This is a genomic window from Caldibacillus thermoamylovorans (assembly GCF_000751775.1).
Classification (GTDB): domain Bacteria; phylum Bacillota; class Bacilli; order Bacillales; family Caldibacillaceae; genus Caldifermentibacillus; species Caldifermentibacillus hisashii.
The window spans coordinates 1-50,940 of the sequence record NZ_CCRF01000096.1; the positions used below are offsets into that span (position 1 = coordinate 1).

A 50,940-nucleotide genomic window follows, 5' to 3' on the forward strand; every position below is an offset into this window, starting at 1 on the left:
ACTCAAAGAGTAATAGTCAAATGTAAAGTATTGAAAATATGGTACATAAAAAGAGATTCTTTCAATTATTAAAGGTAATATGACTGCAAAGATGATGCCACCATATATCTTTTTAGTAAGTACTGTACATAAAAATCCAAGAAATGCAGATCCCAGTAAATCTAGAAAGGTGGTTAATAACTGTGGAATTAAGATAGACCATTCTATATAAATATTTTTTTTTGGGATGATTAGTAGACTTTCAATTATTCCAAGCAGAACCATTGATAAAACTAATAAAAGAATAGTAAAAATTAATGTTATAATTTTTACTAATACAGAATAAATTCTTCCAGTTGAGGTAATAGTAAATACATTAGTATTATTTTTATATTCAATTCCCGAAATAAAAGAGCCTATAACGACAACCGGTATAAAACCCACTAAACAAATTAGTAATAAATTAAACGAACTTAAATATTGTGCGTTAAGTAGTTCAGGTGAATAGAACCCGGATTGTCTATTCATACCTTTTTGAAAAAAAATAAACAAAATAAATAACAAAAATACAGATAATACAATTCTTAATTCTGGTTGCCGCTTAATTTTCAGAAACTCAGCTAATATTCTATTTATCATCATTATTATCACCTGCAAATTGATGAAATTTGTCAACAAGTGATTTCTTATTAATATAATAAGAAATTGGAAAAATCCCCTCCTCATATAAAACTTTTAAAAGTGATTTATAATTATCTTGTATTGTTATTGACATTGTACTGCCATCCACCCTAAATAAAAATCCATTTTTTTCAAGAAAGGCTCTTGCCCTATCTATATCATTTGCCAATATTTCTATATGAAGTACTTTACCGTTTATTTTATCTAATCTCCCCTTGTCACTTATTCTCCCTTTGTTAAAAATCAAATAATCCGTTAATATATCTTCTAATTCAAGTATCGAATGACTAGAGAGCAAAATAGTCTTCCCTTGATATTTCAAGTTATTGATTAATTCTTTTAACCAAAATACACCATCGACATCTAATCCATTTGTCGGCTCATCAAATATAAAAAGTTCACGTTCATTTGCTAACACCGTCATTGCTATTTGGAGTCTTCTTTTCATACCTAAAGAAAAATCTCTAACTTTTTTTTTCGTATCTTTAATGGATACCGTCTTTAAAATTTGTGAAATTTGCTCTCGTTTCGGTAAGACCCCTTCTTGTAAGAAAACGATTTCTAAATTTTCCCTTGCAGTTAAATTTGGATACAAAGCAATATTTTCTGATAAAAACCCTAATCTTTTTTCCCCACCTTTTGGAATTGTATCAAATACTTTAATAGAACCATGTGTGGGGAAAATTAGTCCGGTTATTAACTTATTTAGTGTTGTTTTTCCTGCTCCGTTTTTTCCCAATAGACCGACCACTGTACCCCTTGTTACCGACAAAGAAATGTTATTTATTGCAATCGTATTCTTATATGCTTTGGTTAAAGCATTCGTTTCTATTACTACATTATCCATTAAATCACACCCCAATATATTTAAATTAATAGAACAATCTATGACTATATATTGCTAGTAAAACTAGAAATAGACATAGAGTTGTTCTATTATATAATAATGGCTCTTCGCTAATTAAAGTGATTATATAGAAATTTGGTTCTCGTAATCTTATATACTGGAAACCCTGTTAAAGGCGGACAAGGGAATGAGGTCAGTTTGCTCGCTCAGACATTCTCCTCCTGATAATCAGGTTGGGAGAGGTTTAAACCCGTAAATTTCTGTCCATAATGTTTACTGGACAAGGGAATGAGGTCAGTTGCGAGCGATGCATGGCTCCATACTGATACTCATTTTTTTATTGGTTTAGGGCAAAATCTAATTTACCCTGTAGTAAATAGACCATGGCAATAATATTCTTGTCCGAGCGATATCCTCTTGCTTTCCGTTTAGCGGCTTGAAAGACACTATTAATTCCTTCTAATAAGCCATTATTAAGTTTTGACGAGAACCATTGAATAATCCCGTTATAGTGAGCTTTTATCATTTTTGCAACATCTACCATTGGTTCCAGTCGACAACGAAGACCCCATTGGATCCAATCCTGTAATACCATTGGTGCGATTTCACAAGGATATTGATAAATTTCTTGCATGGTTAGACGCATACGGTAAGCCTTAGCTGTGTCAAGGTTGCAATCTTTTAACCGAACCAGCATTTCCTTTTGATTTTTTTGTTAAGTTGTTTTCATTTTTAAGCCACAACTTTTTTGTTCATCTCTGCGGACTTTATCGACAGCTTCATTTACAGCTTTAATGACATGGAATTTATCAAAGGTAATGGCCGCATTTGGAAATTGTTCCTGTGCTCCTTTCATGAATGCCGGGGACATATCCATGCATAATTCAGTAATTTTACTGGCATCTCCGCCTTTGGATTCTAAACGTTCTTTACATTCTTTCCATGTGGTGGAATCCTTTCCTTTAGCCACATGGATCACATTCTTTTTTTCTGGATCCATGAAAATGGAGATGTAATTGTGTCCCTTTTTGGATGAGGTTTCATCCACACTAATCATGGTTACATTTGATAAATCTTGAGCTTCAATAGCATGGTCAACATAATAGTGCAAAATACGCCATAACCTTGTATCATGTTCACCAGTAAGCCGACTGATTGCATTCATGGGCATGTCTTTCGCTAATGTAATAATCCATGCATCAAAAAGAGTTGTAAAGTTAGCACGATCTTTAATGGCCCATGACACCCTAACTCGGTGGATCTTTCCACATTGGTCACAATGGGTACGAGGCAATTCAGCATGAATATAACAAGGATATTCCATAAAGTTTAGATGACGCCATGTTCGGTTATAATCAGCAATATCATATACAGGTTGAGATTTCGCACCACAGTTTGAGCAAGTAAACGTAGAACCTTCATGGAATGTTACGTAAACATCCAATTGTTCTCTTATCTCATCAAATATACAGCTTTCAATAAACCAAGGTTCTTGAATGTGAAACACTTTATTGATATCTTTAATTTCAATGCCCATAATAGATCACCTGAATTCTATTAGTTTAGAATTCAGTATTAACACTAATTTCTCATTTTAAACAGCGAAGAAGCATAATAATTTAAAATAATTATGGTTTACCAGTAGCTGTTATTCCTTTAGTCACACTTTGTAATCCAATTGAAAATTGACTTGTCGCAATACCTAACACAAACTTTGCTTGAGAATATGCTTTTGCTTGACTTGTATTCTTTTTAGATGTCCATGCAGCTGTTTCATTAGTAGATGACCAAGCTAAACCAGTACTGTGTTTAGGGTAAACCTTTCCAAAACTAGTTACCTTTTTCCCATTTGTATCGTACCAACCTAATACACCCGTTTTAAAGATTTTCAAACCAGCCCAAGAATAATATTGCTTATAATTACTAGTAGACTTTGTTGCGGCCGATACTTGATTGTATGCAGTTGGTATTACTGCAGTTGAAAGAAGAAATCCAATAACGAGAATACTTACACTAATTTGTTTTGATACAATTCTAATCATATTTCTCACCTCCTTTTTTGTATTTTACAATAAAACGTGAATAATCGCAATACTATATATTTTCCCGTTATTAGTAGTAATTTATAATTTTCAATTTTATTTAAAGGACAACTTATATAAAATAAAGATAATCCAGATATTTTTGCCATTCTAAAATTAGTACAGTCTAAATTGATTGGTTATTAACTTTTACTTTCAGATCTCGGATAACTTTGGAGAAGTCCATTTTACATGTTGATGAGACTGATGGACAAATTATCAATCGGTCAGGTGGAAAGCCTGGCCAATCTAATGCTTATAACTGGGTTTATCGAAGTGTACCCAGTCAGGGGCCTACTATCGTTCTGTGCCTAAGTATCGCAGAAACAGCTAAAGCGAATTGTAGATTTCTATCGATATCTAGTGAAGGTATTGAGAGACTTACCAAATTTAGATATTCATAGAGATCCAGATATTATAAACAACTATTTGTGGTCAAAAACGATCCAGGCGGAATGTAGCAAATAAGGTGAAATAACCGTAAATCCGATTAAACAATCATGGTTTTACGGTTATTTGTCGCGCGTACCGTGAAGGTATGTTTTTTTTTATTTCAGGCTTACATTATTCTTAATCCCATTTCATCTCAAGTAATTGTTGTATTTTTGTAACTTCAGTTTTTCCCGTTTCTTTGTTTATTAAAGAAGTATACAGATGGGGAATAACCAGTTCTGCCCCATTATCTAAACATATTTTTACAATGTTATATACATTGTCTACCGTAATACCACCAGTTGGTTCAAAAATTTTTATTCCCGCCCTAACAGCTGCTTTGACCATAGCCGCAACTTCATCAAGATGTTTCTCACCTTGGATTGGATAAAATTTTATTGATTGTATGCCAACTTCAGCTAACATTTTTGCAGCCAAATCACATGAAACCTTTTCTTTATTTGCTGAACTTGCAGGACCAGTCGAAATATATACTTCACCCGGAGTTCCGGAAGGCTCAATAACCCCATTAATAATTGGAGTTTCTCCCAATTCTTCCATTCTTCCAAGGGTATAACCTGCTGCGCTAAACACTTGGTTGATGTGAACTGGTCTTGTCTTTGCAGAAACATTTGCAACCCTTTGCCACATATTTGGATCAGCTGCACCTAGTCCAACTGACACTGGTACGCCAATATTTTTCAAATATTGTACATGTTGAATTGCATCTTCTTCAGTAGCAAAATTTTTCACCATAACACCTACGAATATACGATCTCCTGCAACTTCAATAAGTTCTTTTGCATTTTCTGCATCTTTAGCTAATACATTAAATATCACTTTTTGTTTTCCATCCATTATTTATTTCCTCCCTGTAAAATGTCAATAATCTTATCAGCAATAATATCTTCTTGTCCTTCTAACAGCGGCCGTGGATCAACAGATAAGATACCAACATTTACATAGTGATGCCTTAAATAAATTGCTGGATTGCCAGCTTCAAGTTTGTGTAAAAGTTCTTCTGCTGAAATTCCTGTTATATCTTCGTTAATATGAATTTGTGCTCGATAAATTTCCCTTCCAGCTTCGTCCTGTTTAATGGAACAAGTGAGACCCTGTAGTTTTCCAAGTTTATTGCATAAGTTAGTCATTCTCTCAATTTGCTTTTCTGGTTTACTTGATTTATTTTCAATTAATTTGAGAGCAGTTATAAGACCAGCCATTCCTTCCTTGCCTATTTTCATTGGGCGACCAACACCTTTATACTGCTTACGACAAGCCTCCATTAACTCTTTTTTACCACAAATAAATCCAGAAGTTGGACCTTCAAGTGCTTTTCCTCCACTGTATATAACAATATCCGCACCCATTTTTATATATTTTTGGAAATCTTCTTCAGCTGCAGCATCAATAATAAATGGCAAACCATGCTTATGTGCAACTTCCATCATAGCAGTAATCGACTGCATTCCCTTTTGAACTGTGTGATGTGACTTAACATATAATAATGCAGCAGTGTGATCGTTAATTGCTTGCTCTATATGATCTTTTTCAACTTTATTGGCTTGGCCAACCTCAACCACTTTTCCTCCACCAATACGAATCATTTGACCGATACTAGCTCCAAAATTAACTAAATGCCCTTTTTGTACTATAACCTCATTTTTTAAACCTTCTGTATCAGGGATTCTTTCAATTAATGATAATTTTGTTCCGGCAATAACAGCTGCTGTAGAAATTGCTATTCCTGCAGAAGCACCACAAGTAGGACAACCATCTTCTGCTCCTGTTACTTTTGCGATGACTTTTCCTGTGTATTCCATCAATTCATCTATATCAACATAGTCTTGTGATGCCTCTTTTAATGCAAGTCCGACTTGCTCTTCAACAGCTGATGCACCTAAAGCAGTCATTTTTCCACTTGCATTTATTATTTCTCGTAAACCCAGTTCTTTAAATATTCCCACTTCAAAACACCTCTTTTATAATTCAATCGGAAAGAAAGCACCTAATATCATTGCACCTAAGATAGCACCACCAGCTATTGGTTTTTTCCATGCATAGAATAATGCAGCTCCTATAATAGAACCAATACCAACCGGAATCGAAGCACTAGCTGCAGAAATAATGATTAATGGTCCAAGAAAACGGCCGGATGAATTCCCTGCACCCATCATAATATCTGCACCGAATGTGGAATTTGACCTTCCAACCGTAAATTTACGAAGACCAATTATGACATAACCTATTATTATACCTAATAGTGCTCCAGTCAGTAATGAAAGTACAAATGATTCTATTGGAGCTGTAATACCTGCACCTAGTAGCAATGCAGGAACGCCAATACCTAATCCTGTCTGAATTGAACCACCAATATCAAGAATCCCTATGAGCGATCCTTCTAATATTCGGGCGAATAGAAAACTTGCACCAAATGCAGCAGCTGCCCCATATCCGGCACCTTCCATCCCTGCCTGTAGCATCGCGACAATTGCTACATCATTAAATGCACCAATATGATATACATAATACATATGAGTCCCAGCAAAGACACCTGCTGACAATAGCGATACAAAGATAGGAAATGACCAATCAGCATACCAAAAGTTTTTCATGTTTATTTCACTATTCGTTATATTAATATTTTCACTCATCTTTATTTCACCTCTTGTCCAAGCATTTCATGAATATTTATCAACCAAGTTGGAACATCTAAATGAAAACTCTTAATTAAATTAATATCAAAGCCACGGAAAAATGCACTCAATGCAAATAATAAAATTACAGCTGTTAATAGGTTTTTGGTAATTTTTGTCCACCCGCCATCATCTACCCCTTTACCAATTAATATACCTAGGACAACGCCGGGGACCGCATTTCCCATAATTATATGAGCTAAACCACCAAAAATTGTTCCCCATATTCCTGAACGTTTACCAGCATCTAATGCGGCAAGCCAGAATATGACAGGCATAACAGGATTAATTAATAGATTTGCTGCAGGTACTAACACTTTAACTGCAATGGCTTGTAATGATTCTGGAATAGCTGAAGCAGTAGAGTTTAGAAAAACTACAATAATTACACCAATGATTCCACCGGCTATTCCCATTTTCTTTGGATCGTGAAGGGTTTCCTCCGGTTTCTTCCCCTTTCTTAGTAGTACTGCCGCAGCCCAGTTCGGTATAATCCGATGATCGACATCTTGTGTAAATGCACCCGCTCCGACAGATGATGCCCATGCATTAAAGAAGAAACCTAAGCCGAATGAAAAGTGCGATGCAGCATCTCCAGCACATGCGTTTAATTCACCAAGCGTACGGAATGCACCCATACCTTGAACGGTTGGAGCATGAAACATTCTAGCTGCACCCGCTCCTGCTCCAACCCCCACTAGCGCCCCAATAATAGCTGACTTTATAAGAATTATCATAAATTCCATATACACACCACCTATTTAATTTCATTTCCTAGAACTGCATTTCGAATATTATCTGGTAATTCTGCTGACTCAAAAGGTATTTCATCAACATTCAACATAAAAATATTTACATCAATATCTAGTACAACTTTGTACTTTTTTCTTTTTCTAGGGAATAAGAAGAATAGAAATCTCTCAGTATAAATTGTTTCATTTGCACTTATTATTCTAATATCTATAGGCTCTATCCTTAGAATTATACCTTTATACTGTTCCATTACCTTTTTTTGAATTGTCCCTAAAGCAGAATTTATTGCCAGTTCCTTTGAAATTCCAAAACCTTCAATCCTTAAAGTGGATTGGAATGTTTTTTTCATAATTTTATCATCCTTTTATTTTTATATACTCTTCTGTAATTTTTCTCCCTAAATCTTCAATATCCATAAACCCAAAACCCAGTACTCGTTTTCCTTGACGAATTGCGGTAATACCTTCGTCAATAGAACGCATACCGTATTGACATGGATATCCATATTTAGTTTGTGCCATAATTGCCCCGGCACCACCACTTCCACAGAAGGAAATACCAATATCTGCATTTTCTTGTTTCATTACATCTCCTAGTTTCATATCAGCCCCAATACCTGGTATAACAATCGCTTTACCACCAGCCGCTTCTACACCTTTTGCTACATTCTGTCCTTTTCCTAAACGATCTCCAATTACAACAACAATTTTACTCATGATATTGCCTCCTTCTTTTAATTTTTTAATCTTGCTGATTCAAAATGTATCGACAAAAGATATTTTTCATCCTCATGTAGATCATTAAATAAGTTGCAAACCTTTTCTGCTAATTTTATGGAATCAGAAGAAACTTCATTAAATAATTCCTTATCAATTGGATCAATTAATTTTTTATGGGTAGATCGATAAACCATTCCTGATAAATGAGAAACTAAAGATAACCATTGGGCATCTGTCATCTGAATGTTGGCTTGTTTTAATAATTCTTTTACTTCTAAAATTATCTTTTCGCATGTACTGGAATCACTGCTATTCTCTATTACTTTCCTAATTTCTTCCGCAATCATTCTGAATAAACAACCTCTCCATCTTTTACTGTCATTCTAGGTTGAAGAACTCTTCTAACTTTCATTATTTCTCCTTCAGAATCAACTAAATCCTCTTCTCTTTCAGCAATGGTAAAAATAGTTAAATCAGCTCGAGTACCCAGCTTTAATGTACCTTGTTCAGCCAAGCCAATCGCTTTTGCCGCTCTACTTGTTACTGATTTCACAACATCATTTAATGAATAACCGATAGAAAGGAGTTTAGACATAGTTTTCATTAAACTGCCTACGGGTTTAACATAATTATCAATATATATATCGGTACTAATTGTAAAAGGGCACGAATACCTTTCTTTAAACCTTGTAATCGTCCGATAACTGAAACTGGCCGTACCATGACCTACATCAAAAAGTACTCCACGTTCAAGCGCTTCTAAGGCTTCTGGTATCATCGTATTGTCTTCTTTTAAAATCCCATGTTTTTTCCCATGAAATGCATGTGTAACGATGTCACCTTTTTGCAATAAAGGGAATACTTCATTTAAATATGGAGGAGGGTTCCCAATATGTACCATAATCGGTACCTCAAGTTGGTCAGCTAATTTTCGAGCATATTGAAGAGGAGCAATACCTTGTTCCTTAACAACTGAGCTACTCATTCTTGCTTTTAGTCCGACAATATTTTTTTCACTTGTAAATATTTTTTCTGCTTCTTCAAAAGTCATTAAGTTATTTGGATTTTCAAGTTCGGATATGCCCTCACATAATCCTTTCCGAGATATATTTAAAAATGATAAAATTTCCGTTTTACTATTTTTAACAATCAACTCTTTAAACTGCTTATAGTTCTCATAGCCAGAACTACCTGCATCAACAATTGTCGTCACACCTTGTTCAACGCCCACTAAATCAGCCTCTATTCCTAAGCTTGTCCTATCTTTAAAAACGTGAACATGTAAATCGATAAAACCTGGTGCTACATAACAACCTTCTGCATTGATACGTTCATAGTTATCTGCACTTTCTTGAATGATAGTTTGAGGATCAACAAGTTTTCCGTTGATGATCCCTATATTTTTTTTCTCAATCACCTCTCTTTCAGGATCTATAACATAGCCATTTTCAATAATCTTATAATTGTTCATTCCATGCACCTTCCACTAATTTAAGTATTGTAATAAGGCAATTAACTCAGAATCGTTTACATGTAAATCTTTACTTTCTAGGATATTCTTAAATAACTGTAAATCCTGTTTATTCTTCTCAGTCACCTGATGTGACGTATATAAGAAATCATCATATTGCTTTTCAAAAAAATAACGATGAACCATTAAAAAAATGTGAAGGTGAAGTGCTTGTAATCTATCATCTTTAATTCGATGTGCAAAATTTGATTGAACTTCTTGTATCACTTCAAAACCTTTGAGAATGATTTCAAGACTTATACTTTCACTATCTTCATCATTTTTTTCTTCTTCTTTCCAGGCTATTCTTTGTATACTTTTTGGTCTGTTTTCCAATATTTCATAAACTTTTTCTTTAATTGTATCTATATCCTTTTTTGTGGGAATGGCCTCCATTACAATAACAGGTATTCTTGACTTAATTGGAAATACACTAATAATCAGATCTACTTCTCTCTTTTTACATATTTCTTCAACTTCCATGATGGAACAATATGCGACAATATCGATATCATGTATTTCCTTTTCAACTCGACTTTTTATAAGTCTCGCAACTCCTTTACCTGTTGCACAAACATAAACAGCTCTTACCCTTTCTTTCTTATTAAAGGTGTTCTCTAAAGAAGTTAGAAAATGTAAAGTAATAAAGGATATAAACTCATTTTTGTTTACAATTTTGTCCATACCAAGATACTTCTCACATGCTAAGGATACACTTTCAAACAAATCCGCGTAATTTTGTTTTATTTCTTCAGCAAATGGATTCGACTCTGTCATGTTAAATAATCCTCTTTGAAACCGTAAAGATAAATGGGCGTATAAATTACTAAAAAGCTTTGTATCCCGTTTAAAGTCAATCCCTGCTTTATGACTTACTTCTTCAATAATTTTTTGCGTAGCATTCAAAAGATCAATTCTTCTTCCATTGGCAAATTCGCCTGAAAGATATAAGAACTCATCCTCCAATATTGGAAGGTCAACAGTTTTAAAAACACTTTTCATAAAATTTAAAATAAATCTAGATACATCATCTGTATATTGATTATCTTTTAAAACACGGTAACTTTTAATCGTTTTTCCTTGGTTTAAACGAGTAACAGAAATAGTGATTCTAATTAATAGAGTTAATATGTCTGACTGATGGAGAATTTTTATTACACTAGGATGGTATAATTCACTAAGTTTCTCCTCGGCTATTCGGAATACTGAAAGCAAAGTCCCATCTATAGAATAAATCGTGTAATTCCTTTCCTCCTTATTGGAAATACTGCTCATGATCTGATATATTTCGTAGTTTGACATATTTGACAAAATTAGATTTTCTATCAATAAACGTAAATGAAGCTCTTCTCCAAATAGTCTATATCCAATCCGTTTCTTTCTCTCTAACCGAATTTCCCAGGGAGAAACGAACTCTTCTACCAAATTCATATCACTTAAAATAGTATTCCTGCTAACTTCAAGGATTTCAGATAAACTTGCAGCTGTAGTATAATCATCCTTTTGGAGCATCGTCATTACAATTTTCTTTATTCGGAAATTTTGATCTGGAATGCGATTCCAAGATTCATTTCCGATTAATTCTTTAATAACGATCTTTTTCTTGTCCTCATCCGGTTCTATCCATAATCCCTTATTTGTTTGTGATAATATTTGTAGTTCATACTTTGCAAGCCAATCTTTAATATGGTCAAGATCATATTTGATCATTCTAGGACTAACATTAAATTCCTTAGATAAATCTTTTATTCTTATAGGTTGATTAAATTTAAGAAGCTTCATTAAAATTTTATACTCTCTTTCAGTTAACATAAAACTTTCTCCACTCTACATGTAGTTTCCGAAGAAATCGTTTACAACTATATTATAGAATCCTCATATTCCTTCTTAAAGACCAAAAAATTTCACCAAAATTGGTGAAGTTATTTATTTTAGTTTTTTAGAGTAACCAGTCTTTATCAAACAATGTTAGTATAATTATAAATAAATGACTGAAAATATAAAAAAGTTTTGTGAAAAAATCATTTCTAATTAGTTAAAAATAGGTATTTTGATTCACCACCACTTTTAGTGAATAATGCATAAGTAAGAAAAGCACTCGAGAAATCCTAGCAATAATGTTAGCAACGAAACAAGCATTAAATAGGATTCCCAAGTGCTTTCTATCAGATTTAATAAAATTCAAGGCAATTATTCGAGAAAATTACAAAAATTATTATATTATGATGTCATCCTAATGTTCAAAGTACAATGTAAACTATCACCTACCCGCTAAAATTTTATAAGGGACTGATCTCAACAATTTAAAAGTTCTTCATTGCAAGGTCAGTCCCATTTTTTACTTCGGTATACTTACATTTTATTATAATATAGAAAATCCGAGATCTTTACTATCTTTACTGAACATCTGGACAGTTTCTAATGAAAGTTGTGTTAAATCTTTTCCAACATTAGATAGTTTCCTTAGTATATCGGGTGTACATGTAATAATATCACAATTACATTCTTCTGCTTGAAAGATGTTCAGTAATTCTCTAGAACTTGCCCAAAGTAATTCTGTGTTTGGTTTTTGATGACAGATTTCTGCTGCCTTTTTCATTGTAGGAATTGGATCTATTCCAGTGTCGGCAATCCTTCCAGCGAAAACTGAGACTATATTATGAGTTCCTGGCGCAAAGGCATCGACTACTTGTTGTACTTGTTCTAACGTTAGTATTGCAGTTACGTTTAATTTTACTGCTTTTTTCGATAGGTCTTTTATTAATGGTATCGACAATTCCCCATATGAGTTCGTAATGGGAATCTTAACATAGACGTTATCTCCCCAGCTGGCTATTTCTTCTGCTTCCCTTATCATTTGGTCAAAATTATCTGTGAACACCTCAAAAGATATCGGTAAATCAGGAATATGAGTAATTACCTCTTTTGCAAAACTAACATAATCGGTTATACCGGCTTTTTTCATCAAACTAGGATTTGTTGTAAATCCCTTAACAACCCCCTCTTTATAAGCAGAAATCATTTCCTCAAGTACTGCGCCGTCTGCAAAAAGTTTTATTTTTAAATCTTTCAACCTTCACACCTCTTTAACTTGAATGATTTTGAGAATCATAATTATTCAATGCAGCAGATTTGGTTTTAAAGAAACTAGGAACAATCAATGCTATTAAAACTGCAATTACAATAGCGATAATACCAGTCATATTCAAAACATTTCCTGTTTGCCCTAAGATAATACCAAGTAAGGCAAAGTCAAAATCTCCAAATGTCGTATTTGCAAAACCTAGCTCTCCTAATACTGGTAGAAGTAATGCAGGTAAGAAGGTAATTGCTAAACCGTTTACAAATGATCCAAATATAGCCCCACGTCTTCCACCAGTTGCATTTCCATAAATTCCAGCTGTTGCCCCACAGAAAAAATGAGGTACCAATCCTGGGATAATAAGTACGCCACCAACTAATCCTAAAATAACCATTCCTATTACTCCACCAATGAAACTAAAGACGAAACCAATAATTACAGCTGTTTGAGCATAAGGAAAAAATACAGCACAATCGACTGCAGGTACAGCATTTGGAATTATTTTTGTTGCGATACCTTGGAAAGCTGGAATAAGATCTGCTAAAATCATACGAACCCCAGCATAAACGACTGCAACACCAACCGCGAACTGTAAACCTGCTAGAATAGCAAACACCCATGGGGACTTTCCACCAGATAGTGTTGATACAAAATCAGGCCCTGCGACGATTGCTGATAATAGATAGAAGAAAATCATAGTAATTGCTGTTGCTATCGTTGTATTTCTTAGAAAACCCCATTTTTCAGCTATTTTGATATTTTCAGTTGAGTCTTTTGGATTGCCAACTTTTGAGCCTACCCAAGCAGACAAGTAATATCCTAAACTACCAAAATGACCCATTGCTATTTCATCGCCATCAGTAACTTTTAGTGTATATTTTTGCCCAATTGCTGGGGAAATTGCACTCCAGGCACCTAACAGAAAGCCACCAATAATAACAAGTAATGTCCCTTTTAAACCGGATGCGCCTAAAACTGCTGATAATAAACATGCCATAAAGAAACTATGATGCCCTGTTAAAAATACATATTTATATTTTGTAAAGCGAGCAATAATAATATTTATTACCAGTCCCAGAACTAAAATAGACATCGTTTCTACACCTAAAATATCCTGAGCAACTGCAACAACCGCTTCGTTATTTGGAATAACACCTTTAATATTGAAGCCATGTTCAATCATTTTCCCTAATGGATCTAGGTTTGTAGTGATAACGTTAGCCCCGGCACTAAGCATTAAATAACCGAGTATTGGGCCAAGAGTTCCAGTTAAAATTTTATGACCGGGACTTTTAAGAGCAATTAAGCCAACGAATGCAACTAAACCCATCAGCAAAGCAGGTTCGGAAAATACATCACGTAAAAATCCCAAAATTGATGTTAAAATTTCCATATCATATGACCTCCTTTATTTTTCTTGATTATTCAATTCTTTTAGTATCTCTAGAATGTCTTCTTGAATTTTTTTCTTATTAATATAGCTACGGATAACTGCAACTTTTCGATCTGCCGGGAATTGATCTGCAAGTTCTTTAACAGTTACAAATAAATCACATTTTTGACTTAATGCTGCATTAAAATCACAGGATTGGACTGTAGCTGGGATTCCATTTTCTTTACAAATTTCTTCAATTTTCATTTTTAGCATAAGGCTGCTTCCAATCCCGTTTCCACAAACAGTAATAATGTCTAACATGCGTTATTCACCTCCTTTTTCATTACTATACTTGTAAATGTATTGAAGGATGCCATCCACTGTACTCTCTTGTATTAATTGTTCAACTGTGGATTCATCTTCTAACATTGCAGATAACTGACTAAGTGCTTTCAAATGAAGGTCATTATCGATAGCAGCAATAATAACAATAAGACTGACATCTTTTGTAGGATCTCCATTGGAAAAAGAAACCGGTTTATTTAGTTTAAGTAAGCTCATCCCAATGTCAATAACACCCTCTTCAGGCCTTGCATGAGGAATGGCAACCTTTGGAGTCAAAACAATATAAGGACCGATTTTTTTAATATTATTAATCATGGCATCGATATATCTTTTTTCAATCTTTTTCTGCTTTAGTAATGGAACAGAAGCTATTCGAATTGCTTCTTCCCATGTATCTACATAATTCCGAATCTGTATTGTTTCTTTTGTGATTAGTTGGCTTAACACAGGTTTTACCCTCCCTAATTCTTTAACTGTGCTTACTGTAAGTAAATTGGTTAGTTCAACGAGTAGCTGCTGCTCGTCATTAACAGTTGAATATTTTTTTATTACTTTCAATAAATCCGTTGCTTTCGGTAGGATTGTGCCTTTGTTATAAAGTAGATAATTAACTTCTTTAATGATCCTTGCTTTATCAATAGATGTGAGGATAGGCGATACAATAATATTTGGCTTTCTTGTTTTGATAGGTTTTGTAGTAATTACAAGGTCAACATCCATTTCTTCTTTAAATTGTCTTGGCGAAAGTACTTTGACTACCTCAATTTCCGGTATAATTTGGTCAATTTGTTTTTTTAGCATATTTGATGTAGCAACCCCATTCGGGCAAATGATAACGCATCGTTTTCTTCTAAATGTTAGATTTTCTTTTTTTAAATAACCTCCAAAATGTAATGTAATATAACCAATCTCATCTTCAGGCAGTGAGGTTCCTAGATATTTTTCAAGGGGAGATATTGCTTTTTTCACTAGAATATATAATTCATGATATTCCTGCTTAATTTTGTCCAAAAACGGATTTGTGAGATTAATATTAAAAAGGTTTCTATAATAAACCGGTCTGATATGCATGTATAAGGAGTTTACTAAATTATCTCTATCATTAAATGTAATACATGCATATTTTTCAAACTTATCTAAAATCATGTGAATGACAGTTAATAACTCTTTATTTTCCAATGAATTAAATTGATTTGGGTCATAGTAAGTATTAAGACCAAGAAAATGCATTGATATATATACGGATTCATCTTCATAAGCAGGAATTCTCAGTGTATTAATGATTTCCTTAGAATAATCGAAAATATTGCTATCTTTAATAATTGACTTAATTTCATCATCAATACTGCATGTAAATCCTGATTTTACTCGTAATTTTAGGAATAAGAAAAATAAAGCTAACTCCTTTATTTGATCTTCAACAAAAGAAATTTCTAGTTGTTTTTCAATTATATGGATTTTCTTAAAAATAACTTGATAAGAAACTTGAAAGTCATTTTTCTGTCGTTGAACTTTATAAATTTCCTCTAACAATTTCAGACCATTTGGTAGTTTCAACAGATTTGATATATATTTATAAGCCAATGATCTAATTGTTAATTCTTTACCAATTAAGTTATATCCTTGACTTCTGTTATAAGTAAGTTTTACCTGATTGCTTGCCAATACTTCCTTCAACGATTGAATATCAGTTATAACAGTATTTCTACTCACTTTTATTTGGCTTGTTATATGATTTACTGATATAAATTCTTGTTTTATAAATAATTGCAAATATATTAACTTTAGTCTGTCTTCTTGAGATGGAATGAAAGTATTCATATTAATTTCGGGTAATGATTCCAAAATTTGGTTCCGGTAGGTGTCAACCACCTCAAGTCCTAAATTTGTTGATTTTTGTATTGGCGGTAATTGTTGCTCCTTAAGCCATTCATTAATTTTTTGAAGATCGTAGCTTATTTGTCTATTGGTATAACCCAATTTCGCCACTAATTGTTCCAATGTAATTAACCGATTCGACATAATGGTTTGCAAAACAACAGCAGCCCTGTCAGTTAACACCAAATTTCTCAGCCTCCTTATTTGTAGTTTATTATATTTTTACGTAGAAAACGTTTTCATTTAAACCAAAATTTGTTTAGTTATAAAACAAAATTGGGTTGAAAGCAATAATTCATTTGAATTTTAAGTAAGGAATAGACTATCGTCCTCTGCCATCACTTATAGAAAGGGAGGAATAAATTAGTAAAAACATTATGCCAATAGTTGTTTCGTGTCTTAGTTAGGCAATTTGCAACTGAGGTTTCATGTTGTAGCCACTTTTGTTTTCCTTACAATCTAGCTTATGAAAATAATGGCTTATTTTAAACTTATCTGATCTTGACAAACTAAAATTGTAAGAACAATTCAATAGTCAGTTGTTTTTATCAGTAGCAATGGACAAATCAATCGATACTAAAGGAATCATTATATGGCAGATCCATAATAGAACACTCAAATTGATTAGGATAGTAACTTAGAAAAAACGACAGAGACCTACTCGAGTTAACTCGAGTAGGTCAAGTTTCTTATCTTTCACTTAATAAGAAAAGTCTTAACTTGATTACGTTTTAGGTTAATTTGGAAATTTTGGATAAGCGTACAATCGTATTTGGAACCGTATACAACCTGCTTGCCAATGTTTGAATCGAAATATTTGTAATTTCTTGTTTGTGATTTATTATATATTCAATAATTTGGTCATCTGTATCATTTAACTTATATTCGTATTTCTGGATCCGTTCCTGAAACTGCATATTTTCCACCTCAAATTAATTATAGCAAAATCGGATAAATTCCATACTATTTTTCTGGGGAAGTATGGACTAGGTTCATCGTCCGTTTATTTAATAATTAATCGGAAGTCCTAGGTTGTACCTCTTAAGATTATAATTAGTTTTGACTACCACAGGTGCTAACCCTCCGATAAATGCTATGGCGAATAATTTTAGCCAATATTCTTAAAGTGTATATACAAATCTCTTTAAAAGTTGTTCATAATGGCTTATAATGAATTAAAGGTTTTGATGTTCAAATTTAATTAAGAAACTAGATGTCTTTTTAATTAGGTTATACTGACTTCTATTATAATATGAATAAGGATGTATAAAATGGTTGTAAAGCTAGATGGATATCATGGGACCTTTGCAAATTTAGTTAATGACATTCTTAGAAACGGATTTAATCCACAAAAGCGAGATAATCACTGGTTAGGACAGGGGAGTTATTTTTATACTAATAAAAAACTTGCATTCTGGTTCATAAGTAAAAATGCTGCTACCGACTACCTAAAAAAGGAAATAGGGAATAAACTTGCAATAATCCATGTAAATATTGGAGAAAACAGGGAAAATATTCTTGACTTAGATGATCCTGAAGATATTAATGATTTTTATAAATGTATTAATGAAATGTACGATTATTTTAAACCATTAACCTTTACTGATGACAAACATAAAAACTTATGTTTAATCATAGATGTATTAGCTGAAATTTATAATTGGAATATTATAATAAAGACCTTTGAGCATGCACACAAGCCAAGTTATGGTGCTGTAAACCCTGTTCAATTTGATAAAAAAATATTCCCTATTGATGTTAAATATAAAGAAAAACAAATATGTGTACGAAACAATAAATGTATTAAAATTATGGAAGTTGAATATCCTGATAATGAATATATATATCCTAGTACAATTTATTTTTAAGGTTAAATAATCCAAAAGGAGTAATAAAAATGGAAAAAGATATAAAGGAAATTGTTAAAGCTGCTGCTGAAAGATATGGTATAGAGTATAATGAGAATCAACTTTATCCCCGTATCCGTCATTCAAATGGAGAAATAATTGAACTTTCAAAAGAAAAATTTATTGAAACAATTGGTATTTCCTTTATAAATAATCAAAATTGGTCTAAAAACCCTGAAATTGAAAAAATGGTTTGGGAAAATACGGAAATTGGTTTTTACTTAACCGATAATATTGAAAGCGATTATGTTATTGACAAAAATATAGGTACGAATACAGCTGCTTAACTAGAGGTGTTCAAAATGGAAATTGTCCAAGGTATTATATCTTTTAACGGTTTTCAAGTAGATCGAATGCAGTATGAGAGGAATATTAATAATGAGCATTCAAACAACTACTCAGAAATTACTCCAAAATTTTTCATTAAATTAGTTGAAAAAAAGGAGGACAATTCTTTCTTTAATATTATTTTTGGCGTTAGAATTGATGGTGACAAGGAAAATCCCTTACCTTTTAAAGCAGAGGTAATTATAAGAGGTTTTTATGCATTTAAAGAAGATGAAGCTGGAAAATACGGTATAGAGGACTTACAAAAATTTAAGCTAATTAATGGAAGTGCTATTTTATTCCCTTACTTAAGGTCTGTATTAACTGACTTGACCAGTAAAAGCAAACACCAACCAGTTATACTTCCTACTGTTAATTTTTCAAAATATATTACTAGTAAAAAATTAGCTGATCTTTTATTAGATAGTGATTTTTATGAAGAAAGTTAAAAGTTACATATCAAAAATTTCTCAAGTTCAAGAAACAATCAGTCATATGGAATAATTTGCAAACAAACATAACAGCTGACTTGCCTTGTTGAAGATTTAAGTAACCCCTGATTATTTTCAAATTGTAAACGTCCACCAATAACAGGGGCTTTCATAGCAAAGTCCCTGTTTTATTGTGCTTGAATTATTAAATCAGCTTACACTTTAACAAAAATTTTTCAGCAACCAGCATACAATGCTGAAATTTCTTCCATTTTTTATTTAATGATTAGCACCCAAAAAGGTTTTATAGAAATATTTCCACCAAATATAGTGTTATTGTTCTTTATTAAGACACAATATATTGTTATTTGAGCGTGTGTTCTTGAAAAATGGGCTTTTTGGGTGGTAACCATTTAATAACCTCTGCTTTATTTTTTCATAACAACAGCAATAATCGGTGGACCAAAATCTCTGATAAAAACATTTTTTATAGAAAAGCAATTTCCTTAGTGAAAAATTTCCTTCCATTCTTATAAAATCGCAAACTGTTCATTTTTCAAGTCTGTGATAAACATATGCCCGGGTGCATGTGTAATCATGATTTCCGGCTTTACATGCATAGCAACTGCTTGAGGGGTAACTCCGCATGCCCAAAACACCGGAACTTCTCTCTCTTTAATTGTGACTGAATCACCGAAATCCGGGTTGTGAATATCTTTAATACCGATTACTTCCGGATTACCAATATGTACAGGTGCACCATGTACAGACGGGAAGCGGCTTGTCAGTTGCACTGCACGAATTGCTTGTTTTTCTGTCATCGGCCGCATACTGACAACCATTGGTCCTTCGAAAATTCCTGCCTTAACGCATGGAATATTGGTAATATACATAGGAACATTACAATTTTCCTCAATATGACGAATGGGCACTTCATTTTTCAAAAGCGCTTCTTCAAAAGTGAAACTACAACCAATTAAAAACCCAACCATGTTCTCATCCCAAATTTCTGTTACATCCGTCGTTTCTTCAACAAATTCCCCTTTTTTATAGACTCGATATTTAGGTATATCTGTTTTAACATTGGCCGATGGAGCTGCAACCTGTGGAGCAACATCTCCTGGCTCAATCACATCAATGATAGGACAAGGCTTCGGATTTCTTTGACAAAACAATAAAAAGTCAAATGCTAATTCTTTCGGCAATACGGCCAGATTTGCCTGAATATAGCCATTTGCGACACCTGAAGTCGGTTTTACCCAATTTTTTTCACGTATTAATTTACGAGCCTCAGCCGGACTGAAGTGTGCTGGATTTGACACATTCATCTCTCCTTTATTTAAATAATTGCGGAATTCCATTTAATAATGAATAAATACCCATAGCAGCCATGGTGATAACGATGATAATGCCAAAAATTGTCATCCATAACGGATGTTTATAATCACCAACAATTTTCTTTCTATATGCCGCAATAAGCATAACACCCAATGCGATTGGTAAGATTAATCCATTTAACGAACCAACAAGAACTAAAATTTTGGCCGGTTGACCTATGGAAACAAATACGATTGTGGATATTGCAATAAAACCAACAATAAACCATTGGTAATTTTTATCAATAAAAGGATTAAAAGTTCGAATAAATGAAACAGATGTATAAGCAGCACCGACAACAGATGTAACAGCAGCTGCCCACATAATGATTCCAAATATTTTATATCCAACCGTACCTGCAGCAATTTGGAATACCGAAGCAGCGGGATTACTAGGATCAAGGGCAAAACCTTGTGCAACAACACCAAAGGCAGCCAAGAATAAGAAAATTCTCATAATAGATGCGATTCCAATGGCACTTACTGCACTTTTCGTCACTTGTGGAATCGCCTCTTTCCCTTTAATCCCTGCATCAATTAATCGATGTCCCCCGGCAAAAGTAATATAACCGCCAACAGTACCACCTACTAAAGTAACAATAGCAAGATAACTTATGTCATCCGGAATAAAGGTTTTCATTACCGCTTCACCATATGGCGGCTTAGCTGTAAACATGACATAAATCGTGAGTCCAATCATAACGAAACCGGCAATTTGTGCGAAACGATCCATCGCTTTTCCTGCTTCTTTAATTAGAAAAATTCCTATCGCAAAAATTCCGCTTAAAAGTGCACCTAATTCCGGTGAAATGCCAAATAGAACATTTAACCCTAAGCCTGCACCACCAACGTTCCCAATATTAAAGGCTAGACCGCCCATTACAATTAACAGCGCCAGAAAATAACCCACCCCCGGCAAGACATCGTTCGCAATATCTTGTGCGCGTTTTTCGGATACTGCAATAATCCGCCAAATATTCATTTGCGCACCAATATCAATGATAATGGAAACTAAAATAACAAAACCGAAACTTGCTGCGAGTTGTTCTGTAAATGTAGTTGTTTGTGTTAAAAATCCCGGCCCGATTGCAGAAGTAGCCATTAAAAAGGCTGCACCTAAAAGTATTGACCTATTAGACTCTTGTTTTCCCATCTTTATTCCCGCCTTCATCTTTTATCCCACATCGAACAGTAAGACCCCACCTCAGGTTTCTGAGTTTACATAGAAGGTAGGTGGGGATCGGGCTGCCCGCTGCGTCCGTTTTGTTCAACTAATCATCAGTGGGAGAATAATCCCCCCACTGATGGAAGTTTCATTTTATCCCGCACAAACGGTCACTAAATCCTCCGTCTGAGGCTTAAGAAAAATCAAAGATGTAAAAAAGGAAGAAAAGTGCCCGATTGGTTCAACTAATCATCAGCGGGGGACAATTCCCCCACTAATGGAAGTTTCACTTTATCTTAAAAAGTCACCAATTTTGGCAATTGTAATTCCAGCTTCACGTAAAGCATTTGAGATATATTGGGCAAATTCAAGGGCATGTAAACCATCACCGTGAATACAGATGGTATCTGCCTGAATGACAACATCTTCGCCTTGCACCGACTTGACTTTTCCCTCTTTTACCATGCGAATTACTTGATTTACGGCAATCTTATGATCCTTGATAAGTGCATTTTCTTCTCGTCTTGATGTTAACGAACCATCTTTTTGATACGTACGATCGGAAAATACTTCACTTGCTGTCCGAAGCCCAATTTTTTTACCGGCTTTTACCAACTCGCTTCCTGCCAACCCGAACAAAATGCATTCAGGATCCACTTTATAAACAGCTTCAGCAATTGCTTCTGATAATGGTGCACTTTTCGCTGCCATATTAAAAAGTGCTCCATGTGGTTTCACATGCTGAATTTTTCCCCCTTCCGATCTCACAAACCCATATAAAGCACCCATTTGATAGATAACCAAATCATAAGCTTCTTGGGGAGATATATTTATTTCTCTTCGCCCGAAACCAACTAAATCCGGCATACCGGGATGGGCCCCAATGCCGACATTTTTTTCAAGTGCCATTTGAACAGTTTTTCTCATCGTCGCCGGATCGCCTGCATGGTAACCACAAGCAATATTTGCGCTTGTCACATAATCAAGAATTTCTTCATCTTTTCCCATTCGATATGCACCGAAACTTTCTCCCATATCGCAATTTAAATCAACCAAATGCATAACGCATCCTCCTAACTGTATTTCAAATAGATTCCTAGTTTTAATTCATGAATTTTCCTTTCCCTTTTTAAGTAAAGAAATTGGGCCTTTTCAAAAGAAATTTCAGTGAATCGAATTCGATCGCCCGGTTTTGCTTGTGCTAAAATACTTAAATCCACACTTGCTACTTGCCCGATTTTTGGATAGCCGCCGGTTGTTTGTCGGTCTGCCAAAAGAATAATTGGGTTCCCATCTGCCGGTACTTGAATCGTTCCAAAATTAACCGCTTCTGAAATCATTTCTTCTTTTTCGGATAATATTAATTCTTTACCTTTTAACCGGTATCCCATCCGGTCTGATTGATTGGAAATGGTATAATCATTTTGAAAAAAAGTATCTTGACTTTCTTTTGAAAATAGATGGAAATGACGACCTTTGATGACTCGTACGGCTTGCCCCCTTTTCATTTCAAAGAATCGCATAGGGTTAACCTGCCATTTTTCCTCAACAATATCTTCTGTAAAAAATCGACTTAATTGATTCATTATCCGATTTGATAACTCTCCTGTTTTTCCAACAGACAATTGATCACCCGTTCGTAAAGGCCGACCCTCATAGCCGCCAATTCCCGCACGTAAATAAGTCGATTTACTATTCATAACAGTCGGCACAGTAAAACCACCTGCCACTGCAAGATAGACCCTGCATCCTGTTTTACATGCCCCAAATTTCAATTCACTATTTGCTTTGACTAAAATCGGTCTCCATAACCCGATTGGTTTCCCATTTATTGTTGCGGAAAGATCCCCACCACAAATTGCAATTAGGGAATCTTGTTGAAATTCGATGGTCGGACCAAGTAAGGTGATTTCAATCGTTGGAAGGTCTTCCTCATTACCGACCAGCAAATTTGCTACCCGATGTGCTAATCTGTCCATTGCCCCACTAACGATGACACCGTATTTCTGAAACCCTCGCCTTCCTAAATCTTGAATACTAGTAAGAAGTCCGGCTTTTTTTACAATAATCATCCGATTCTTTTCTCCAATGCTTGATATTCTTCAAAACTAATTGCTGTAAACTTAATTTTGTCACCGGCCCTGAGTAAACTGGGCGGGTTGGCTTCAGGCGTAAATAACCGTATTGGTGTCCGACCAATCAATTGCCATCCGCCAGGGGTTTCAATCGGATAAATACCCGTTTGCATGCCGGCAATTCCAACTGACCGTTCAGGAATCTTTAATCGGGGCGATTCTTTCCTTGGTGCTGCAATTTTCTCAGACATCCCTCCGATATATGGAAAACCCGGTGCAAAGCCGATCATATAAACAATGTAGTCTCCCGATGTATGGATTTGAATCACTTCTTCCGGTGTCAACTGATTTACACTAGCCACTATATCCAAATCCGGTCCCAATTCGCCACCGTAACATACCGGAATCTCAACAAGTCTCTGTTGTGTAGATTTATCAAAATTGAACTGTTCAAAAAGAAAGTTAATCTGCTGGCAAACATATGTATATGGTAATTGATTGGTTTTAAAAGCTTTTATTATTTTAAAAGGATCATAGAAAATAGTGATAGTCGTAAATGCAGGAATAAATTCAATCATCCATTCCGGGGGATTATCCTCAAGCAAACCGGTTATCATCTGAACCCAATGATGTGTCTCTAAATTAATTTCCTTTCCCAGTTCAATCAAAACCGCATCTTCCCCAAGTGGATATAATTCATATTCCATTCTTTACCCCCCTTGCAATAATATCTATATAAACGCAATTTTATTTTAAAAATTTATATGATATGAATAAACATTTAATTAATCAAAGCAAATTTATTTTTTTATTTTTGAATACTATTATAATATAAAATCTTATTTATTCAAGGGGGATGTTTTAAAATCTGACAAAAATATGTAATATAATATAACATAAATAGACTTCTTCGCGTTTTAAGTGAGAAAATGTTATCAATACTGAATTCTAAACTACGATCAAGTATAGGATTTATACTCAATGTAAGCATATATTTTTTATATTTATTAAATATTATTTTATACGACAAAATTCCCTTTATTATTTATTTTGAAAATTTGTATTGACTATTTATGTAAGTTCTTATATAAAAGGAGTAAGTAATGTATAAAATTTTATATTTTTTAGAGCAGTGTGAAGGCAGTAACAATTAACAGGGACAGAGGGACAGCTTCATTTTCCCAAATAATAACGAGTGGCAAGGGGCTAGTTTATTGTCCAGAATGAATAAACTGAAGTGGGTCGAGGAACCTGTCCCAGTGGCCTTTATGGCTATGGAACCTGTCCCCATGTCTCAAAAGGAGGTTTTTATGAAGAGAATTGGATTACTTTCGCAAATTTTAATTGCTTTTGTACTTGCTATTATTGTTGGTGCTATCGTCGGGCCAAAGATTGAGGTTGTAAAACCATTTGGCGATTTATTCTTACGTATGATCAAATTTATTATCGTTCCTTTAGTTCTGGCTTCCCTTGTTGTGGGCGTTGCAGGTACTGGGGACATTAAAAAAATTGGACGAATGGGTGGAATCACACTTGTTTATTATTTGTTAACCACGGCCATTGCAGTAACAATCGGATTAATTCTTGCCAATATTTTCTCCCCAGGTAAAGGTGTCAATATTGATGCATCTGTGGAGAAAGTTGAACCAACCGAGGCCCCCAGTATAATCGACACCTTATTAAATATCGTCCCTACGAATCCAATTGCCTCATTAGTAAATGGGGATATGTTGCAAATCATTTTCTTTGCCATTTTTCTCGGTGCAGCCATTACGATATTAGGAGATAAGGCAAAGACGGTTTATAACTTTTTTAATGAATTTGCTGAAATCATGTATAAAATTACAGCCATTGTAATGAAACTGGCTCCAATTGGGGTTTTCGGTTTAATCGCACCAACTGTTGGAGAGTATGGTCTTTCTGTACTTCTTCCACTTATGAAGGTGATATTAGTCGTTTATTTCGGTTGTATCCTTCACGCCGTATTAGTCTATTCAACATCAGTTAAACTATTTGCGAATATGAATCCACTTAAATTTTTTACAGGAATTGCACCTGCTAGCTTAGTCGCATTCAGCACATCAAGCAGCTCGGGAACTTTGCCAATAACAATTAAAAACACAGAAGAGAACCTCGGTGTTTCTAGAAAAGTAAGCAGCTTTGTTCTTCCATTGGGAGCCACCGTCAATATGGACGGAACCGCATTGTATCAGGGTGTATGTGTTTTATTTATTGCACAATTTTTCGGATATGATCTCTCTTTGGTACAACAGTTAACAATTGTATTAACTGCCACTCTTGCTTCAATCGGTACTGCAGGGGTTCCTGGCGCTGGCTTGATTATGCTTACGATGGTCGTTACTTCCGTAGGGCTTCCGGTAGAAGGTATTGCTCTCATTGCTGGAATTGATAGATTATTGGATATGATCCGGACATCTGTAAATATCACGGGTGATGCCTCCGCTGCAGTTGTAGTGAATGCTATAGAGGAAAATCGAGAATTAAAAATATCGAATGACGTTAGTGTATAGTGGGACATGGGGACAGGTTCATCGTCCCATCTTTTTGTGTTTGGGGGAAGGTACCTTGTCACCAAGCCCCTTCCCGTTATTCCAAATTAAAAGTAAAATTAGGTCAAGGTATCTGTCCTTGTGTCTTTGTTCACTTTTGCACATTAACGTACAGTGACAAACAAAGTCACCCCCCTTAACTGGACCAAGGTACCTGTCTATGTGATCCACTGGAGCATTTCATCCAAAGTATATGCAATTATTCCTGTTCCACCGTCAAATAATATCAGCAGAACATTCTAACCTGTATATTAAAGACAGATTCTCACATTAGGGATGTATTTGTTTTAACTATGACAAAAACAAGAAGATAAAAAAATGAAGGTTTTATCGCCGGACCACGTGCGGTATCCCCAACATATCTACGGAGAACATGGAACAGTTAGAACCTTTTTAAAATTATTTGTATCTATATTGGATAATTTAAACTGTAAACATCCACCAATAACAGGGGCATGTAATTGCATTTGGACTAGCGTTATCAGACCATGCCCTGTAACTTGTTTAATTTCCCCCTACTTAGTAACCTTCCGTCTTCTAAAATTTTTACTGCATTATCAATGTTTGTAAAATGGTAAACAAATTTTGGCCACCATCTTCTTGATTGTCCTAACCAAGGTTCTTTTATAAGTTGATCTATATAATTAACAAAAAGATGAGCGTCAGGTTTAATTTGTTGATTCATCAAGATAAACCTCTTCTACATTGAGATTTTTTGTATGATTAACTGGAATATACTGTAAACCAATTGATTCTTTGTTCATTTCTTGATATTGAGTTGAAATAATTACCGGTTTTAAATATGGTAAATGATGAAGGATAGCAATAATGAATGGAGTATATTTTTCCATCCCACTAGGCATACTACTAGGAATTACAAAACCAAAGCTGCGGATATGTTGCCAAAGAGCCACTAGTTGTGATTTATAGATATGAACTATTCGGCCTTGTGTTTTGATACCTAATCCTTCCTCAGGGTGACTAATTATAGAAACAGTAAAACCAATTTTATTATTCAATGTAAAATAAGAATCATTTTGTCGGACAAGGTTCTGAATATCCTCCCAAACCTCTACAAATGCCAATGATTCGGGTTCACTTCTTAGCCAATTCTTTATCTTATTAATATTTCTATACTCTGGTTCAAACGGGTCTTTTCTATACAAATGAATATAAATATCGATAGGCAAATTTTTAAGATATTTTTCCATTAAAGGTCTTACCTCATTTTCCCAATCGAGACCTCCATTCCCACAACCCAACATGGGAAACGCAATGGATGTAATACCTTTCTCCATATAAGTATGAACAAATTTTTCTAGCCCCGCTTCAATATATTCAATTTCGATTTAGACCTCCAATGTTTTTTTGTAGGAAAGTTTAGAATCCACTTCTGCGGCGTTTTATATAACCAAAGCTGACCTACATGAAACAATTCTTTCTCACAAAGATTTTGGTATTGGCTAAACATTTCGGGATAAATAACCTTAAAATCTTTAGCAATCCCTTTTCCCATAACTCCGACAGTATTAACAGTATTAACAAGAACACGAGCCGGGCTTTTCAACAAATCTCCAACAACATAGGTAATCAACTTTTTTCACCCCTTTACCCCAGATAAGATTCATAAGATATTTATAAACATTATATACGAACTTATGTTTCTAATCAAATTTTTGATTTCACCTCAGCCGATTAAAATACCAATATTATCTATATTATGCCATAAAAGAATAATTTTTGAAGCTGTTTTAATTGCAAATGTCGAGGCTATGTACTAATCATTCCGCATTATGAACAATTTGGGGATTTATATAACGATATATTAATTAATTGTTAAAATTCTTATATATGTTTAAAATAGTATGAGATATCATTAGTAATAAAATCTCCCTGGATATAGTCAAAATATTGTTTAGTAGAATAAATTTTGTTCGATAAAAACATTTAATTTGAAGTTGGTAAAACAAATTAGTTAAAGAATAAAGTCAAATCAACTTCGGGAAAATCCATATGTAATTCCAAATGTCAAACGTTAAAGGGATCCAATCATGATGATTATCGAATTCATATTGGAGGTTCGCCTGCAAGCTGTACCGTCCCGCCAACATTGATCCAATCATGACGAATATCGAATTCATATTGGAGGCCACTGAAAAAGTGCTAAATAATTATAAGAATACTTGCTAAACACCCACCATATTTAGATGTATTCTCGTGATTTATCCTACCATATATTGTTTAAGTGAGCTTATTCGAATTGTTTTTCAGTGGCCTCTTCACATTGGACTAAAATGTTGCATGCCTTAGGTTGTAGTCCTCGTCACATGATGATTATCGAATTCATATTGGATTAAATGTCGCATACTTAGACTGTAGTCCTCACCACATAACGACTATCTCCTTCACATTGGATCCCTACATCTGATTTCAATTGCTACAACGCATTCAGTATGGCCTCTGCGGTTGTTTTTGCATCACCAAAGCACATATAGGAATTTTCCTTGAAAAATAACGGGTTTTGTACACCGGCATATCCCGCGCTCATGGAACGTTTCATAACAATAACATTTTTTGCCTTCCAAACTTCGAGTACCGGCATCCCGCCAATTGGGCCGCTCGGATTTTCGATTGCAGCCGGATTGACCGTATCATTGGCCCCGATAACAAGCACAGTATCTGTCTCCGGAAAATCATCATTAATTTCTTCCATATCTAGAACAATATCATAAGGTACTTTTGCTTCCGCTAACAATACATTCATATGACCCGGAAGCCGCCCTGCCACCGGATGAATACCAAAACGGACGTTAACCCCTTGATCGCAGAGTTTTTTCGTAATTTCCGCCACCGGATATTGCGCTTGAGCTACAGCCATCCCATAACCAGGTGTAATAATAACAGAACTTGACCCCTTTAACATTTCTGCTGCATCTTCCGGGCTGATTTCCCGGTAATCACCCATTTCTTCCGCTTCCCCGCTTGCTCCTTCATTTCCAAAGCCACCGGTAATAACAGAGAAAAAGTTCCGGTTCATGCCTTGACACATAATATAGGACAAAATTGCTCCCGACGACCCCACCAATGCTCCGGTAATAATTAACAAATCATTTGACAGCATAAATCCCGATGCCGCAGCCGCCCAACCGGACAATGAGTTCAACATGGAAATAACAACCGGCATGTCTGCACCGCCGATTGCCATGACCATATGCCAGCCTAAAAATAACGCAATCGCCGTCATAATGGCAAGGTAGACAATCCCGGATTGTGAAGCTCCTGCAGAAATAAATAAAAATATAAGAACCGCAGACACAAGCACCAACCCAATATTCAACAAATCTTTATATGGTAAAATAAGTGGATTGGAACGAATTTTGCCATGAAGTTTTCCAAAAGCGACAATCGAACCGGTAAAGGTAACAGCACCAATAAAAATGCCGAGAAAAATTTCCGTTAAATGAATGTTTAGCATAGATCCAACAAAAGAATGATCTGAAAGTAACTCGATAAAGCTGTTATAGCCTACAAATACGGCTGCCAAACCGACAAAACTATGTAAAGCTGCGATTAATTCCGGCATTTCCGTCATATCGACTCGTTTTGCTAAAAGAATACCGATGATCGCACCGATTAAGACAGCCACCAAAATATATGCCATACTTTCAACATCAAGTTCAATACTTACAATCGTTGTAACCAAGGCAATCGCCATACCCAAAATACCAAAATAGTTGCCACGTTTTGCTGTTTCCTGCTTCGATAGACCGGCTAAGCTCATAATAATCAATATCCCTGCAATCATATACGCTGCAGTAACTAAACCTTGCGACATTGATTACACCTCCTTGCTCTTCGTAAACATCTTTAACATGCGTTTAGTAACGGTGAACCCGCCAAATATATTGATCGTAGCAATTAATATACCAAGAAAAGACAAGATTTTAACCGACGTTAGGGAACTGTTCATCTGTAATAAGGCACCTACGATAATAATACCGGAGATGGCATTCGTAACCGACATAAGCGGTGTATGTAAAGCATGGGTTACATTCCAAACAACATAATAGCCAACTACAATGGCAAGGGCAAAAACCGTTACATGTGATAAAAATTCAGGAGGTGAAACTTGACCTAACCATAGGAAGAACACAATTGCCAGCCCACCAAATACCACTTTTAACAAGGAGCGGTGTTTCTTTTCTTTAACCGGTGTCTCGCTTGGTTCTGCTTGCTTCGTCTCTTTCTTCGAGGTTTGCGTCGCCGATACACGAATTGGCGGCGGTGGGAAGGTAATTTGCCCTTCTTTTACGACACTCATATGGCGTAAAATCACATCTTCAAAGTTGATATCGATCTCGCCGTTTTTTTCCTTGCAAAGTAATTTTGTTAAATTGACGAGATTGGTTGCATACATTTCAGACGATTGAGCAGGCAGTCGACCGGGCAAATCTGTGTAACCAATCACTTTCACCCCGGAAGCAGTCACAATCATTTCCCCCGGTACCGTATATTCACAGTTACCTCCACTTGAAGCGGCCATATCAACAATCACCGAGCCCGGCTTCATACTGTCAACCATCGCTTTCGTAATTAACTTAGGTGCCGGTTTTCCTTGAACAAGTGCGGTGGTTATAATAATATCAACCTCTTTCGCCTGTTCAGCAAAAAGAGCCATTTCTGCTTGAATGAATTCGTCGGACATGACTTTGGCATATCCTGTAGAAGTAGAACCATCTTCTTCACCGGCAAAGTTTAATTTCAAAAATTCTCCGCCCATTGATTCGATTTGTTCCGCCACTTCCAGACGCGTATCAAAGGCCCGAACAATCGCACCAAGGGATTTACTCATTCCAATCGCGGCCAACCCGGCTACCCCTGCACCAATGACCAATACTTTTGCCGGTGGTACTTTCCCGGCAGCGGTAATTTGCCCGTTAAAAAATCGTCCAAATGCATGAAGTGCTTCTGTAACCGCCCTGTATCCTCCAATATTAGCCATTGAAGATAAAGCGTCCATTGATTGGGCACGTGAAATGCGCGGAACCATGTCCATTGCCAGTACATTGATGTTTTTTTGGGAAAGCTCTTTAACAAGTGCGCCGTTTTGTGCCGGATACAAGAAACTGACGAAAGTTGCCCCTTCCTTAATCTTTGAAACTTCCTCCTCGGTAGGCGGATTCACTTTATAAATTAAATCACATTGAAACACATCATCAGCTTCGACAATTTCTGCTCCGGAGCTGATATACTGTTCATCGGTAAAACTTGCCGCCTCACCTGCACCTGTCTCAACCGCAACTTGAAACCCAAGTTTTTTCAGTTGAATGGCGGATTTTGGAGTTGCTGCAACACGTCTTTCACCGGCAACTCGTTCTTTAGGTATTCCTATTCTCATTCCCGATACTCCTTTCAGCAAAAGGATTTTTCTAGTTATCATAGATAAAGTGAAACTTCCGGCTGGGGGCTCTTCATCCCCCACTAATGTCGTCTCCTCTTTGCAATCTCTAAAATCTTGATGTGGGGCCATTCCGCCGGTTAAGGTGAACTAAAATGGAAAACTTTTCACTTGCTCCCTCCAATTTTCCAAAAAATTACTAATCTCTTTCATTATATTAAATTCTTCTATATATTTAGTCGAAAAAAGTGACAAAAGTTTGTAAAAGGTCAATTTGCATAAAAAATGGGAACGAGATTACAAAATCCCTGTTCCTATTTTATCTTTTTAGAGAATATAAAAAATTTAAGGTGCTTAATGGAAGTTTATTCCCATTGCATTTTTCATGAATTTTGGGTAACTCTCTTCAGCTTTACGAATTAACATTAACAGCATATCAATTATATAACAGGATTTAATTGATTATCATCAACACCGTAAGAATATTGGGCAGATACTACAAGTTAAGAATTTCTTTAATAAAAGTTTTTGAACTTAATAGGATATTAGTTTAGATCGTCTAGAGAGATAAAAAAACTTGGAGAGAAATTGAAGACGGAAAAACAGCTGCCACAAATAAACCAAAGGTGTGAATGCTTTTCAAATTTTGTTACATTTACATTCAGTGGGGCAGTTTCTTTATGTTCACTTTATCACATTAACAGGCTAGAGGTTAGGCCAAATTAGGCCATTATATTTAGTCATGATGGCGAGGAAATCATCCCCGTTCATTTTCCAATTTTTCAATGAAAATAAAATAATAGTTATAGATATTATAAATCATATTGTTCTACAATGGTGCAATTCTTGGCAAGGAATCTTGCTTGACCTTTTGTAAGCTCAACTTTACCATTCCCATTGTGTATTTCTGCATGAAAAGGATTGTCATCCAAAGGTCTATATAGTATGCTACAATCCTTTTCATAACAATGACCTGCTCTAATATTTACAATTGCCTTTAACTCAGTAAGTCCAAACCTTTCTAAAAAGCTAGTAACAATTTCCCTTTTATTGCGATTTCCGTCTCTATCGACTGAAACACCTTTTGAATCTTTAAAAAGTGCAGAAGAAGGTCTATTTTTCTCAATATCCCACTGATTTGGAATTGATTTTTTTATCGCTCGATACAAAAATTCATTTTCATCTATTTTAGGATTCAAAAAACTCATTTATAACCTCGTTTACCTTTTTTACAACATTTATCAATGGGATGGTTATTTCTTTCTCTTCTTCTGATACTTCCATATACACTTCAATTCGATCATGGAAAATTTCAAATTCTAAATAATCTCCATTATTCTTTTCATACTCAAATTGTATACTTTTTCTACCAGTTGGAAAAATTTTGGGTTCTCTAATTATATTATGATATATATAGTTTGCGTTGTTCAAAACCTCCGTTGTAAACGGTTCTGCCCCATTGCCGTTCCAATTGTACTCAAGTTTTTCTAGATCCTTTAATTTCTGCAGATTAATCGATTTCCTTTTTTCTTCAACAATGTATTTTTGGGGTATACTAGTAAATGTTGATGAGTAATTATAGGCAATCCGATTCTTCACCCGCATTTGCCATAAACTACTCACTTTGCTTGATGTATTTGCTTTAACTATAAATGGATTAAATATCGGTTCTGAAGGCGTAAAATATGATTTTTCAATCATTGGTTTTCCTCCCTCATTTGCTCCAATATTTGTATCTTTTGTCCTAACCAATTATGGATTGCTTTTGCTGAGTCTAAATTCATTATAACGCCCGAAGAGACAAAACGAATGACATTATAGTCAAAATCATTAGGGTCAATAACAGTTGGTGGTGTTACAGCTTGGCCTTCTTCACCTAATTCGAGGTTTTCTACATAAGGTAGTGGTGGTCGTTCAAAAAAGAAATTCATAACAATTTCACCCTGCGGAGCAATACCCCCATATACACCATTTGTGTAAGTGGGATTAAAGTTTTCAGGGAACTTATATTTAAACTTTAGAGTTGTTTTCATTTGTTTCACCCCTAAGAACACCTTTGTATATCTTATTATAAAATTTTCGAATTTTAATTTCAATATATCACATTCACCTAAAATATTTCAACCTAACGGGGTAGTCCAGCTATAAGGTGTAAATTTATTAATTTTTGGTAGTGTTGTGGAAATACGACTTTTCCACAATTGGTAAAATTTTACGTTTGAATTTATCCACATTAAAGGCCAAACAAAACCAACTTTGCCTAATTTTTAAAAAATGTGGATAACTTATTTTTTATGTTGTAGATAACTACATAACAATGAATTTTTTTAAGGGGATTACTTTCTATTGTGCAGTTTCGCAACTTTCGCAAAAATTTTATTGGTAAATTTATCTCATGACTTGTTGAACGTAGCTTCTATCAACACAACCATCATAAGAAAAGATTTATGCAATGTAATCATAGACATAATCAATGGGACGAGCTTCAAAATTACTCCTTAGTACTCGGAAAATTTCTTCAATTTTCCAAAGTTCATGGTAGGCATTTAAAACTTGTTCTGGATCACTTTGTTATATGTTATCTGGCTTTGGTCATTCAACGATTATTTGAATATTATCTTCATCAGAAGGGAAAAAATTATTCCACGGAGAAAATACAGGGCGCCATCCGAAGTGCAACAATCACTAAGCTAAACGTTGATGAGAGAGAAATTTTTATAAAGAATAAAGCCGATGATGTCTTTTCTGATATTTTATCACCACTTGATTTAAAGGATATCCCGGCTTATGGTCAAAAAGACAAAAGAACAAATGCATATCTACAAAAAAATAAAAAACCCCTCAAAAACACGATTATACAGCTGTTTTAGGGGAGTTTTTGTTCTTTTGACCGTCAATGTCGGAAGTTAGCGCTTGAGTAATATTTTCGAGTGTGTAAACTTTTTCAAGTACCCTGGTAAAAAACTTTTTTAGGACAACCCCTAAACTAAAAATATTGAAATTCATTTGGAAAATCTTTCTAAAAAATTGTACATAAATCGATTATCTGACAAAAACTATTCCCCTATTAAAATTAAATTCGATAAAAGACTAAAAAACCCTTCCCCTTCTTAGACTTTACAGCAGCCCCTAATTAATCTAAAGCTCGTTTAATCTCCTATGTTATTTATCCTATCTCACATTCTAACAATTGGTCCCCACAATTCACAGTGCCACTAGCATAAGAATTAATTTTCACCTTTTTTTCAGAGATATTAGTAATTACTAACAGGGTAACAGTGTCTAGGTTTTTTTCTTTTAATAACTTCAAATCAACATGTATTAAGTTATCTCCTGGTTTTACATGTTTCCCCACTTCTATACACGTTTCAAAACCCTCACCATTCAATCCTACTGTGTTTAATCCAATATGAATTAATATTTCGATTCCTTCAACTGATTTTATTCCAATAGCATGTTTTGTTGGATAAAGTTGTATAACTTCACCTTCTACAGGAGAAACAATTGAACCATTAGATGGAATAATTGCAATTCCATCACCAATCATTTTCTCTGAAAAAACTGGATCTGGAACTTCCGACAATGGAATTATGTTTCCGGTAATAGGAGCATAGATTTTTTCCAACTTTGTATTTGATTTTGAAAATAATTTTTTTAACATGTTCTTACATCCTTTTATTTTATACAAGTATTTAATAGTATTTAAAATAATAGACTACAAAAACTTTACACAAACTGGTTCAGGCACTTTAATACTCGATTGAAGTAGAGTTAATCTTCCTGTTTCTTTGTTTCTACTAAACAAAGTCATATTGTCTGTTTTTTCATTTGTTGCGACTAAAAATTCTTCAGTTGGATCTAGAACAAAATCTCGCGGCCAGTTTCCCATTGTTGGAGTCCACTCCAAAAAAGTTAATTCACCATTATTTTCATCAATTTTATAAATCGCAATACTGCTATGTCTACGATTTCCAACATAAAGATACTTACCATCCGAGCTAATTACAACTGCACTAGCGTCATTGCCCTCCCTGAATTCTTCCGGAACTGTTGATATATATTGTATATCTTTAAAGCTGCCATCTTCTGCATCATAATACAGCATTATTACTTCCGAACTTAATTCTGTAACTGCATATGCAAACTTTCCATTTGGATGAAAAGTAATATGTCTTGGTCCACTTCCTGGTTTAGCTGAAAAACTATTCACTTCATTTAACTCATCATCCGTATTCGTATAAGTGATTATACGATCACTCCCTAAATCAACCACAATGATATATTTTCCATCAGGAGTAAAATCAGCAAAATGCAAATGTGACTTTTCCTGTCTTTCATGAGGTCCTGAACCTTCATGATTTACAATGGATATTTCATTATTAAAAGAACCATCTTGGTTTAATTTATAGGATACTAGCTTTTTTGTGTGGTAATTTGCCGATAATACCTTACTGTTTATGTTGTTTACAGAAACATAACAAGGTGGTGCACCATCTAATAATATACTATTTAATTTTGTTAACGTTCTTGTTTCAGTCCCTACTGAAAAGGAAGTAATTCCCCCTTGTTCACCATTCTTTGTTACTGCAAATAAGTTTCTTTTATCCTTACTTACTGCAATATAGGTGGGATTTTCCAATTTAGCGGCAAGCTGTACATCTGTAATCATTTTTTTCTCGGTATCAAGAGTAAATTGATATATCCCCTTACTTTCCTTTTTTGTGTATGTTCCTATATATCCAATGTAACTAGTCATGTCGAACCCCTTCATATTATTTATTTCAAACATTAATCTATATAACTTCGAATTCGTATCTTTCTGCCAAATTTATAATGTTAATAGGAAAGAGACAAACTCTTTCCTATTTAGATTTATCACTTTTCCGTTTTTTCTTCTTTTACCCCTAACAAATAAGTAACTACAAATGACACAACAACTGAAACAATTAATACTACAATTGAAAACCAGAAATTACTAGTTAAACCAGCTCCATCTGTTGGAATAAATGTTGGAAGAGCAGCAATACCCGGTGACACAATTGCATACTGTTTTAATTGAACAATACCTGCTAATAAGCCACCAATACCACCACCTGCCATCGCACCAATTAATGGCCGTTTAAATCTTAGCAATATACCGAATATTGCAGGTTCTGTAATACCCATAACACCTGTAATTCCGGAAGACAATGCTAACGCTTTAGCATCTTTATCTTTGACCTTGAAATATACAGCAAGAGCTGCTGCACCAACTGCCACATTTGCTGCCAACATACCCGGCATAACAAATGCATCATATCCGTTGTCTGCTAAAGCTGCAAAAACAAGAGGGAACAACGCTTGGTTTGTACCAGTCATAACAAGTAATGGAGTCAATGCCCCGATTAATCCAACAGATAACCACCCAAGCTTCGTATTTATAAAGTTCAAACCATCTGCTATATAACCACCCAGGAAATTTCCTAAAGGACCTAAAAATAAAAGTGTAATTGGTGTGACAATTAAAATAGTTATTAATGGATGAGCAAAAAATTTAATTTCTTTCGGTGTAATTTTATCAACTGCTTTACTTACATAGTACATAAATAACACACCAAGAATAACTGGAATAACTGAAGTATTATAGGATACTTGCGGGATTGATAGCCCTAAAAAATCAAGGCCTTCCGCATTATCGATTGATGAATGAACCAATATCGCTCCTAAATAAGCACCCATCATCGGATTAATACCTATTTTTCTAGCAGCACTATAACCTAAAAAGATAGGCAAGAAATAGAACCCCGCATTATTAATAGCCGTTAGTACTACATACGTTCCGCCCTCTGAAGGTAAACCAAAGAACGTTACAGCAATATTTAAAACAGCTGATACAAGACCGGCAGCTACTAATATAGGAAGTACGGGAACGAACGTCCCACTAATAAAGTCCACAATGGTAGCTAAAACTTTTTTCACAGTGTTTTCCTGTTTCCCTTCGTTCCCAGCTTCTAAATTACTTGTACTGTCAAGTTTTTCGTTTATTTTTCCACCTTCATTAAAATTTCCATACTTGATAAACTCGTTATAGACGTTACCTACCTCAGTTCCGATAATTAGCTGAATTTCTTTTTCCCGTTTTACAACTCCCATTATTCCCGGAATAGATTTTAATTGTTCCTCATTTGCCAAAGATGGGTTATTAAGTGTAAGACGTAAACGTGTAGCACAATGATTTACTACTGCAATATTATCTTTTCCACCAAGGAGTTTTATAGACTTTTCAATCAGTTTTGTGTATTTGTCCATAACTCTATCCCCAATTTCTACCATTAGATTTTATTAAATTTGAATACCAGTAGTAAGAATCTTTAGGAATGCGTTTTAAATCTAGTAATTCTTCATCTGTTGTATTTATATAAACTAAACCATAGCGTTTTGCCATTCCATTGCCTGTACTTAAAAGATCCGTAAATGACCAAAGATTATAAGATATTACTTCACATCCATCCATAATTGCAAGACCCATTTGATAAATTTGATCCCGTAAAAATTTAATTCTTTCAGGGTCATGTACTTTACCGTCCGGAGAAACTTTGTCATACGCACCATAGCCGTTTTCAGTTATCATCATTGGAAGCTGATAGTGATCCCAAACATAACGTAACATGTAACGTATGGCAACCGGATCAATTTCCCAATCCCAATCAGTATATTCAACAAAAGGATTGTACGTAAGCTGATAGAGTCCAGGAACTTTAGGAAATATAAGATTACCTTTAACACCTGACTTATTTAATAAATACTCTTGTGGCTCTTCATTAATATCACAAGCTTTTGCCGTATTTGAACGGTAGCAATTTAATGCGAAAAAGTCTATTTTAGCTTGTTCAATTAATTCCATATCCCCTTCCTGAATGCCAGGATTAATATTGTTTTCTTTCCAGTAACTTTGGATAAACCCGTTATATTTACGATGTGCATATAAATCGTTCCATACTTTTTCTGTTAATTCTTCTGCATTCATTGCAGCAATTTGATCTTCCGGATTAGCTGAATAAGGATAAATCGGTACATATCCCGGAACCGGACCAATTTTTCCGCCTTCCACTAACTCATGACAGGCTATAACCGCTTTTGCATGGCAAAGATTCATAATATGGTTTACTTTCCATTTATCTTCAAACCAAGTGTCCTTATTCTTACATACTCCTAACCATTCTCCATAGCAAATTTGCATGTTTTGTTCATTAATAGACAGCCAATATTTTACTCGGTCACCAAACTCCCTAAAACAAGTTCTAACATATTCATCAAATTTTTCAATAATTCCTCTGTCATACCATCCATTGAACATTTCATCTACCCAAACCGGCATATCATAATGATATAAGGTTACAATTGGTTCAATATTATATTTTTTCAATTCATTTATTAGATTATTATAAAATTCTATCCCTTTTTGATTTGGTACTCCGCTTGCGTCCGGATAAATTCTTGGCCAAGAAATTGAGAAACGATAGGATGAAAACCCTGCCTCGGCCATTAATTTTACATCTTCTTTGTAACGATGATAATGGTCAGCTGTAATAGAATTATCTGTATATGGTTTTTTCTTTTTACTATTTATATCAATAATTGCAGATGTTCTGCCATCTTCATTTACGGCTCCTTCTACTTGCCAAGCAGAGCTCGATGCCCCCCACATAAAATTTTTCGGAAATAGCGGATCATTTTTGTAATACATAGTTATCTTCTCCTATCAATTATTAAAATTCTTAGTATATTCACTATAAATGACATCCAACATGTAACTTACACCATATTTTCCATACACATTTATGTCACTTTTTGATTTGTCCTCAGCACTCAGATGATAGACTTTATCGTACCACTCATTAAATATTGGATCTCTCCGTAATGTAATAAGTGTTTTTTGTGATTTGCTTTCAGAAATTAATGGAAATGAAGCATATGCAAAAGTTCCAGTATTTGATATCGTGATTAGAAAATCATCCTCCGATAAATTTAAAAGCAATTCATTGTCTGAATATAGTTCAGATACTAAATAAATCATTTTTTTATTAAAAATCATTGACTGTTGAAATTCCTTTACAAATCCTGCTGACGTTCCTGTTGTAAGAAAAACGGTATGTCTGCTGTCTTTAATTTGCTTTGCGATGTTATACACTTCTCGCGTATTCATTCTTCTGTCCAACTCTTTAATCATTTCATTTATTTCATTCGTCAATGATTGTCTAAAATTATCTTTCTTCGCATGCTTCATATATGATTGATAACGATCATCATAAGTAGAAAATTCATGCTTTAAGCCTAGAAAGTTTTCATAGCCAATTGATTTACAAAACCTTCGAATACTTGCCCTTGAGACAAAGCACTCATCGGCTACGTCGTAAATATTCAATTGATCTAACTCATGATAATGATTCAAAAAATAATGGGCCAAAACATAATTCGAATCGCTTTCATCATTTTCATTAATAATGGAGAACAAAGAATGTAATAAACTAATACGATTTGCTTTCAATCCATTATCCCTCCCCGGGGAGTGAAATTTGTGTGTTTGCAAACACTTACATTTCATATTCCTATTGTAACAATTACATTTTTAAAGTGGGGTGCAAAATTTGAAACCTATTTCATGATTTAAAGGAAAATGATATGAAATAAGTATCCCTTCAAAAAACAAATATAAATAAACATCACCTCTTGATAAGAGGTACATATGAATCAAAGGATGCCTTTCATTTGCCTAAAAAAGTTCAAGGTGCCCCATTCGCAAACTACAAACTGAAGCCAAGTAGCAGGACTTTGAGTTACTTCCTTGAATCTGTATCGACTAGGAAAATGTAATTACCATTTTCGAGGAGATAGCGAGGGAACCAACCTTGCCCATTTTGTCATGAGGCTTGACCAGTTTCTCAGTAGTTGCACCCGGAGCTAGACAATAAAACTTGTCTAATGTTTTTGACCAGTTATTTTTATACTTTGCAACACCATCAATCCTGTCCAATAATCTAATCATAGGTTTAGCTTTTTGGAGGCCACTTATTTTTCGTTTTCCAACAAAAATAAAAAACCGCCCTTTCTAGTAAAATGTAAGTGACCAAACAAACATTTTAAGAAAGGGCGATTTTTATGAGCAATTAAATGAACGCGATAAAAATGATTTCTTGCAAATTCCCCACTTTACCCGTGATTTAAAGCCAGCAGCATTTACTCCGACATTTAAACCACTAATTAACGATATCCCCGAAACAAGGAACCCTTCCGAAGCCTACTGAAAAATTTCAATGTAGTTACCGATATCTAGTCGGTTAAGAGCAGACTAATCCATTACGTAACGTGCAAATGAATTGATTTGAACAGTTTTTAAGTGGTCTCAACCTGTCCCTAGTTTCGTTTCAAAATTTCCTCAATGAAATCTGCCAGATGGCTCCGTTCTTCTTCTGTTAGTTTTTTCATGTTTTCCAATAGCCGCATTAAATCCGGTGTTAGCTCCGATTCATAACCAAAGAACTCTGCCAGTGTAATCCCTAAAGCATCACAAATGGTCGTCAGTTTATCCAAAGAAGGCGTAGTCCTGCCGTTTTCAATATCGCTTAAATAGGACTGTGAAATAAATGCCTTCTTTGCCAGTACATTTGCCTGCATATTTTTTCCTTTTCTGATGTTTTTAATTCTTTTACCGATATCCACAAATCATCACCTAATGCAATTATATATTGAACTAATAGGCAATACAGAAACATAGCAGACATGCCACAAACAGAAATGCACTTGGAAAATCGATATATTAAATGTTTTCAAAACAAAACTTCGGACCTGAAATCAATTTCTGGGGAGAAACCCTAAGCGTTTTTTACTAAAATCAGGTAAAAATAGAAGTAAAACAATAACTTAAAATTGCGGATAAAAATGCTATAATTGCCACTAACTTAACTAAATTACTACTATACGCACCATAAATCCAGTTAAACATAGTAAAAATCAGGTAAAACTGATTTAAAATCTCTTTGTCAGAATCGTCTTTTTTCATTACGTTATAGGTACCCGGGAATACATTGGAAAGGCGCGTCTTTCGGAAAGGGTACTTGATGAAGGACAAAGATTATGAGTTTGAAAAATTAGTAGCGAGCATGCAACCGATTATCCGCTCCATCTTACGCGGCTTGCATATTTACAAAAACCATGAGGAGTATTATCAAATTGCCTTAATCAGCTTGTGGCGGGCCTATCAATCCTATGATCCGGACAAGGCATCCTTGACAACCTACGCTTATCACTATATTCGCGGCTCAATCCTTACCGAACTCCGGAAGCAAATCCAAAAAGACGAACACGAACACCAACCGGATGATGTCGGCTGGAACCAGATTGCAAACGAAACAGCCGATAACGAAAGCGACGAAACTTGGATCCTGCAAGACATAATCAAACAACTACCGCCAAAACAGCAACAATTCATTGACTTGCATTTTATGAAAGGTCACAAACTAACTGAAATCGCAGAAAATTTGGGTGTGGGTTACTCAACCGTGAAACTGTGGAAGCGGGAAGTACTGGCCGCATTGAAAGAGCAGTTGGGGAAGGAATAAGCGGTTTGTTTACCTGTGTTTGGCCAGGAAAAGGACGAGCAATGAATAATGGTAGAAAACGATAATAAACTGGAATAAATTACTCATGGATAAGCGTAAATGCCCCTTTACGACAAGCAAAATGGATTGAAAAAAATCGGATGGCAAGCTTAAATAAGTTTGCCATTCCGTTATTAAAAGAGAATCTCATCTTTTCACTTATCTTTGAATGCTAGCAGAAATACTATTGATTTTTAAACATATCAAAAAGGTAATCTTTCAATTCTAATGAAGAAAATACTGTTTTTGTTTTCAATAAATTTGTTTTTTCATTCTTTATTTTGTAATTACGGTTAAACCATATTGTATTCCAACCAGCGTTAGCCGCCCCAACAATATCATTAACGTAGCTATCACCTATAAACCATGTTTTGGTTCTATCAAGTTTAAACCTACTTTCAGCCAATCTAAAAATTCCAATATCCGGTTTAGCAATATTCTCTTCCTCAGAAACAATAATCTGTTCTGGAGAAAAATATTTATTTAATCTCAGATTATTAACCTTGTTTCTTTGGCTAGTTGAAGGACCGTTTGTAATGATTATCGTTTGTATATTTTTTGTCTGAAGAAAGTCTAAAATTTCTAAGATACATGGAAAGGGCTCAATTTGTTGTTGATTTTTTTTATATTGGTCTTGGAAATTTTGTGCCTTACTTAAGCTTATATCAATTCCCAATTGATGAAGCGTATTTCTAATTCTGAAAATGTGTGATTCTTCTAGTGTCCAAATATGATCTTTCACTTTTTCAAAGGCAATATCACTATTTTGTTGAAAAACGTTAAGAAATTTATGAAAAGGGAGAGATTTCGCTTCATCAATTTCTAAAAGGGCTTGTCTTAAAGGTTGCGTTCTGTCATACAATGTATCATCAAGATCAAATGCGATTGTTGTCATATTAAAACATCTCCTTGCTTTATATAAAACGATACAAATAAACGCTATCAAATTCTAATGATTCATCTCAGTTTAAAATGGGAAAAAACGATCAACAATGATACGACCAATAAAATTGACAAGGTGGTAGTTTGAAAATGACAGAGAATGAATTATTACAAAGGTAAGATATAAACGAAATGGTCAACGACGGTCTTTGGCGGACTCTTCGTAAGTTTCAATTCCTCATAGGTAAGATATAAACGGAATACATTCGAATGAACTAGCAAAAAAATACAACCGTTTCAATTCCTCATAGGTAAGATATAAACTTTGTATGCACATTTAAAACGTTATGCTTATGGAGAGGTTTCAATTCCTCATAGGTAAGATATAAACTGACACCTGGTGGAAAGTCAACATTCCAAAAATCCGGTTTCAATTCCTCATAGGTAAGATATAAACGGATTATTTGATTTTGCTTTTTTTATTTCTCTTTCGTTTCAATTCCTCATAGGTAAGATATAAACGGAGGAAAAACAAATGTTTGAAATACCATATAAGCAAATGTTTCAATTCCTCATAGGTAAGATATAAACGTCTCAACGTCCCTGCGATATTAGCTTTGTTTGCCTGTTTCAATTCCTCATAGGTAAGATATAAACTCAGCATCAAATTGACGAGTATATTCGCCAATGTCGTTTCAATTCCTCATAGGTAAGATATAAACGTTTTTAAAGTTGCGATTGAAAGGGAAGATGACTATTGTTTCAATTCCTCATAGGTAAGATATAAACTGCTAACCTGTCCTCGCCATCTTGTACAGGATGTTCTGTTTCAATTCCTCATAGGTAAGATATAAACGACAGCCCGAACGGGAAAAGGTACTTAGGGCTGGCGTAGTTTCAATTCCTCATAGGTAAGATATAAACGTTGGATTTATTATTGAAAGATTAGAAGATTTGGAAAAGTTTCAATTCCTCATAGGTAAGATATAAACAAAAAGGATGAGAAAAATGAATTAAGAATAGTTAAGGTTTCAATTCCTCATAGGTAAGATATAAACGAGCAGAAGGAATTTGAGCGAATTGCTCGATTAGAAGCAGTTTCAATTCCTCATAGGTAAGATATAAACAAGATTAAGAATTTACAGCACTACAACCGCATTTTCTGTTTCAATTCCTCATAGGTAAGATATAAACGCGCGGCGGAGCTCCGGGGCTTTTATAGAATAAACGGTTTCAATTCCTCATAGGTAAGATATAAACCACCAAGCGGTTACAACGGCGCAGCGAGCGAACAATGTTTCAATTCCTCATAGGTAAGATATAAACGCTTGCGTTTGCGATGGCTTGGGATACATTTGCCGCGTTTCAATTCCTCATAGGTAAGATATAAACGGTTATTGGAGGAGTTTGAAAATGGCGAGTCAGTCTGTTTCAATTCCTCATAGGTAAGATATAAACCTATTTTTTTTTTTCTAATCTCCTAATATTATTAATATGTTTCAATTCCTCATAGGTAAGATATAAACGTAGCTGAATCAGGTATCTCGGAAGAAGAAAACGAGTTTCAATTCCTCATAGGTAAGATATAAACCCCAAACAATCCTTGATTTAATAAGGTTTTTTGTATTGGTGGTCTTGTGTTAATTATAATAAAAATTTGGTTTTCTAGCAATTATATTTTTCATAAATACACGTAATTTAAGCATTTTCTATTGATTTTTTTACAAAATAACTTGTCGTCGATCCCCCGGGGTTTTTACGCTATTGGAGGTCGACGACAAAAATATGTATTGTCTCTGGGTGACCAAATCCTTCTAATATCCTGTTATTAATAATTGCCCCACCCCCGATTCCGATACCAAAACACTCGTTCTAACTTTTCCATTTCCTTTTTTATATTCTCCATATGTCGCAGCATTTACATCAGTCGTCCATGCGATAGGTACACTGTATCGTTCTTTCATTACACCTAAAAAATTAAAATTATTCCACCCCTTTTTAGGTGTAGTTGTTATAAAACCATATTTCTTTGAATTTTTATTAATATCAATAGGACCAAAAGAGCCAATTCCTATAAAACTCAAATTATGCTTGTCAAAAAATTCAAATACATTGGTTAATGTTTGTTCTGGGGTTGTAGTTCGAATATTAATTTTATCAATTACATCCCCTTTATCATTTCCAACTGCACATACAAATTTAGTCCCCCCTGCTTCAATTGCTCCTAGCATTTTTATACTCCTCCTGTTGATCGAAAAATTATTTGGAATTAAATAAAATAAACAGTTTACTCCTTCAAGAAATAAAAACGTTCATTTAGTAAATAGCCAATCATAAACCTGTATGATTGGCTATTTTGTCATATATCTAACGGAATTGTTGCGCAATATCCCATTATTAATTAAATTCACTTCTCCATGAAGGAATATTTTCTGACTTATAAATTTCAGCCTTACCAATAGATCCAAAGAGTTGCATTTTTTTACGAACTACATCTTTGGCCGCATCGATACATTCTGGATAAATAGCATTTGGATCCCAAAGTTCTGTTTCTGAAAGAATTTGCCGACATTTCTTGTAAAACGCAAATTTATAATCTGAAGAAATATTAACTTTTTGAATACCTATTTTAACTGCTTCTGCAATTTCACTATCAGGATTTGATGATCCACCATGTAAAACTAGTGGAATATCAACGACTTCTTTAATACTTTTTAGAACATCCATACGTAATTTTGGTTTTACATCTTTAGGGTAAATACCATGACATGTACCTATTGCAACAGCTAGTGTATCAACGCCTGTTTTTTCAACAAATTCTCTAGCATCCTCTGGTTTTGTATAAATAACTTCTGTAACTCCACCTTCAATTGTAGTACCTGTATTTCCAATAGTTCCTAGCTCACCTTCTACTGAAACATTCACTAAGTGACTTATATCTACAACTTGCTTAGTCAGTTTGATGTTTTCCTCAAAAGGTAACAACGAACCGTCAATCATAACAGAACTAAATCCTGCATGAATTGCACGCATTACGCTTGCTAAACTATCTCCATGGTCGAGATGTAATACAAAAGGAACCGGACTACCCTTCATTCGATTTAATACATAAGTGAAAAATTCATCTTTTACAAATTTTAATTCATCTGGATGTACTGCAATAATTGCAGGAGAATTATTTTCTTCAGCTTCTTCAACAACAACTCTTAAAAAATTACTATCAGCCACATTAAATGCGCCTACTGCAAATTTATGTTCTTTTGCTACTTTAAGTAATTGTTTCATATTTAATAACATGATTATCCCCAGCTTTCTATATATTTTTATAGTGATTTGCCAGTTGATCTTGATAATTTAATATAACGTTTAACTTCTTTTCTACCTGCATCCATCGATTGATGGATCAAGTCAAAATAATTGATTGTTGGATCACGTTTTAATCGTTCATAAATGTACTCAACGTGAGCTTTCATAAAATCAGAACCTACATTTATTTTATTAATCCCTCGTTCAACCGATTTTCTAATATTATCCTCACCACAACCAGAGCCACCGTGTAGGACTAGAGGCATGTTAGTGCCCTTTTTTATCTTATCCAAAATCTCAAAATGGAATTTTGGTACATGACCTTCAGGATAGCTTCCATGACTCGAACCATATGAAATCGCTAAAGCATCTATTCCTGTTTTTTGAGCGAAGTCTATAGCAAGATCAGGATCAGTATACATGGCGTCATTTGACATATTATTTGCTACAGACCCTATATGACCTATTTCACCCTCTACACTAGCACCAAATATTTTCGCAAATTCAACCATATTCTTTGTTATTTCGATATTTTCTTCAATAGGATATCCCGAGGCATCCATCATTACACTTGAAAATCCATCCTTCAGACATCTTTTAACAAAGCCAACATCACTTCCATGATCAAGATTAATTGCTACCTCAACACGAGCCTCATTTGCCATTCGTATAATTGGCTCTGTCAATAGATGACTTCCAAGGTGTTCTTTTAAGTGATCTTGTAATAGATTAATAATAATAGGGGCTCTTAATTCTTGCGCAGCTTCAATTACAGCTTTTGCTGTCTCTAAATTAAAGCAATTAATAGCCATTATTGCATAGTTACCACGATTTGCTCGATCTAGCATCCCTTTCATAGAAACATACATTTGTCATCCCTACTATCCTTTTATTAAGAAATCTTTATACTAGATAAATCAAATTCCTCTTCATCATCAAAATAACTATCTTCATCATCAGTTGGTTCCTTCTTCCATAAAAATAGCATTATTCCTGTTACCAACGATCCAATAGATAATGCTAATAGGAATAATAATGGATGGTTCATAGCTGGGACAATAAACATCCCGCCAGATGGAACCGGAGAACCGATATCCCACATCATTGATAGACCACCACCAACAGCAGCACCTAATGTACATGAAGTAACCACACGAACTATATCAACAGCCGCAATTGGAATTACACCTTCAGTAATCATACAGATCCCCATTGGAAAAGCAATTTTAATATTTTCCTCTTCCTTTGGTGAATATTTTCTCTTTTTGAATACCTTAGATAAAACCCATGAAATTGTAACACCAAATGGTGGAACCATTGATGCTAATATTTTTACTGCCTCAGGTTCATAAATTCCCTCTAGTAATAATCCATCAGCGAATAATGAAGCAACTTTATTTACTGGGCCACCGAAATCAAACGCTGCCATTCCACCCATAATTGCACCAAACACAAATTTCGTAGATCCCTGCATACTTGTTAGGAATGAAGTTAACCCTTCAGTTGCCCAAACTATGGGAACACCTAAAACAAAGAATATTAATAACCCAATAACTAAACTAGAAATTAGAGGTATAATCATCATAGGCAATAGTCCCTCTGCCCACTTCGGTACTTTTATATGATTTTTCAAAAATACAATAAAATACCCAACCAAATAACCACCTAGCATGCCACCTAGAAAACCAGCACCAATTGCATTCGCAATCAAGCCCATTAACAAACCTGGTGCAATACCTGGACGATCTGCTATAGAATATGCAATACCTGCAGAAATAACTGGAGCTAACAGTCCCATACCCAATACACCTAGCGAAGTAAGAGCTGAAGCAACCGTAAAGCTTTCTTTGTAGTTTTCAATGACTTGGCCACCCGCGAGATTTCCAATTGCAATAAGAAGTCCAGATGCAACAACTAACGGCAACATATATGAAATAGCAGTTAACGCATGTTTTTTTAGTTGTAATTTCTTCAACATCCTATCACCACCTATTTATTAGTATGTAATTCTGCCTCAATTTTTTTATATAATTGTTTCGGTGCTTTAATAGCAAGCTCTGTTGGTATTTCAACTACTCTCTTATCTTTAAATCTTTCTTTCCCACTAACCTTAATATCTGCAGCAATAATGACTAAATCTGCATTTTTAATTTCTTCTGCAGTTAACTCATCCTCAACCCCTATTGTCCCTTGTGTTTCAATTCGCACATTATGACCTAATTCTTGCCCCACTTTAACCAATTTTTCCTTTGCAATATAAGTGTGGGCAATACCTGACGTACATGCAGAAATTCCAACGATATTCATAATACAACCTCCTAAGTATTTTTTAACAACAAACTAATAATCTCTTGCTTTGTCTTTACCTGATGAAAACGATTTAAAATATCTTCATGCGCCAACAAGGTTGCAACTTTTTGTAATAATTTAATGTGCAAGGTATTTGAATCAGATTTTCTTACTGCAAATAGGAAGATAACTTCAATCGGTTTTCCATCCATAGATTCCCATTCTATGGGCTTTTTAGTTCGTCCGATAGCAAGTGTGGTTTTGATTACGCTTTCAGATTTTCCATGAGGAATTGCAATTCCTTTTTCAAGTCCTGTAACACCCTGATCTTCACGATACAAAACATCTTGGATAAAATTTTCCTCACTGTTAATACAGTGATTTTTATATAATAAGTGTGTCAATTCCTGAATAACGCCTAGTTTTGTAGTAGACTTTAATTCCAAATCTATTAAATCGTCATTTATAACTTTTCCAATATCTAAATCTTCAAATTTAACTTCCATTTTAATATCTCCCGTTCGTTTACTAGATTATTCCTAGTATTTACTAGTAAGTTGTTCAATTTGCTGTTTTTTCATCATATAATATTTGACTCACCACCAAGATAATTGGTTTTTCTAACACAGTACTACTTTCTTTCATTGTTTAGTACGTTCAACAATTATTTTCAATGTTAGGAAAAAGTTTCTAGCTTTTCGCTAATTAAAGTGATTATGCAGAAAGTTGGTTCTCCTAATCTTATATACTGGAAACCCTTGTTATTGTTAAAGGCGGACAAGGGCATAAAGCTCAGTTGCGAAAAATGAGACTTACTACTGATTCTCATTTTTTTATTGGTTTAGCGCAAAATCTTGTGATAAATAGACCCTAGCAATAATATTCTTGTTTGGGTGGTATCTCTTGCCTGATTGAAAGACACTATATCTTCTAATAATAAGACGTAAGCTTTAATGAGAACCTTTTAATAATCCCGTTATAGTGAGCTTTTATGATGTTTGTAACATCAATCATTGGTTCGAGTCGACAACGAAGTACCCATTAGATTCAATTCTTTAATACTATTGGTGTGTTTTCACGAGGATAATGATAAATTTCTTGCTTGGTTAGACAAATACGACAAGCTTTTGCTGTGTCTAAATTACAGGCTATTGACCGATCTAGCATTACCTTTTAGTTTTTTGATAAGTTTTTTCATTTTTTCAGCTAAATATATCGAGTGATTTTTAGGTTTTTACGACTTTTTTGTTCATTTCTGCGGACTTTGTAACATCTCCTCTCTAGAAAATATCTCCAATAAGTCTTACTGCATAGGTATTGAAGTGACTGAATAATAAGTAGTTATCACCCCCATAACACACACATATCGTGTGTTTTTATTTATTTTAGTTTAAAAAAATAAAGTTGTCAACTCATTTTGTGTGTTTTTATGACCAAAAAACACGATTTGTGTTATTTGTTGTAGAAAAAGGGAATGTGGTGATTTTATGATTGATCCTTTTTGTTTACGTTTAGAAAATTTACGTGAAACCTCCGGATATACAAAAAAGGAGTTAAGCACAAAACTTGGATTTTCAGCAAATGTTTATGGAGCATATGAACGAGGAGAACGTCGTCCCAGTTTAGAAACCTGTTGTAAACTTGCCAACCTTTTTAATGTCTCTTTAGATTACCTTTTATGTGGGAAAGAGTATAGTCAGGAAAATCTTGAAATTGAGGAAACAAAATTGAAAGAAGTAATAGAATTGTTTAAAGAAAAAGGTCTCGAGGACCCGTTCATTTTACAATTGGAAAAATGGGAAGAGTTATCACAAGAGGACTTACAAGAGTTAACAAACCACTTTAATTGGGTCGTTCATAAAGCAAGGCTAAGAAAGAAAGCGTAACCAACTGACATCAGAATAAACCGTGTGATGTGTTGCACAAAATAAAGGTGAAGAGGATAGTAGAAATTTGATAAAAGACAACTTTACATGGAAAGGCGAGATATAGCCTCGACTGGCACTTCCAGCCATTATTGATCTGGCTGACCTCCTGACAGTAGTATCTTGCCTTTAAAATCTGTCAATAATAATCCTGAATTAACGTTTATTTTTTTATTTCGGGCTTACATCCTTTCTGCGTGGTTTTGTTGGTTACTTAAACTTTAAACCAGAAATGGATTCTTTTTTCATTTTTTTCGTGCAATAATTGGAAGCC

49 protein-coding genes, 2 pseudogenes and 1 CRISPR repeat array are annotated in these 50,940 nt (G+C 34.6%); of the genes and pseudogenes, 7 read left to right on the forward strand and 44 right to left on the reverse strand.

Features of this window, described 5'->3' with window-relative positions:
* The 18 genes and pseudogenes from BT1A1_RS15530 to BT1A1_RS15615 form a co-directional block, all read right to left on the reverse strand.
* Nucleotides 1-618, reverse strand: a 618-nt coding sequence (locus BT1A1_RS15530; RefSeq protein ID WP_034773018.1) for a hypothetical protein, incomplete at its 3' end; no start/stop codon positions are given.
* Entirely contained in the window at nt 608-1,507 is a 900-nt protein-coding gene (locus tag BT1A1_RS15535; RefSeq protein ID WP_051989182.1) for an ABC transporter ATP-binding protein, read from the reverse strand. The genes BT1A1_RS15535 and BT1A1_RS15530, both read right to left, overlap by 11 nt.
* A 337-nt stretch (nt 1,508-1,844) precedes the next feature.
* Nucleotides 1,845-3,044, reverse strand: a pseudogene (locus BT1A1_RS15540) (ISL3 family transposase).
* Between the two features lie 91 nt (nt 3,045-3,135).
* Nucleotides 3,136-3,549 carry a hypothetical protein gene (locus BT1A1_RS15545; protein ID WP_034773020.1) on the reverse strand — a complete coding sequence of 138 codons (414 nt, stop codon included), beginning with the start codon at nt 3,547-3,549 and terminating at the stop codon, nt 3,136-3,138.
* Between the two features lie 609 nt (nt 3,550-4,158).
* Nucleotides 4,159-4,878, reverse strand: coding sequence for a KDGP aldolase (locus BT1A1_RS15550; RefSeq protein WP_034773023.1), 720 nt, complete (start codon nt 4,876-4,878; stop codon nt 4,159-4,161).
* The gene (locus tag BT1A1_RS15555) at nt 4,878-5,987 is read right to left on the reverse strand and encodes a DgaE family pyridoxal phosphate-dependent ammonia lyase (RefSeq protein WP_034773025.1); all 1,110 of its coding nucleotides are present in this window, start codon (nt 5,985-5,987) and stop codon (nt 4,878-4,880) included. Before BT1A1_RS15555 ends, BT1A1_RS15550 begins: the two co-directional genes overlap by 1 nt.
* 15 nt (nt 5,988-6,002) lie before the next feature.
* Nucleotides 6,003-6,674 carry a DUF4310 family protein gene (locus tag BT1A1_RS15560; RefSeq protein WP_034773028.1) on the reverse strand — a complete coding sequence of 224 codons (672 nt, stop codon included), beginning with the start codon at nt 6,672-6,674 and terminating at the stop codon, nt 6,003-6,005.
* 2 nt (nt 6,675-6,676) lie between these two features.
* Nucleotides 6,677-7,462, reverse strand: coding sequence for a DUF4311 domain-containing protein (locus BT1A1_RS15565; protein ID WP_034773031.1), 786 nt, complete (start codon nt 7,460-7,462; stop codon nt 6,677-6,679).
* Nucleotides 7,463-7,473: 11 nt separating this feature from the next.
* The gene (locus tag BT1A1_RS15570) at nt 7,474-7,818 is read right to left on the reverse strand and encodes a DUF4312 family protein (RefSeq protein WP_034773033.1); all 345 of its coding nucleotides are present in this window, start codon (nt 7,816-7,818) and stop codon (nt 7,474-7,476) included.
* A gap of 7 nt (nt 7,819-7,825) precedes the next feature.
* Nucleotides 7,826-8,185 (reverse strand): glycine-rich SFCGS family protein, encoded by a 360-nt coding sequence (locus BT1A1_RS15575; protein WP_034773034.1) that lies wholly within the window; start codon nt 8,183-8,185, stop codon nt 7,826-7,828.
* A gap of 17 nt (nt 8,186-8,202) precedes the next feature.
* Nucleotides 8,203-8,535 (reverse strand): PRD domain-containing protein, encoded by a 333-nt coding sequence (locus BT1A1_RS15580; protein ID WP_043988699.1) that lies wholly within the window; start codon nt 8,533-8,535, stop codon nt 8,203-8,205.
* Nucleotides 8,532-9,659, reverse strand: a complete 1,128-nt coding sequence (locus BT1A1_RS15585; protein ID WP_034773035.1) for an amidohydrolase/deacetylase family metallohydrolase — start codon at nt 9,657-9,659, stop codon at nt 8,532-8,534. The genes BT1A1_RS15580 and BT1A1_RS15585 overlap by 4 nt, the downstream gene beginning before the upstream one ends.
* 15 nt (nt 9,660-9,674) lie before the next feature.
* Entirely contained in the window at nt 9,675-11,510 is a 1,836-nt protein-coding gene (locus BT1A1_RS15590) for a BglG family transcription antiterminator (protein WP_034773036.1), read from the reverse strand.
* Between the two features lie 550 nt (nt 11,511-12,060).
* Entirely contained in the window at nt 12,061-12,771 is a 711-nt protein-coding gene (locus BT1A1_RS15595; protein ID WP_034773037.1) for a transaldolase, read from the reverse strand.
* 13 nt (nt 12,772-12,784) lie between these two features.
* Complete coding sequence (locus BT1A1_RS15600) at nt 12,785-14,173, reverse strand: PTS ascorbate transporter subunit IIC (RefSeq protein WP_034773038.1); 1,389 nt, start codon at nt 14,171-14,173, stop codon at nt 12,785-12,787.
* 15 nt (nt 14,174-14,188) lie between these two features.
* Nucleotides 14,189-14,476, reverse strand: coding sequence for a PTS sugar transporter subunit IIB (locus tag BT1A1_RS15605; protein WP_034773042.1), 288 nt, complete (start codon nt 14,474-14,476; stop codon nt 14,189-14,191).
* A gap of 3 nt (nt 14,477-14,479) precedes the next feature.
* Nucleotides 14,480-16,561, reverse strand: a complete 2,082-nt coding sequence (locus BT1A1_RS15610; protein WP_231553349.1) for a BglG family transcription antiterminator — start codon at nt 16,559-16,561, stop codon at nt 14,480-14,482.
* A 548-nt stretch (nt 16,562-17,109) separates the two neighbouring features.
* Nucleotides 17,110-17,295 (reverse strand): hypothetical protein, encoded by a 186-nt coding sequence (locus BT1A1_RS15615; protein WP_034773045.1) that lies wholly within the window; start codon nt 17,293-17,295, stop codon nt 17,110-17,112.
* A 354-nt stretch (nt 17,296-17,649) separates the two neighbouring features.
* Between BT1A1_RS15615 and BT1A1_RS15620 the strand changes: the two genes are divergently transcribed.
* From BT1A1_RS15620 to BT1A1_RS15630, 3 genes are read left to right on the forward strand one after another with little or no spacing between them, the layout of a single operon-like run.
* On the forward strand, nt 17,650-18,246 hold the full coding sequence (locus BT1A1_RS15620) for a hypothetical protein (protein ID WP_034773046.1): 597 nt from the start codon (nt 17,650-17,652) through the stop codon (nt 18,244-18,246).
* Nucleotides 18,247-18,275: 29 nt separating this feature from the next.
* A complete protein-coding gene (locus tag BT1A1_RS15625) occupies nt 18,276-18,572 on the forward strand; it encodes a hypothetical protein (protein WP_034773047.1) in 297 nt (98 codons plus the stop codon).
* A gap of 15 nt (nt 18,573-18,587) precedes the next feature.
* The gene (locus tag BT1A1_RS15630; protein WP_034773048.1) at nt 18,588-19,061 is read left to right on the forward strand and encodes a protein-export chaperone SecB; all 474 of its coding nucleotides are present in this window, start codon (nt 18,588-18,590) and stop codon (nt 19,059-19,061) included.
* Between the two features lie 512 nt (nt 19,062-19,573).
* On the opposite strand, the gene BT1A1_RS15635 is transcribed toward BT1A1_RS15630, so the two are convergent.
* The 5 genes from BT1A1_RS15635 to pxpB form a co-directional block, all read right to left on the reverse strand.
* Entirely contained in the window at nt 19,574-20,371 is a 798-nt protein-coding gene (locus tag BT1A1_RS15635; RefSeq protein WP_072012713.1) for a putative hydro-lyase, read from the reverse strand.
* A gap of 7 nt (nt 20,372-20,378) precedes the next feature.
* The gene (locus BT1A1_RS15640) at nt 20,379-21,590 is read right to left on the reverse strand and encodes an NRAMP family divalent metal transporter (protein WP_034773050.1); all 1,212 of its coding nucleotides are present in this window, start codon (nt 21,588-21,590) and stop codon (nt 20,379-20,381) included.
* Nucleotides 21,591-21,875: 285 nt separating this feature from the next.
* Nucleotides 21,876-22,646, reverse strand: coding sequence for a LamB/YcsF family protein (locus tag BT1A1_RS15645; RefSeq protein ID WP_034773051.1), 771 nt, complete (start codon nt 22,644-22,646; stop codon nt 21,876-21,878).
* An 11-nt stretch (nt 22,647-22,657) separates the two neighbouring features.
* Nucleotides 22,658-23,656: a 5-oxoprolinase subunit C family protein gene (locus tag BT1A1_RS15650; RefSeq protein ID WP_034773053.1), complete on the reverse strand. Its 999-nt coding sequence runs from the start codon at nt 23,654-23,656 to the stop codon at nt 22,658-22,660.
* Nucleotides 23,653-24,366, reverse strand: a complete 714-nt coding sequence (gene pxpB / locus BT1A1_RS15655; protein ID WP_034773054.1) for a 5-oxoprolinase subunit PxpB — start codon at nt 24,364-24,366, stop codon at nt 23,653-23,655. The genes BT1A1_RS15650 and pxpB overlap by 4 nt, the downstream gene beginning before the upstream one ends.
* 603 nt (nt 24,367-24,969) lie before the next feature.
* Between pxpB and BT1A1_RS15660 the strand changes: the two genes are divergently transcribed.
* Nucleotides 24,970-26,190 (forward strand): dicarboxylate/amino acid:cation symporter, encoded by a 1,221-nt coding sequence (locus BT1A1_RS15660; protein ID WP_034773080.1) that lies wholly within the window; start codon nt 24,970-24,972, stop codon nt 26,188-26,190.
* A gap of 520 nt (nt 26,191-26,710) precedes the next feature.
* Here BT1A1_RS15660 and BT1A1_RS15665 read toward each other — a convergent pair.
* From BT1A1_RS15665 to BT1A1_RS15695, 8 genes and pseudogenes are all read right to left on the reverse strand, one after another.
* On the reverse strand, nt 26,711-26,914 hold the full coding sequence (locus tag BT1A1_RS15665) for a DarT ssDNA thymidine ADP-ribosyltransferase family protein (protein WP_034773055.1): 204 nt from the start codon (nt 26,912-26,914) through the stop codon (nt 26,711-26,713).
* Nucleotides 26,898-27,440, reverse strand: coding sequence for a hypothetical protein (locus tag BT1A1_RS17530; RefSeq protein ID WP_156103273.1), 543 nt, complete (start codon nt 27,438-27,440; stop codon nt 26,898-26,900). Before BT1A1_RS17530 ends, BT1A1_RS15665 begins: the two co-directional genes overlap by 17 nt.
* Before the next feature lie 75 nt (nt 27,441-27,515).
* A pseudogene (locus BT1A1_RS17535) lies at nt 27,516-27,745 on the reverse strand (macro domain-containing protein); the annotation flags it as partial.
* Nucleotides 27,746-28,666: 921 nt separating this feature from the next.
* Nucleotides 28,667-30,064, reverse strand: coding sequence for a Re/Si-specific NAD(P)(+) transhydrogenase subunit beta (gene pntB / locus BT1A1_RS15675; RefSeq protein WP_034773056.1), 1,398 nt, complete (start codon nt 30,062-30,064; stop codon nt 28,667-28,669).
* A gap of 3 nt (nt 30,065-30,067) precedes the next feature.
* A complete protein-coding gene (locus BT1A1_RS15680) occupies nt 30,068-31,627 on the reverse strand; it encodes a Re/Si-specific NAD(P)(+) transhydrogenase subunit alpha (protein ID WP_034773081.1) in 1,560 nt (519 codons plus the stop codon).
* An 812-nt stretch (nt 31,628-32,439) separates the two neighbouring features.
* Nucleotides 32,440-32,835 carry a hypothetical protein gene (locus tag BT1A1_RS15685; protein WP_034773057.1) on the reverse strand — a complete coding sequence of 132 codons (396 nt, stop codon included), beginning with the start codon at nt 32,833-32,835 and terminating at the stop codon, nt 32,440-32,442.
* Nucleotides 32,816-33,328, reverse strand: coding sequence for a hypothetical protein (locus BT1A1_RS15690; protein ID WP_051989185.1), 513 nt, complete (start codon nt 33,326-33,328; stop codon nt 32,816-32,818). The genes BT1A1_RS15685 and BT1A1_RS15690 overlap by 20 nt, the downstream gene beginning before the upstream one ends.
* Nucleotides 33,325-33,660, reverse strand: a complete 336-nt coding sequence (locus tag BT1A1_RS15695; protein ID WP_034773058.1) for a hypothetical protein — start codon at nt 33,658-33,660, stop codon at nt 33,325-33,327. Before BT1A1_RS15695 ends, BT1A1_RS15690 begins: the two co-directional genes overlap by 4 nt.
* Before the next feature lie 414 nt (nt 33,661-34,074).
* Here BT1A1_RS15695 and BT1A1_RS15700 point away from each other — a divergent pair, with 414 nt between their 5' ends.
* Nucleotides 34,075-34,497, forward strand: a complete 423-nt coding sequence (locus tag BT1A1_RS15700) for a hypothetical protein (RefSeq protein ID WP_034773059.1) — start codon at nt 34,075-34,077, stop codon at nt 34,495-34,497.
* A gap of 296 nt (nt 34,498-34,793) precedes the next feature.
* Here the strand turns inward: BT1A1_RS15700 and BT1A1_RS15705 are convergent, their stop codons facing one another.
* The 6 genes from BT1A1_RS15705 to BT1A1_RS15735 form a co-directional block, all read right to left on the reverse strand.
* Nucleotides 34,794-35,288, reverse strand: a complete 495-nt coding sequence (locus BT1A1_RS15705; RefSeq protein ID WP_034773060.1) for a PTS sugar transporter subunit IIA — start codon at nt 35,286-35,288, stop codon at nt 34,794-34,796.
* Nucleotides 35,289-35,342: 54 nt separating this feature from the next.
* Nucleotides 35,343-36,398 carry a lactonase family protein gene (locus tag BT1A1_RS15710; RefSeq protein WP_034773083.1) on the reverse strand — a complete coding sequence of 352 codons (1,056 nt, stop codon included), beginning with the start codon at nt 36,396-36,398 and terminating at the stop codon, nt 35,343-35,345.
* Between the two features lie 104 nt (nt 36,399-36,502).
* Nucleotides 36,503-37,915, reverse strand: a complete 1,413-nt coding sequence (locus BT1A1_RS15715) for a PTS transporter subunit EIIC (RefSeq protein WP_034773061.1) — start codon at nt 37,913-37,915, stop codon at nt 36,503-36,505.
* 4 nt (nt 37,916-37,919) lie between these two features.
* Nucleotides 37,920-39,353 (reverse strand): glycoside hydrolase family 1 protein, encoded by a 1,434-nt coding sequence (locus tag BT1A1_RS15720; protein ID WP_034773062.1) that lies wholly within the window; start codon nt 39,351-39,353, stop codon nt 37,920-37,922.
* Between the two features lie 15 nt (nt 39,354-39,368).
* Nucleotides 39,369-40,154 carry a MurR/RpiR family transcriptional regulator gene (locus BT1A1_RS15725; protein ID WP_034773063.1) on the reverse strand — a complete coding sequence of 262 codons (786 nt, stop codon included), beginning with the start codon at nt 40,152-40,154 and terminating at the stop codon, nt 39,369-39,371.
* 866 nt (nt 40,155-41,020) lie between these two features.
* A complete protein-coding gene (locus BT1A1_RS15735) occupies nt 41,021-41,326 on the reverse strand; it encodes a helix-turn-helix domain-containing protein (RefSeq protein WP_034773065.1) in 306 nt (101 codons plus the stop codon).
* Nucleotides 41,327-41,724: 398 nt separating this feature from the next.
* On the opposite strand from BT1A1_RS15735, the gene BT1A1_RS15740 reads away from it, so the two are divergent.
* Nucleotides 41,725-42,225 carry a sigma-70 family RNA polymerase sigma factor gene (locus BT1A1_RS15740; RefSeq protein ID WP_034773066.1) on the forward strand — a complete coding sequence of 167 codons (501 nt, stop codon included), beginning with the start codon at nt 41,725-41,727 and terminating at the stop codon, nt 42,223-42,225.
* 223 nt (nt 42,226-42,448) lie between these two features.
* On the opposite strand, the gene BT1A1_RS15745 is transcribed toward BT1A1_RS15740, so the two are convergent.
* From BT1A1_RS15745 to BT1A1_RS15775, 7 genes are all read right to left on the reverse strand, one after another.
* Complete coding sequence (locus BT1A1_RS15745; protein WP_034773068.1) at nt 42,449-43,159, reverse strand: HAD family hydrolase; 711 nt, start codon at nt 43,157-43,159, stop codon at nt 42,449-42,451.
* A 214-nt stretch (nt 43,160-43,373) separates the two neighbouring features.
* A CRISPR array of direct repeats spans nt 43,374-44,737; the repeat unit is 30 nt; unit sequence GTTTCAATTCCTCATAGGTAAGATATAAAC.
* A 223-nt stretch (nt 44,738-44,960) separates the two neighbouring features.
* On the reverse strand, nt 44,961-45,377 hold the full coding sequence (locus tag BT1A1_RS15750) for an ROK family protein (RefSeq protein ID WP_051989186.1): 417 nt from the start codon (nt 45,375-45,377) through the stop codon (nt 44,961-44,963).
* A gap of 166 nt (nt 45,378-45,543) precedes the next feature.
* On the reverse strand, nt 45,544-46,443 hold the full coding sequence (locus tag BT1A1_RS15755) for a ketose-bisphosphate aldolase (protein ID WP_034773069.1): 900 nt from the start codon (nt 46,441-46,443) through the stop codon (nt 45,544-45,546).
* A 26-nt stretch (nt 46,444-46,469) separates the two neighbouring features.
* Nucleotides 46,470-47,321, reverse strand: coding sequence for a class II fructose-bisphosphate aldolase (locus BT1A1_RS15760; protein WP_034773070.1), 852 nt, complete (start codon nt 47,319-47,321; stop codon nt 46,470-46,472).
* A 23-nt stretch (nt 47,322-47,344) separates the two neighbouring features.
* Complete coding sequence (locus BT1A1_RS15765; protein ID WP_108899158.1) at nt 47,345-48,427, reverse strand: PTS fructose transporter subunit IIC; 1,083 nt, start codon at nt 48,425-48,427, stop codon at nt 47,345-47,347.
* A gap of 14 nt (nt 48,428-48,441) precedes the next feature.
* Nucleotides 48,442-48,759 (reverse strand): PTS fructose transporter subunit IIB, encoded by a 318-nt coding sequence (locus BT1A1_RS15770; protein ID WP_034773074.1) that lies wholly within the window; start codon nt 48,757-48,759, stop codon nt 48,442-48,444.
* Nucleotides 48,760-48,770: 11 nt separating this feature from the next.
* Entirely contained in the window at nt 48,771-49,247 is a 477-nt protein-coding gene (locus BT1A1_RS15775) for a PTS sugar transporter subunit IIA (protein WP_034773075.1), read from the reverse strand.
* Between the two features lie 981 nt (nt 49,248-50,228).
* Here BT1A1_RS15775 and BT1A1_RS17540 point away from each other — a divergent pair.
* A complete protein-coding gene (locus BT1A1_RS17540; protein WP_051989187.1) occupies nt 50,229-50,627 on the forward strand; it encodes a helix-turn-helix domain-containing protein in 399 nt (132 codons plus the stop codon).
* The last annotated feature ends 313 nt before the right edge of the window (nt 50,628-50,940 follow it).

Bases quoted from the DNA above. Each gene is read 5' to 3' on its own strand.
- BT1A1_RS15535 (WP_051989182.1), bottom strand. From the start codon at position 1,507: ATGGATAATGTAGTAATAGAAACGAATGCTTTAACCAAAGCATATAAG.
- BT1A1_RS15545 (WP_034773020.1), bottom strand. From the start codon at position 3,549: ATGATTAGAATTGTATCAAAACAAATTAGTGTAAGTATTCTCGTTATT.
- BT1A1_RS15550 (WP_034773023.1), bottom strand. From the start codon at position 4,878: ATGGATGGAAAACAAAAAGTGATATTTAATGTATTAGCTAAAGATGCA.
- BT1A1_RS15560 (WP_034773028.1), bottom strand. From the start codon at position 6,674: ATGAGTGAAAATATTAATATAACGAATAGTGAAATAAACATGAAAAAC.
- BT1A1_RS15565 (WP_034773031.1), bottom strand. From the start codon at position 7,462: ATGGAATTTATGATAATTCTTATAAAGTCAGCTATTATTGGGGCGCTA.
- BT1A1_RS15570 (WP_034773033.1), bottom strand. From the start codon at position 7,818: ATGAAAAAAACATTCCAATCCACTTTAAGGATTGAAGGTTTTGGAATT.
- BT1A1_RS15575 (WP_034773034.1), bottom strand. From the start codon at position 8,185: ATGAGTAAAATTGTTGTTGTAATTGGAGATCGTTTAGGAAAAGGACAG.
- BT1A1_RS15580 (WP_043988699.1), bottom strand. From the start codon at position 8,535: ATGATTGCGGAAGAAATTAGGAAAGTAATAGAGAATAGCAGTGATTCC.
- BT1A1_RS15585 (WP_034773035.1), bottom strand. From the start codon at position 9,659: ATGAACAATTATAAGATTATTGAAAATGGCTATGTTATAGATCCTGAA.
- BT1A1_RS15590 (WP_034773036.1), bottom strand. From the start codon at position 11,510: ATGTTAACTGAAAGAGAGTATAAAATTTTAATGAAGCTTCTTAAATTT.
- BT1A1_RS15600 (WP_034773038.1), bottom strand. From the start codon at position 14,173: ATGGAAATTTTAACATCAATTTTGGGATTTTTACGTGATGTATTTTCC.
- BT1A1_RS15605 (WP_034773042.1), bottom strand. From the start codon at position 14,476: ATGTTAGACATTATTACTGTTTGTGGAAACGGGATTGGAAGCAGCCTT.
- BT1A1_RS15615 (WP_034773045.1), bottom strand. From the start codon at position 17,295: ATGCAGTTTCAGGAACGGATCCAGAAATACGAATATAAGTTAAATGAT.
- BT1A1_RS15620 (WP_034773046.1), top strand. From the start codon at position 17,650: ATGGTTGTAAAGCTAGATGGATATCATGGGACCTTTGCAAATTTAGTT.
- BT1A1_RS15625 (WP_034773047.1), top strand. From the start codon at position 18,276: ATGGAAAAAGATATAAAGGAAATTGTTAAAGCTGCTGCTGAAAGATAT.
- BT1A1_RS15630 (WP_034773048.1), top strand. From the start codon at position 18,588: ATGGAAATTGTCCAAGGTATTATATCTTTTAACGGTTTTCAAGTAGAT.
- BT1A1_RS15635 (WP_072012713.1), bottom strand. From the start codon at position 20,371: ATGAATGTGTCAAATCCAGCACACTTCAGTCCGGCTGAGGCTCGTAAA.
- BT1A1_RS15640 (WP_034773050.1), bottom strand. From the start codon at position 21,590: ATGAAGGCGGGAATAAAGATGGGAAAACAAGAGTCTAATAGGTCAATA.
- BT1A1_RS15645 (WP_034773051.1), bottom strand. From the start codon at position 22,646: ATGCATTTGGTTGATTTAAATTGCGATATGGGAGAAAGTTTCGGTGCA.
- BT1A1_RS15650 (WP_034773053.1), bottom strand. From the start codon at position 23,656: ATGATTATTGTAAAAAAAGCCGGACTTCTTACTAGTATTCAAGATTTA.
- pxpB (WP_034773054.1), bottom strand. From the start codon at position 24,366: ATGGAATATGAATTATATCCACTTGGGGAAGATGCGGTTTTGATTGAA.
- BT1A1_RS15660 (WP_034773080.1), top strand. From the start codon at position 24,970: ATGAAGAGAATTGGATTACTTTCGCAAATTTTAATTGCTTTTGTACTT.
- BT1A1_RS15665 (WP_034773055.1), bottom strand. From the start codon at position 26,914: ATGAATCAACAAATTAAACCTGACGCTCATCTTTTTGTTAATTATATA.
- BT1A1_RS17530 (WP_156103273.1), bottom strand. From the start codon at position 27,440: ATGGAAAAATATCTTAAAAATTTGCCTATCGATATTTATATTCATTTG.
- pntB (WP_034773056.1), bottom strand. From the start codon at position 30,064: ATGTCGCAAGGTTTAGTTACTGCAGCGTATATGATTGCAGGGATATTG.
- BT1A1_RS15680 (WP_034773081.1), bottom strand. From the start codon at position 31,627: ATGAGAATAGGAATACCTAAAGAACGAGTTGCCGGTGAAAGACGTGTT.
- BT1A1_RS15685 (WP_034773057.1), bottom strand. From the start codon at position 32,835: ATGAGTTTTTTGAATCCTAAAATAGATGAAAATGAATTTTTGTATCGA.
- BT1A1_RS15690 (WP_051989185.1), bottom strand. From the start codon at position 33,328: ATGATTGAAAAATCATATTTTACGCCTTCAGAACCGATATTTAATCCA.
- BT1A1_RS15695 (WP_034773058.1), bottom strand. From the start codon at position 33,660: ATGAAAACAACTCTAAAGTTTAAATATAAGTTCCCTGAAAACTTTAAT.
- BT1A1_RS15700 (WP_034773059.1), top strand. From the start codon at position 34,075: ATGCAATGTAATCATAGACATAATCAATGGGACGAGCTTCAAAATTAC.
- BT1A1_RS15705 (WP_034773060.1), bottom strand. From the start codon at position 35,288: ATGTTAAAAAAATTATTTTCAAAATCAAATACAAAGTTGGAAAAAATC.
- BT1A1_RS15710 (WP_034773083.1), bottom strand. From the start codon at position 36,398: ATGAAGGGGTTCGACATGACTAGTTACATTGGATATATAGGAACATAC.
- BT1A1_RS15715 (WP_034773061.1), bottom strand. From the start codon at position 37,915: ATGGACAAATACACAAAACTGATTGAAAAGTCTATAAAACTCCTTGGT.
- BT1A1_RS15720 (WP_034773062.1), bottom strand. From the start codon at position 39,353: ATGTATTACAAAAATGATCCGCTATTTCCGAAAAATTTTATGTGGGGG.
- BT1A1_RS15740 (WP_034773066.1), top strand. From the start codon at position 41,725: ATGAAGGACAAAGATTATGAGTTTGAAAAATTAGTAGCGAGCATGCAA.
- BT1A1_RS15745 (WP_034773068.1), bottom strand. From the start codon at position 43,159: ATGACAACAATCGCATTTGATCTTGATGATACATTGTATGACAGAACG.
- BT1A1_RS15750 (WP_051989186.1), bottom strand. From the start codon at position 45,377: ATGCTAGGAGCAATTGAAGCAGGGGGGACTAAATTTGTATGTGCAGTT.
- BT1A1_RS15755 (WP_034773069.1), bottom strand. From the start codon at position 46,443: ATGTTATTAAATATGAAACAATTACTTAAAGTAGCAAAAGAACATAAA.
- BT1A1_RS15760 (WP_034773070.1), bottom strand. From the start codon at position 47,321: ATGTATGTTTCTATGAAAGGGATGCTAGATCGAGCAAATCGTGGTAAC.
- BT1A1_RS15770 (WP_034773074.1), bottom strand. From the start codon at position 48,759: ATGAATATCGTTGGAATTTCTGCATGTACGTCAGGTATTGCCCACACT.
- BT1A1_RS15775 (WP_034773075.1), bottom strand. From the start codon at position 49,247: ATGGAAGTTAAATTTGAAGATTTAGATATTGGAAAAGTTATAAATGAC.
- BT1A1_RS17540 (WP_051989187.1), top strand. From the start codon at position 50,229: ATGATTGATCCTTTTTGTTTACGTTTAGAAAATTTACGTGAAACCTCC.